Genomic DNA, 57,671 nt, shown 5'->3' with positions numbered 1-57,671 from the left:
CGGGGAGGTGGGAGTTCTGCATCGCCTCCTCGTACGAGTTGAACTCCACGATGTCGACGTAATGGCTGCTGTCGGCGCGGTCCTTGCCGGTCACCGCGTGCCCTGTGGTCCGCTTGCCCTTCGTCTGCTCGACCCACCTGTCCATCAGCGCATTCACGCCGTCGAACTGGCTGGTCTTGTAGTCGATTATTTGTACGAACTTCATGGCGCCTCCCTGTCTCGTGGGGGATACGCCCATTTTAGTGACGCAGGTCACATTTGGCGGCTCGTGATCACCGCGGCCCGTACTTCCGCCCCGTCCGGGACGTCAGCCCGCCGAGCAGCCCGCGCGGGGTCAGCTTCACCACGCCCATCAGCGCCTTGTACCTCGGGTCCGGAATGGACAGCGTCTTCCCCCTCGCCAGATCTGCGAGCGCGGACGCCACCAGCTTGTCGGCGTCCAGCCACATCCAGCCCGGGATGTCGTCCGTGCCCATTCCGGCGCGCTCATGGAACTCCGTCCGTACGAGGCCGGGGCACAGGGCCATCAGCCGTACGCCCGACCCCGCGAGATCCCGCGCCGCCCCCTGCGTGAACTGCACGACCCACGCCTTGGACGCGCCGTACGTACCGCGTGGCACGAATGCCGCGACCGAGGCCACGTTCACGACACCGCCGCGGCCGCGCTCCCGCATGGACTCGCCGGCCGTGGCCGTCAGCCGCAGCACCGCCTCGCAGTGCACCTTCAGCATCGTCAACTCGTCGGCCATGGAGACTTCGAGGAAGCGCCCCTTGTTGCCGAAGCCGGCGTTGTTGATCAGCAGATCGACCGGATGCCGGCGGTCCCCGAGCCGTTTCTCGACCGCGGCGATCCCGTCCTCGCGCGACAGGTCGGCGGTCAGCACCTCCGCCTCGATGCCGTGGCGGTCGTGCAGTTCGGTGGCCTGCTCCTGCAGTCGTTCGGTGTCACGGGCCACCAGCACCAGGTTGTGCCCCTCGGCCGCGAGCCGCCGTGCGAACGCGGCGCCGATGCCCGCGGTCGCTCCCGTGATCAGTGCAGTCGTCATGGACGGCACGTTAGTGCCCCGCGTGTGCGTGCGGCACATGGACCTGGCCCGCGCGCTCGCCCCTGTCCACCACCACGAACTGGCCCATCATTCCCTCGTCCTCGTGGTACAGCAGGTGGCAGTGGTACATGTACGGGGTGTCCGGGTCGGCAGGACCGGTGAAGCGCACGGCTATCTTCACCCTGCCGTTGCCCGGGACGAAGACCGTGTCCTTCGGGCCGCGCAGATGCGGCGGAGGCTGTTTCCCGTCGACCTCCAGGACCCTGAACTGCACGTCGTGCACATGGAAGTTGTGCGGCATTCCGTCGTCGTTGCGCAGGACCCAGGTCTCGGCCGTGCCCCGGGTGACGGTCGCGTCGATCCGGTTCATGGCCATGGGCCTGCCGTTGATCCCGGACCTCCGCAGGCCGAAGAACCGGGTGCGTACCGAGTCGCTGCCGTCCGGAGTCTCCGGCTCGCCCAGCACCGTGGGGAGGTCAGGTGAAGGGCGCAGCGCACGCGCGGCGCGTAGTTCGAGAACGTCGAACGAATCGTCGCCCCCGTTGAAGCGGGTCTGCCAGAAGTCGCCGTAGCTGTGCGGATAACTGCGCAGCACCGCCCGCTCGCCCGCCCTCATCCGCACCACCATCTCCGCCCGTTCGCCCGGCGACATCAGGATGCGGTTCATCGCCGTCGCCTTCGCCGGCCGTCCGCCGTCCGATCCGACCAGCGTGAAGCTCCGGTCGTCGGCGAAGCCGAAGTGATAGACGCGGGCGGTGGAGGCATTCAGCAGGCGCAGCCGAATCAGCTCGTCGCCCACGTCCCGGTAGGGCGCGAGCGTGCCGTTGACCATGGTCCGGTCGCCCAGGAAGCCGCTGCCGGCCATCAGTTCGTGCCCGCCGTCGAACCTCGCCCCGTCGAAGCGGACGTCCTGCACGATGACCGGCAGGTCGTCGACGCCGTACCTCTTGGGCAGCGGCAGCCGCGCCGACTGCTCGTCGTCGACGAGGAACATTCCGGCCAGACCGCGCCGGACATGCTGCTCCGTCTCGCCGTGCGGATGCGGGTGGTACCAGAGCGACGCGGCCGGCTGGTCCACCGTCCAATGCGGACTCCAGGACCTGCCCGGCGCGACCATCTGGTGCGGGCCGCCGTCCATCTCCGCGGGGAGGTGCATGCCGTGCCAGTGCACGGTGGAGGCCTCCGGCAGCCCGTTCGTGACGCGCACCTCGACCTTCTCGCCGCGCCTGGCGCGCAGTGTGGGGCCGAGATGGTCGCCGTTGAAGCCCCACGTGGGTGTCGTGCGCCCGCGCTCGAACTCCTTCTGCCCCGCCTGCATCCTGAGGTCGAAGACGCGTGTGCCGTCGCTCCGCACGGTCGAGGAGGCCAGCGGTGGCACGGCCATCTCCCGGCTGAACCCGGAGCCGACGGTGGAGACCTTCGCCTCCGAGTACAGCCAGAGGAAGCCGCCGCCGAGCGCGAGGGCGAGCACGACGGCCACGCAGGTGAGGATGACGAGGACGCGCTTCAGCGGTGACATGCCTCAAGCGTTCCGACCCGCGCCGCCGCGGTCATCGGGGACGGCCCCCCAGCCGCCCCCGATCCAACCCCCGCTGTGCCTAGGGGATTTCCCCTACCGGGCCGGCGGGGCGCGCCCCTTGCGACGGTGGAGCCGTGGCCGGGTGCTCTTCGAGGACCAGCCCGCAGCGTTTCAGATGCGTGCGGCCTGCCCGGCCCGCCAGGAGCAAGGCGCTGGGTGCACCACCGGCCGAAGGCCGGGGGAGTGCCGTAGCTGTCGTCGAAGGCACGACAGGACCGCCCGGACAGCGCACCTAGGGCCTCTCGTTTGGATCTTGCCGGGCTCGCGTACCCCGGTACGCACTCCCCCGTAGCCCTTCGGGCACGGGAGGTGCCCCCACGCTGCGTTGTCGTCGGTCGGCATGGCTCCGCCATGCCTCCTCCCCCACAGCCTTCGGCGTGGGAGGTACCCCCACCTCCGCCTTGCGATCCACGGCACCAGACCCCGCTCCCTGATCCGGCCTGATCCAAACGAAAGACCCTAGGCCGTGGCCGGACCACCCGTGCCGTGCTTGGCGACGTACTCCTGTGCGTCCTTCAGCTGCTCCGGGTGCAGCGCGTCGCCCGCCGCGAGCACCGCCGGCAGCAGCGTCCGCTCGACGGTCTCGGCCCGGAACGACATGACGACGGTGACCCCGTGGCCCGGCCGGTGCACGATCTCGATCGGGTCGCCCGCGCGGATCTCACCCGGTTCGATCACCCGCAGGTACGCGCCGGGGGCGGCGTCCTGCGTGAATCGCCTGACCCAGCCGGACTCGCCCAGCCGGCTCGCGAACGTCCGGCAGGGAATGCGGCCGCTGGTCACCTCGAGCACGGGCCCGGAGCCGATGCGCCAGCGCTCGCCGATCTCCGCGCCGTTGACGTCGACCCCGATCGTGGTGAGGTTCTCGCCGAAGACACCGTTGGCGAGCGGGCGGCCCAACTCGCGCTCCCAGCGGTCCAGATCTTCGCGAGCGAACGCGTACACGGCCTGGTCGGTGCCGCCGTGGTGGCGGAGATCGGAGATCGAGTCCCCGGCCAGCCCGCTGCCTCCCTTGCCCTTGGGACCCGGGTCGGTCACCCGGACGGCTCCGTCGTGCGGCCGCTTGTCGATCCCGGTCGTGCCGGTGGCGGCGTAGTCGACGGGCTTGAGGCCCCCCACGTTCACGCTCAAAAGCTTCATGTACCGCACGCTAGTACGCGCCCCCTCAAAGGAACCACCCGGTATTTCGCACTGCCTCCAAGGCGCCCTTATGCTTCCAAGGTGATCGAAGCCCGTCATCTCCGCGTCCTGCGTGCCGTCGCCACCACCGGCTCCTTCTCCGCGGCCGCACGCGAGCTGGGCTGCACTCAGCCGGCGGTCAGCCAGCAGATGAAGGCACTGGAGAGTTCCGCCGGCACACCGCTGCTCATCCGCACCGGCCGCGAGATGCGGCTGACCCAGGCGGGTGAAGCGCTCGTGCGGCACGCCTCCGGCATCCTCGCCGGGCTCACCGCGGCGGAGGAGGAGATCGCCGCGATCGCGGGGCTGCGGGCGGGCCGGGTCCGGCTGGTGTCGTTCCCGAGCGGCAGTTCCACCCTGGTGCCCACCGCCCTCGCCGCACTGCGTGCGGCCCACCCCGGCACCCGGGTCTCCCTCGTCGACGCCGAGCCGCCACGTTCGGTCGAGATGCTGCGCGACGGTGACTGCGACGTGGCGCTGGCCTTCCGGTACGGCGAGTCCGGCGCCGAGTGGGACGACCTCGTCGTGCGTCCTCTGCTCACCGACCGGCTCGTCGGCCTGGTGCCGGAGGGGCACAGGCTGGCCGGAGCGGAGACCGTGGCGATCGGCGATCTCGCCGAAGAGCCGTGGATCGCCGGCTGCCCGCGCTGTCGCCGCCAGCTCGTGGACGTCTGCGAGGAGGCCGGCTTCGCGCCGCGCATCGACTTCGCGACAGACGACTACCCGGCGGTGATCGGCCTGGTCGGCGCGGGTCTCGGCGTGGCGGTGCTACCGGAGCTGGCGCTGGAGTCGGTCCGCCCCAAGGGCGTCCGTACGGTGGCGGTGGAACCGCCTGTCCACCGCGAGATCGTGGCCTTGACGCTCCCGGATCTGTCCCAGGTCCCGGCGGTGTCGGCCACGCTGCACCATCTGCATCTGGCGGCTTCCCGCTGACTCGGCGTCCATCGCCGCACACACGATGGCAGCCTGCCCCGGGACATGGCGGGGACGGGCTGTGGGGGCGCTCGGACGCCAGGGCACAGTCACGCGGCCGCCGCGTGGTGCGTGCAGATGAAGGAACGTTTCTTCGTTTGGTTTCGGGACGGGACGGTCAGTTCTGCGCCGTGCCTCCCGCGCTCGTTGCGGGGATGAGCCGATGGCGTGCGCGGCCCATGAGCTCCTCGCGCTCGTCCTCCGTCAGTCCGCCCCAGACTCCGTACGGCTCGCGGACTGCCAGTGCGTGCGCCGCGCACTCCGCACGCACAGGGCACCTCATGCAGACCTCTTTCGCCGAGTTCTCACGCGCGCTTCGCGCTGCACCGCGCTCGCCCTCCGGGTGGAAGAAGAGCGAGCTGTCGACCCCGCGGCATGCCGCGAGGAGCTGCCAGTCCCACAGATCGGCGTTGGGTCCGGGAAGGCGAGAGAAATCTGCCATGGCGCATGTCCCCTTGAAACCGTGCTGAGTGGATACAGGACAAGTCGGAAACGGGCGGGACCACCGGTCGGCGTGTGCCGGATCCGGCACCCCACGCTGTGCCAACGACCGTACATCTACTGTGTAAGTAGATGTAAATATGACTCATTGCGAATCTAGCCAAAGACACCAGCGAATGGGAAGAAAAGCCGCTGAATGGGGCACGGCTTCCTGAGGAAACTTCTGTGACCTGCGACGCTCTGGTTCGCGCACGGCCCCTTACGCAGAGTGCCGAAGGGCTTCGTCCGACCCGTAACTCTTTCGAGTGACCGTCGTTGAGAGTGCGGAGGCGGTTGAAAGAACAAGCTGTCGGGCACATGTCCGAGAGCGTTCAACCGCACAGGTGACGAAAAGTACCCAGCCTGGAGGCTCAAGGTGACGCGCATCAGCTGCGGAGGGCGGCCATGACATCCGTCCTCGTCTGCGACGACTCCCCGCTTGCCCGAGAGGCGCTCCGCCGCGCGGTTGCGACCGTGCCCGGCGTCGAGCGCGTGACGACCGCGGCCAACGGCGAGGAAGTCCTCCGCCGCTGGGGCGCCGATCGTTCGGATCTGATTCTGATGGACGTGCGCATGCCCGGGCTCGGCGGCGTCGAGACCGTGCGCCGTCTGCTGTCCGCGGACCCCGGCGCCCGGATCATCATGCTCACCGTCGCCGAGGACCTGGACGGCGTCGCGCTGGCGGTCGCCGCCGGTGCGCGGGGATACCTGCACAAGGACGCATCGCGTGCCGAGCTCCGTGCGACCGTGACCCAGGCGCTCGCCGATCCGACGTGGCGTTTGGCCCCGCGCCGGCTCCGTTCGGCGGAGATGGGCGCCGCTCCCACTCTCACCGCGCGTGAGATCCAGGTGCTCGAAGGCATGAGTCACGGCCGCTCCAACGCGGAGATCGGGCGCGAGCTCTTCCTCTCCGAGGACACGGTGAAGACGCACGCCAGGCGCCTGTTCAAGAAGCTCGGCGCATCGGACCGGGCGCACGCGGTGGCGCTCGGATTCCGCTGGGGCCTGGTCCGCTGAGTGGACCGGCACGGGGTGACGGATGCCCGAGGGCATCCGTTTCCCGCGCGATGCCGCATCCTTGAGGGTGTGGAGTTCCTCGGGGACGAGTCGATCGAGCGGGAGGGGAGGGCGCAGGAGATGAGTTCCGGCGCACCTGCTCATAACGCTTCGGTGCACAACATGGGACACGGTGCGACGGAGGCTCCGCCGCCAAGGCACCATGGACCGATGCGTGACGACGAGGCGGCGACAGCCCAAGGGGCCATCGGCGCACTCGTCCATCGCGCGGTCGAGGGCGACGAGCAGGCCACGCACGACCTGCTCGCGCACGTCCATCCGCTCGCACTGCGCTTCTGCCGCTCCCGTCTGAACCGGCTTCCCGGTGACGCGCGGCATTTCGCCGACGACCTCGCGCAGGAGGTGTGCGTGGCGGTGCTCATGGCCCTGCCGCGCTACAAGGACACCGGCCGCCCCTTCGAGGCCTTCGTCTTCGCGATCGCCTCGCACAAGGTCGCCGATCTGCAGCGTGCCGCCATGCGGCACCCGGGCTCGACGGCGGTGCCGTCCGACGAGATGCCCGAGCGGCCCGACGACTCCCTCGGACCCGAGGAGCGGGCGCTGCTCAGCGACGACGCCGAGTGGGCCAAGAAGCTGCTCGCCAATCTTCCGGAGAATCAGCGCGAACTGCTGGTGCTGCGGGTCGCCGTCGGACTGACGGCCGAGGAGACCGGACAGATGCTCGGGATGTCCCCGGGTGCCGTGCGGGTCGCCCAGCACCGTGCGCTCAGCCGGCTGCGGGCACTCGCCGAGCAGTGAACCGGTCGGCCCTCGCCTACGTACGGTGATGCGTAGGAATGCACAAAGCTGCTTGCTGATCTTGATCGTGGAATGAGACGGCTCCTGGGCCCGTTAGCATGGACATCCGCACCGATCAAGGCCATTGGGGAAGGTGTCATGACCAACGTCGACGGAGTGCCCGAGAAATTCGCGACACTCGGGCTGACCTACGACGATGTGCTGCTGCTGCCGGGTGCGTCGGAAGTGCTTCCGAACGCGGTCGACACCTCGTCCCGCGTTTCCAGGAACGTACGGGTGAACATCCCGCTGCTCTCGGCGGCGATGGACAAGGTCACCGAGTCCCGCATGGCGATCGCGATGGCGCGCCAGGGCGGCGTGGGCGTGCTGCATCGCAATCTGTCCATCGAGGACCAGGTCAATCAGGTCGACCTGGTCAAGCGGTCCGAGTCCGGCATGGTCACGGACCCGATCACGGTGCACCCCGACGCCACGCTCGCCGAGGCTGACGCCCTGTGCGCCAAGTTCCGCATCAGCGGTGTGCCGGTGACCGACGCCGCGGGCAAGCTGCTCGGCATCGTCACCAACCGTGACATGGCCTTCGAATCGGTCCGCACGCGCCAGGTGCGCGAGGTCATGACCCCGATGCCGCTGGTCACGGGCAAGGTCGGCATCTCCGGCGTGGACGCCATGGAGCTGCTGCGCCGCCACAAGATCGAGAAGCTTCCGCTGGTCGACGACGCGGGCATCCTCAAGGGCCTCATCACGGTCAAGGACTTCGTCAAGGCCGAGCAGTACCCGAACGCGGCCAAGGACGCCGAGGGCCGGCTGCTCGTCGGCGCCGCCGTCGGTGCGAGCCCCGAGGCGCTGGAGCGGGCCCAGGCCCTGGCCGGTGCGGGCGTCGACTTCCTGATCGTCGACACCTCGCACGGGCACAACAGCAACGCCCTCAACTGGATGGCGAAGATCAAGTCGAGCGTGGGCGTCGATGTCATCGGCGGCAATGTGGCGACGCGGGACGGGGCCCAGGCCCTGGTCGACGCGGGTGTCGACGGCGTCAAGGTCGGCGTCGGGCCCGGCTCCATCTGCACCACCCGTGTGGTCGCCGGTATCGGTGTCCCGCAGGTCACCGCGATCTACGAGGCGGCGCTGGCATGCCGCGAGGCGGGCGTCCCGGTGATCGGCGACGGCGGCCTGCAGTACTCCGGCGACATCGGCAAGGCGCTCGCCGCCGGTGCCGACACGGTCATGCTGGGCAGCCTCCTCGCGGGCTGCGAGGAGTCCCCCGGCGAGCTGCTCTTCATCAACGGCAAGCAGTTCAAGTCGTACCGCGGCATGGGCTCGCTCGGGGCGATGCAGTCCCGCGGCCAGGGCCGTTCGTACTCCAAGGACCGCTACTTCCAGGCCGAGGTGGCCTCCGACGACAAGCTCGTCCCCGAGGGCATCGAGGGCCAGGTGCCCTACCGAGGTCCGCTCTCGGCCGTGCTGCACCAGCTGGTCGGCGGCCTGCGCCAGACCATGGGCTACGTCGGGGCGGCCTCCGTCGACGAGATGGAGAGCAAGGGCCGCTTCGTGCGCATCACCTCGGCGGGCCTCAAGGAGAGCCACCCGCACGACATCCAGATGACGGTCGAGGCGCCGAACTACAGCAGGAAGTAGTCCCTACGTCTCAGGGGCGGTCCCGGGGTTGCCGGGACCGCCCCTCACGTGTGCGTCGGGGATACTGGTAGGGCCTCTCAAGGGCGCAGTCGTAAAGGGAAAGGCCACACAACGTGACTGAGATCGAGATCGGGCGCGGCAAGCGCGGCCGCCGGGCGTACGCGTTCGATGACATCGCCGTCGTGCCGAGCCGGCGTACGCGGGACCCGAAGGAGGTCTCGATCGCCTGGCAGATCGACGCCTACCGTTTCGAGCTGCCGTTCCTCGCCGCGCCGATGGACTCGGTGGTCTCCCCGCAGACCGCGATCCGCATCGGTGAGATGGGCGGCCTGGGTGTACTGAACCTCGAGGGCCTGTGGACCCGGTACGAGGACCCGCAGCCGCTGCTGGACGAGATCGCCGGGATGGACGAGTCGAACGCCACGCGCCGGCTCCAGGAGATCTACTCCGCTCCCATCAAGGAGGAGCTGATCGGGCAGCGCATCAAGGAGGTGCGCGACTCGGGTGTCGTCACCGCCGCCGCGCTCTCCCCGCAGCGCACCGCCCAGTTCTCCAAGGCGGTCGTCGACGCCGGTGTCGACATCTTCGTCATCCGCGGTACGACCGTCTCCGCCGAGCACGTGTCGGGCGCCGCCGAGCCGCTGAACCTCAAGCAGTTCATCTACGAGCTCGACGTGCCGGTCATCGTGGGCGGCTGCGCGACCTACACGGCCGCCCTGCACCTGATGCGCACCGGCGCGGCCGGTGTGCTGGTGGGCTTCGGCGGCGGCGCCGCGCACACCACCCGCAACGTGCTGGGCATCCAGGTCCCGATGGCGACCGCCGTCGCCGATGTGGCCGCGGCCCGTCGCGACTACATGGACGAGTCCGGCGGCCGTTACGTCCACGTCATCGCCGACGGCGGTGTGGGCTGGTCCGGCGACCTGCCGAAGGCGATCGCGTGCGGCGCGGACGCCGTGATGATCGGCTCCCCGCTGGCGCGTGCGACCGACGCGCCGGGCAAGGGCCGTCACTGGGGCATGGAAGCGGTCCACGAGGACGTGCCGCGCGGCAAGCTCGTCGACCTGGGCATCGTGGGCACCACCGAGGAGGTCCTGACCGGCCCCTCGCACACCCCCGACGGTTCGATGAACTTCTTCGGCGCGCTGCGCCGGGCCATGGCGACCACGGGCTACAGCGAACTCAAGGAGTTCCAGCGCGTCGAGGTGACGGTCGCGGACTCGCAGCACCGCCGCTGACGGCTTCCGCAGTTGTGCGGAGGGGCCCGGCACCTGATGGTGCCGGGCCCCTCCGTGTTCGCCGCCCGGTCAGAGCCGGTCCGCCGCGCCCGCCGGGGTCGCTCCCCTTGTGTCCAGGAGGAGTTGGGCCTTCACCGCCAGACCCTGGAGGTCGTAGGTGCGGTGGTGCTGGAGCAGCACCGTCAGGTCCGCGCCGGCCGCGGCCTCGTAGAGGGAGTCGGCGCGAGGGACCGGGAGTTGGTTCACGCGCCAGTCCGGGACGTACGGGTCGTGGTAGCTCACCGCGGCGCCGAGGTCCATCAGACGGCGGGCGATCTCCGTGGCGGGGGATGCCTGGAGATCGGCGAGGTCGGGCTTGTAGGTGATGCCGAGGAGCAGGATGCGGGCGCCGCGCGCGGACTTGCCGTGTTCGTTGAGGAGAGTGGCGCAGCGCTGGATGACGTACTGCGGCATCCGTGCGTTGATGTCCTGGGCGAGGCCGACCATGCGCAGCGCGCGGCCGGTCGGCAGCGGCGGGCCGGGGTCCAGGGGTACGCCGTGGCCGCCGACGCCCGGTCCGGGCCGGAAGGCCTGGAAACCGAACGGCTTGGTCTCGGCGCAGCGGATGACGTCCCACAGGTCGATGCCGAGGTCATGGCAGAGCACTGCCATCTCGTTGACCAGTGCCATGTTGACGTGGCGGAAGTTCGTCTCCAGGACCTTGACGGTCTCCGCCTCGCGCAGGCCGCGGGCGCGGACGACCTTGTCGGTGAGGCGCCCGTAGAAGGCTGCCGCCGATTCGGTGCAGGCGGGGGTGAGTCCGCCGATGACCTTGGGGGTGTTGGCGTAGCCGTACGCACGGTTGCCGGGATCGGTGCGGCTGGGGGAGTAGGCGAGATGGAAGTCCCGTCCGGCCCGCAGGCCCGAGCCCTCTTCGAGCAGGGGGCGCAGGAAATCTTCCGTCGTGCCGGGCTGGACCGCCGATTCGAGGAGGACGGTGGTGTGCGGGCGCAGCCGCGAGGCGAGGGCGCGGGCACCGTCCGCGAGGGCCATCAGGTCGGGTGTGCCGTCCGGGCACGGGGGCGTGGGGGCGCAGATGACCGCGGTGCGCACGCGTCCGAGTTCCGCCGGGTCGGTGACCGTGCGGAAGCCGGCGGAGAGCATCCGGCGGATGTCGGCGGCGGTGATACCCGCCGCGGGCTCGGTACGCGGGGCGGGGTCGTACCCGATGGTTTCGATACGGGCGGCCACGGCGGCCTGGGCGAGGGGCAGGCCGAGGTGGCCGAGTCCGATGACGGCGAGATCGGCGGGCATGGCGGTGGCCGTCCTTCCCATAGCCGGAGTGGACACAGGACGCAAGCCCTGTGGGCGGAACGAGTGTGCGCAATGTCAGACTAGGCGTAAATATGACCGTTCTGTCGGATTGTGGGCGTGTGGTCGGCGGAGTGTTATCCACAGGCGGTGGCTGAAGTCGGCGAGTGCGGACAGAATCGACGATGTGAGCCCGATCGCAGGGGCCGTACGGGGGCGACGGGAGGCAGCAGTGAGGACAGCGACACTGGGACCCGAGGAGCGCGCCGCAGCGCTCGCGGCAATGGCCGAACGTGAACTGGACGTGCTGGTCGTCGGCGCAGGCGTCGTCGGAGCGGGCACCGCCCTGGACGCTGCCACGAGAGGTCTGGCCACCGGCCTGGTCGAGGCCCGTGACTGGGCGTCGGGCACCTCGAGCCGGTCGAGCAAGCTGATCCACGGCGGCCTGCGCTATCTGGAGATGCTCGACTTCGCCCTGGTCAGGGAGGCGCTCAAGGAGCGCGGCCTGCTGCTGGAGCGGCTGGCGCCGCATCTGGTCAAGCCCGTGCCGTTCCTCTACCCGCTCCAGCGCAAGGGCTGGGAGCGGTGGTACGCCGGATCCGGCGTCGCGTTGTACGACGCGATGTCGGTGTCCTCGGGTCATGGCCGTGGTCTGCCCGTGCACCGCCATCTGTCCCGGCGCAGTGCACTGCGGGTCGCGCCCGCTCTGAAGAAGGACGCCCTGGTGGGTGCCCTGCAGTACTACGACGCACAGATGGACGACGCCCGTTTCGTGACCACGCTGGTGCGCACGGCATCGAGTTACGGGGCGCAAGTGGCCAGCCGGGCAAGGGTGGTCGGCTTTCTGAGGGAGGGGGAGCGGGTCGTCGGCGCGCGGGTGCTCGACGTCGAGGCCGGCGGCGAGTACGAGATCCGTGCCCGCCAGATCGTCAACGCGACCGGTGTGTGGACGGACGACACCCAGGCGCTGATCGGCGAGCGCGGGCAGTTCCATGTGCGTGCCTCCAAAGGCATCCACCTGGTGGTGCCGAAGGACCGCATCCACTCCACGACCGGACTGATCCTGCGCACCGAGAAGTCCGTGCTCTTCGTCATCCCGTGGGGCCGCCACTGGATCGTCGGCACCACGGACACCAGCTGGGACCTGGACAAGGCGCATCCCGCCGCGTCCAGCGCGGACATCGACTATCTGCTGGAGCACGTCAATTCCGTGCTGGCCGTTCCGCTCACCCGCGACGACGTCCAGGGGGTGTACGCGGGGCTGCGGCCGCTGCTCGCGGGGGAGTCGGACGCGACGAGCAAGCTGTCGCGCGAGCACACTGTGGCGCACCCCGTGCCGGGACTGGTGGTGGTCGCTGGCGGCAAGTACACGACGTACCGGGTGATGGCCAAGGACGCGGTGGACGAGGCGGTGCACGGGCTCGACCAGCGGGTTGCCGCCTGCGTCACGGAGGACGTCCCGCTGCTCGGAGCGGAGGGCTACCGCGCCCTGTGGAACGCCCGCGCGAGGATCGCGGCGCGCACCGGACTCCATGTGGTGCGCGTGGAGCATCTGTTGAACCGCTACGGGTCGCTGACGGAGGAGCTGCTGGCGCTGATCGCCGAGGATCCCTCGCTCGGCCAGCCGCTCGGCAGCGCGGACGACTATCTGCGCGCGGAGATCGTGTACGCGGCCTCGCACGAAGGCGCGCGGCATCTCGACGACGTACTGACGCGACGCACCAGGATCTCGATCGAGACATTCGACCGGGGGACGCGCAGCGCGCGGGAATGCGCGGAACTGATGGCTCCGGTGCTGGGGTGGGAGAAGCCGCAGATCGAGAAGGAGATCGAGCACTACGAGAAGCGGGTGGAGGCGGAGCGCGAGTCGCAGCGGCAGCCGGACGACCTGACGGCGGACGCGGCTCGGCTGGGGGCACCGGACATCGTCCCGATCTGACGGCCGAGGGCGAGTGCTCGCGCCGGAGAGGAGGCGCGTCCGGCCCGCGTTGGTTCCGCCCCTTGTTCCGCCGCCCTGATCCGGTGGAAAAGGGCCGGGGCGAGGCGTGTTGGAGCGGGCCGGCACGGCCCCGACCAGCGCTGGGGCGGGCTTCACGCCGAGTGATGACATGGTGGGACGCGGAAGGCGGGCCGTATCCGGGCGCCCGTGTGCCGCCGCACGGCGGACCCGGGCGTCATTCGTGTCCCGGAGTGAGGGACAATGGTCGCTCTGCCAGGGCGGGTTACCGCATCGCGCGGGAAGCGGCAGACGCGGGCGAAGATCAGGGATCGCAGAGGGGACGCATGTCGGAGGCTGAGCAGTCGCGGGAGCCCCAGCGGGACGAGGCCGAGCGGGACGAGGTCGAGCGGGCCGGCCTCGTCGGCAAGGACGAGGACTCCGTCATGGCCGACGCCGCGAGCACCGGCGAGGCGCCGGAGGCCGTCGCGGCTTCGGACCGGTCCGAAGCGGAAGCGTCCTCGGAGGGCAAGGCGGTGACAGCCGCTCAGACTGCGGCCCCTGCACCTGCCGATGCCGATGCCGAGGGCGCGTCGGCCGAGCCGGAGGACGCGGTGGCCGGGGCGCCTGCGTCCACCGGCGGCAAGGCGTCGGGTCCGTCCACGTCGACGTCCGAGACGGATGCGGCCCCGGAAACGTCCGACACCGACACCGACACCGACACCGACACCGAGTCCGAGTCCGAGGACGGCGCCGCCGATCGTGGTGCGGCGGGTGCGGTCGTCTCCGGCCGTCCGGCGGCCGACGCGCCTGTGGACAAGGCCGAGCGCCGTTCCGGCGCCGGTGACGCGGTGGCTGTGGACGCCGGCTCGGCCGGTAGCGGCTCTGCTGGCGCCTCCGCGGAATCGAACGGCGCCGGGGCTTCCGGTCCGGTCGCCCGCGACGCCGGAGCGTCCGCCGCTGCGGACTCCACCGGGGACAAGGCCAAGGATGAGGCGGCCGACGGTCGCGGGCGTCCGGCCGGTTCCGGCGGTGCGGGCAGTGCCCCCGCCGCTTCCCGCTCCGCGGGCAAGGGCACGGCCGAAGGCCGCTTGCTCGCCCGGCGTTATCGGCTCGGCGGGGTTCTCGGGCGTGGTGGCATGGGGACCGTGTGGCGGGCAGTCGACGAGACGCTCGGGCGTACCGTCGCCGTCAAGGAGCTGCGCTTCCCCAACGCCATCGACGAGGAGGAGAAGCGCCGGCTCATCACGCGTACGCTCCGCGAGGCCAAGGCCATCGCCCGGATCCGTAACAACAGCGCGGTGACCGTCTACGACGTGGTCGAGGAGGACGACCGGCCGTGGATCGTCATGGAGCTCGTCGAGGGCAAGTCGCTCGCCGAGGTCGTGCGCGAGGACGGCACGCTGACGCCCCGTCGCGCGGCGGAGGTCGGACTCGCGATTCTCGACGTACTGCGCTCGGCGCACCGCGAGGGAATCCTGCACCGTGACGTGAAGCCGTCCAACGTACTCATCGGCAAGGACGGCCGCGTCGTCCTCACCGACTTCGGTATCGCGCAGGTCGAGGGCGATCCGTCCATCACGTCCACCGGCATGCTCGTGGGCGCGCCCTCCTACATCTCGCCCGAGCGTGCCCGCGGCCACAAGCCGGGTCCGGCCGCCGACCTCTGGTCGCTCGGTGGACTGCTCTACGCGAGCGTGGAGGGCTGCCCGCCGTACGACAAGGGCTCGGCGATCGCCACGCTCACCGCCGTGATGACCGAACCGCTCGACCCGCCCAAGAACGCCGGCCCGCTGGAGGAGGTCATCTACGGCCTGCTCGCCAAGGACCCGGCCCAGCGGCTCGACGACGCGGGGGCACGCGCACTGCTCACCCATGTGGTCAACGCGCCCGAGGCGCCGGTACGTCCGGCCGAGGCCGAGACGCCGGCGGAGCGGACGCGAGCGATAAGGATTCCGCCGGTTCCGCCCGTTCCTGAGGCGCGTCCAGAAGCCAAGCCGAAGGACCCGGCTGCCGACCGAGTGCGTGGAGCGCTGCGTTCCGTGCGCAAGGCGGCCGCGGCTGCCAAGGTCGAGTCCAAGGCCGAGTCCTCGTCGGTGCCCGGGGCAGAGGCCGCGCAGTCCACCGCCGTGAGCGGCATGCGGCCCGCTCCGGTGCGGGCGCCGCTCACCGACGTGGTTCCGCGCCGGACACTGGTGATCATCGCGGTCGTCGTGGTGCTCGCCGTCCTGTCCACGATCCTCGTCCTCGCGCTCGGCGGGGACGACGAAAAGGGCAACCAGGGCAAGACCAAGGACGACAAGACCGCCTCCGCCGGTGCCACCGCGGGCGCCGGGGACGGCAAGACCGACGGTGGTACGGGTGGCGAGAACCCGGACAGCGGCGAGGACACCGGCAAGGGCGAGGGCACGGACGACGGCACGGATGCCGGGAGCGACGGCGCCACGGGCGGTCAGCCCGGCGGTGGCGGCGAGGGCGACGGGTCCGCGCTCCCGGACGGCTATGTGATGGTCACCAACGACCAGTTCCACTTCAGCATGGCGATGCCGAAGGACTTCCGGTTCACCGGCATTGCGGGCCAGAACTCCGGCGCGAAGTTCAGCGTCGACGGCGGAACGCCGCGCGTCCAGGTCGACTTCAACGCCAGCCCCAAGGACGACGCGGCTTCCGCGTGGGCCGCGGCGGTCGCGGGCGTCAGCGCCACGAGCAACGGGTACAAGCACCTCGGCATACGGAAGGTCGACTACAACGGCTATCCCACGGTCGCGGACTGGGAGTTCGAGCGCAACGAGAACGGGCAGCGGGTACGCATCCTGAACAGGGGATTCAAGGTCGACGCCAAGCGTGGTTACTCGATCATGATCACCTGCAAGGCGAGCGAATGGGACGCCTCCGAGTGCGAGACGCTGCGCAGGACGGCGTTCGCCACGTTCAGCCCCAAGGACTGACCAAGGGCACGTATCGTGAGAACTCGCGGACGGTAAGCAGCCACAAGGGGCCGTTGAGCGACCGGAATTGACGGCTTCGTGCGGTCTTCCGGGGCAGACCGGGGGACAGCGCGCTCGTGGGGAGGCGTCGTGGAGGACTATGCGGGAAGGGTGCTCGCCGACCGCTACCGCCTGCCGCTGCCGCCGTCGGACGAGTTCGAACTGGCAGAGACCCGCGCGTTCGACACGTACAGCGGCCATGAAGTCCTTGTGCGCCAGGTGCCGTTGCCCGAGGTCGTGGACGCCGAGGTGCTCGACGGCGACGGTCTCGCCGGTGCCGCCGTGCCCCGGCGCGTCCAGGGGCGGGCGACGCGGAGTCCCACCGATCCGGCGGTGCGGCGGGCCGTGGAGGCCGCGCAGGCTGCTGCCCGGATTCCGGACCACCCGCGTCTCGACCAGGTCTTCGATGTGTTCGCCGAGGACGGTTCGCTCTGGATCGTGAGCGAGCGGGTCGCGGCACGTCCGCTGGCGGCGCTCCTCGCCGAGAGACCGCTCAGCCCCTATCGCGCGGCCGAAGTGGCCTCCGACGTCCTCACCGCGCTGCGTGTGCTGCACGCTCATGGCTGGACCCACCGGAACATCACCGTCCGCACGGTCCTCGTCTGCGACGACGGGCGGATCGTGCTGACGGGACTGGCCTCCGGCGCGGCAGAGGAGGCGCTGTGCGGCTACGACCCGGTGCCGGACCCGCCGGACGAACCGCACGACGCGGGGACACAGGGTGCGCAGGCACCCGACCTGCGGCCCGCAGGCGGCGAGGCCGGGCGCACCCCGTCCGCGCCCGGCCGCCCCGCCCTGCCCGCACAGGGGCGTCCCGCGGACACCGGTGACGGCCCGCCCGCGCTGCCGGCCCGGCCCGGCCCGGACGCCGGTCAGGTCCCCGATGTACGGGCCGCGAGGGCGGGCGCCATCGCGGCCTACCGCGCGGGCGCGCGCGCAGCCGCCCGCGATCACGACGAGCGGCGGCGCGGCGACGACGGCACCGGCCGGCCCGTCCAGGACGGCCTCGACCCCGACTGGTGGGCTCGCCGCCCGGGTGAGCAGGACACATCCGGCGCCGGTGCCCACGAGGCGTATCCGTACACGCAGGGCGACCGCGCGACCGGTCCGTCCATGGACGACCCCTACCGGGCACCCGCCGAGGACGACAACCCCTACAGCGGCGCCGACTCCGACTCCGTCGCGTACGACCGGCGCCACAGCGGCCGTCTCCTCGACGACGAGCCGTTCGACGACGTGCCGTTCGACGACGAATTGCGCGACGACGACCGCCCCGACGGCCGGGACGGTCCCGGCCGCGCCCGTCTCACCGGGACCTGGCACGACGGTCCACTCCCGGGACGCGAAGGCCCCGGCTCGCTGCCCGCGGGCGGCACCCGCCCCGCCCTGCCTGCGGCGCGCCCCGCGCAGGACGCGCTGAGGAACGATCCGTACCGGGACGACCCGTACGGCGTCCGGCAGTCGGCGGCCGACCGCGGACGCGGCGACGGCGGAGCCCAGGGTCCTTACGGCGGCGCACGCCCCGCTCTGCCGGCTCCTCGCCCCGACACGTGGAGCAGCGGTGGAGGCGGCGGTGACGCCCTGCGTGCGGACGCCCGGCGCACGCCCGCCGCGGCGGACAGCGCCACGCCACAGCCGGGCCGGTGGGACGACGTCGTGGCGAGCGGCAGCGCCCCGGTCTTCCGGGGTCCCGCCACCCCGCTGGCCGCCGAACGGGCCCGCCAGGCGCGGATCGCGGTCGTCGGCGCCGTCACCGAGAGGTGGGCGCCCGAGCAGGCCGGGCCGGTGCACGAGAACTGGCAACTGGCCGCGCCCGTCGGCCCCTCGACCGACCTCTGGGCGCTCGGTGCGCTGCTCTACCGGGCAGTGCAGGGACATGCCCCCTATCCGGAGGAGAGCGCGGCCGAGCTGGTCCAGCTCGTGTGCGCGGAGCCCCCGGCCTTCGCCGAGGAGTGCGGGCCGCTGCGCCCGGTCGTCGAGTCACTGCTGCGTCAGGACCCCACGGAACGGCCCGACTTCGAGGAGCTGCGCGGCTGGCTGCGGTCGCTCGTGCGGTCGGCACCGGAGCCCGAGGCGGGCATGGACGTGGTGCCGCTGCCGGCGGGCCCGGCCGACGCCTCCCGGCTGCCGGTCGTGCGGCGCCGGGGGGAGCTCGTCCGCAGGCGCCGCTCGGGCGGCCGGGACGTGGCGCACGGCCGGCATCGCCACAAGAAGCCGCGGGGGGCGGCACGGCAGGACCGCCCGGACCGTGTGGACCGCTTCGACCGCGTGGACCGGCTGGACCACGCGATGCGTCAGGAGCGCCGGGAACGGGATGCGTACGGCGGCGGATCGGGCCGCGGGCCGCGGGCCCTCGGCCGCACGCTGCTGCTGCTGATCCTGCTCGCCCTGGTGGCCGCGATCGCGTACGCGGTCCTGTTCATGCCCAAGAGCGGCTCCGAGCAGCAGGGCGCGGGCGGGACCGGGCCGTCCGCGGATGCCGGGCCGAGTCCGGGCGGTGACGGCGGGGACGACGGGGATCCCTCGCCGGGCCGGAGCCCCAACTCGGAGCAGCCACAGACCTCCGCACCGGCGGCAAACCTGCCCGAGGGCTATGTCCTCCGTAAGGACGCCGAAGGCTTCCAGCTCGCCGTGGACGAGGACTGGCAGCGCCGGCCCATCAACGACGCAGGTCAAGTGCGTTATGCGGATGGCGATTTCACGCTGATCGTGGTGCCGGGACGGGATTCGGTGAGCGCGAACGGCGACGATCCGCTGGCCTATCAGCAGGAGAAGGAACGGGAACTGCAGCCGTTCCGGGACTCCTCGTGGGCCGGTGCGAGCGGACTGCGCCGCATCGACGTGGGGCAGCAGTCCATGGCCGAGGGCGAGTTCACCTGGCAGGACAGCACGGGCCGCGAGGTCTTCGTGCGCAATCTCGCGCTGATCGTGGACGGCCGCTACCACGTGATCCAGGCGATCGGACCGGTGGACCAGCGCGAGAAGGTCACCGAGATCCACAAGCAGGCCACGACGACGTATCGCGTGACGGACTGACTTCCCCCGGCCAACGGGCCTGCCGTACCGGCGCGTTCCGGTCGCATGACCCCACACCTGACATCTCGACCTCGTTGTGCCGCCCGAACCCCCCTTGTGTCACTGAGAGTAGTGGCCGTGGAGCGCACCACGCATCACAGTGCGGTCACTTGAGCGATCCGAGGTTCCGCGCTCGTACATCCCCTCCGTAACCTGTCATTCCAAGGAACGGGGCGGGGTACGTGGAACACACTCACAGTACGGGCGCGGGTCTGCTGCTTGCCGGGCGGTACCGGCTCAGCGAGACCATCGGCAGCGGAGGTATGGGCAAAGTCTGGCGCGCCCATGACGAGTTGTTGCACAGAGTGGTCGCCGTCAAGGAGCTGACGGCCGGTCTGTACGTCTCCGAGGCCGATCGGGTCGTGCTGCACGCACGGACCCAGAAGGAGGCCCGGGCGGCGGCACGCATCAGCCACCCCGGTGTCGTCACCGTTCACGACGTGCTGGAGCACGACGCCCGGCCGTGGATCGTCATGCAGTACGTGGACGGGCCCTCGCTCGCCGACGCCACCAAGGGCACCGGTCGCATCGACGAGACGGAGGCGGCCCGGATCGGGCTGCACATTCTTCGCGCCCTCGGCGCGGCGCATGCCGCCGGGGTGCTCCACCGGGACATCAAGCCCGCCAACGTGCTGCTCAACAGCGACGGCCGGGCACTCATCACGGACTTCGGGATCGCGGCGATCGAGGGCGACTCGACGATCACCAGGACCGGGGAGATCGTCGGCTCGATCGACTATCTGGCGCCCGAGCGGGTGCGCGGTCACGATCCGGGACCGGCGTCCGATCTCTGGTCGCTGGGCGCGACGCTGTACACGGCGGTGGAGGGCCAGTCCCCGTTCCGGCGCTCGTCACCCCTGTCGACCATGCAGGCCGTGGTGGCGGAGGAACCGCCCGCGCCGGTGCGGACCGGTCGGCTGACCCCTGTGATCATGGCGCTGCTGCGCAAGGACCCCGCCGAGCGGCCGTCGGCGGCCGAGGCCGAGCGCATGCTGACCGAGGCCATGGAGGGCCGCGGACCGGTCACGACGGCTGCCCGGGTGCCGACCCAGCGGGCCACCGAGCGGCTGCCGGAGGGGAGTCTGCCGGGAGCGGGCGGGCGTGGGGATGCCACGACGGCCGCCGGCCGTCGCGAGCCGGGCACGGTCCCCGACCACCGGCCCGCCGTGGCGCCGGGCCGCCCGCGTCGGGGAAGCAGGATGCGGACGCTGGCGCTCGTCGTCGTGCTCGCCGCGGTGATAGGCGGTGGAGCCGGCCTGGCCGCCATGAAGTACATGGACGCCGGTGGCGGTTCGACGGGCGGTACCGGTACGCAGTCGACCTCGCCGGACAGTGCCTCGGGCATTCCCGACGGATGGCGGCGCGTCGATGACCCGCAAGGCTTCAGCCTCTGGGTGCCGAAGGGCTGGAAGCGCCAGATGGACGGCAATCAGATCGACTACACGCCCGACAACGGCCGTCATCGCATCCGGATCAGCATCGATCCGTCGCCGGATTTCGAGAACCCGTACATGCACATGCTCGACATGCAGAAGGGGCTGAAGAATCGGCTGCCGGACTACCGCAGTCTGCAACTGCACCCCAACACGTTCCGCGACCAGACGCAGTCCGCGCTGTGGGAGTTCAGCTGGACCGAGCGCACCGAGCATCCCGGCCCGCGGCGTGCCATCGACCAGATGTACTACGAGGACGACGGCACGGAGTACGCCCTCTACATGTCGGGTCCGGCCGGTGACTGGTCGCTCACGCGCGAGCGGTTCGACACGATGCTGAGGGGCTGGCGGCCGTCGCACGGATGACGGCACGGGCCGGCCCGCCGCAGTAGGCCGCCGCGTGATCGTTCCGTGTCTTCCGCACGCTCCCCACCCCTGCCGAACCGGTGACAAGCCCCTGATCAGGACTTATGTGCCAGTGATCACTGGCGCAATGGTGTGGGCCCGGTGAAAAGCCATTACCGACGGGTACCCAAAGCTCTGATTGCGGCATACTCTCGCCCCCATGACGGACTCGCAGGCCACCGCAACCACCCCCGGTACCAACCCGACAGCCGCCGCCCCGGCCGGTGCGCGCACCGCAGCCGACGTGGTCACCCCCGAGCTGGTCGCCCAGCTGACCAAGGGCGTGGCCGGATCCGGCCGGACGGTGAACCATGCGCCGTTCACCGGGGAGAAGCTGGCGGACCTGCCCGAGTCCACCCCCGAGGACGTGGCCGCCGCGTTCGAGCGGGCCCGTGCCGCCCAGCGCGTGTGGGAGGCCACCCCGGCCCGTGCCCGCGCCGCCGTGCTGCTGCGCTTCCACGACCTGGTGCTGGAGCGCCAGGCCGAGGTGCTCGACCTGATCCAGCTGGAGACCGGCAAGGCCCGCCTGCACGCCCATGAGGAGGTGCAGGCCGTCGCCGTCGCCGCCCGCCACTACGGGCGCAAGGCCCCCTCCTACCTCAAGCCCAAGCACCACACCGGTGTCGTGCCCGTCCTCACCAAGACCACCGAACTGCGCCAGCCGCGTGGCGTCGTGGGCCAGATCGCTCCCTGGAACTACCCGCTGGAGCTCTCCGTCGGCGACGCCCTGCCCGCCTTCGTCTCCGGCAACGCGGTCGTCATGAAGCCCGACACCGAGACCGCGCTCACCGCACTGTGGGCGCGCGATCTGCTGATCGAGGCCGGACTGCCCGCCGAGGTGTTCCAGGTCGTCCTCGGTGAGGGCCCGGTCGTCGGTCCCGAGGTCGTCAAGCACGCCGACTACGTCTCCTTCACCGGCTCCACCCGTACCGGCCGCGAGGTCGCCCAGGGTGCGGCCGCCCGCCTGGTCGGCGTCTCCCTCGAACTCGGCGGCAAGAACGCGATGCTGGTGCTGCACGACGCCGACGTGGAGAAGGCCGCCGCGGGTGCCGTCCGTGCCTGCTTCTCCTCCGCCGGCCAGCTGTGCATCTCCATCGAGCGGCTGTACGTCCACGAGTCGATCGCGGACGACTTCGTGGAGCGCTTCGCCGCCCGCACGAAGGCGATGCGGCTCGGCAACTCCCTCGCGTACGGCGCCGACATGGGCTCCCTCGTGGGCGCGCGCCAGCTGGAGACCGTCACCCGCCATGTCGAGGAGGCCGTTGCCAAGGGCGCGACCCTCGTCGCCGGCGGTGTCGCCCGGCCCGACATCGGCCCGTACTTCTACGAGCCGACCATCCTCGACGGGGTCGACGCCCCGATGGCCGTGTGCAACGAGGAGACGTTCGGCCCCGTCGTGTCGATCTACCGCTTCTCGGACGAGGACAAGGTCGTCGAGGAGGCCAACGCCACCGCGTACGGCCTCAACTCCAGCGTCTGGACCAAGGACGGCCGCCGGGGCCACGCCGTCGCGGCGAAGCTGCGCACCGGCACGGTCAACATCAACGAGGGCTACGCCCCGGCGTACGGCAGTGTCCAGGCCCCGATGGGGGGCATGAAGGACTCCGGCCTCGGCAGGCGGCACGGCTCCGAGGGCATCCTCAAGTACACCGAGGCCCAGACCGTCGCGCAGCAGCGGCTGATGCCGCTGGCTCCGTCGTTCGGGATGGACGACGAGAAGTACGCCGCGTTCATGAGCTTCAGCCTGAAGGCGATGAAGGCCCTCCGTCTGCGCTGACCCCTTTGCATCGTCCCCTTTACCCGTAAGCCCGTTGACGAGGAGAGCCATGTCCGAGGTACCCCCTGCCCGAAATCAGGAAGCGGACGGCGATGCGTACGACTACGACGTGGTCGTCATCGGCTCGGGCTTCGGCGGCTCGGTCTCCGCGCTGCGGCTGTCCGAGAAGGGATACCGGGTCGGTGTCCTGGAAGCCGGCCGCCGCTTCACCCGTGAGTCGCTGCCCAAGAACTCCTGGGACCTGCGCAACTACCTCTGGGCGCCCGCGCTCGGACTGTTCGGCATCCAGCGCATCCATCTGCTCGGCAACGTGATGGTGCTGGCAGGCGCCGGTGTCGGCGGCGGCTCCCTCAACTACGCCAACACCCTGTACGTGCCGCCCGCGCCGTTCTTCAACGATCCGCAGTGGAAGGGGATCACCGACTGGCAGGACGAGCTGAAGCCGTACTACGACCAGGCGCGACGCATGCTCGGCGTACGGCTGAACCCGACCATGACGCCCTCGGACGTCCATCTGAAGGCGACCGCCGAGGCGATGGGCGTCGGCGACAGCTTCCACATGGCGCCGGTCGGCGTGTTCTTCGGCGACGGTGACGACGCCGACGGATCGGTGCGGACCCGGCCCGGCCAGGAGGTCCCCGACCCGTACTTCGGCGGTGCGGGGCCTGCCCGCAAGGCGTGCACCGAGTGCGGCGAGTGCATGACGGGCTGCCGGCACGGCGCCAAGAACACCCTCAACGAGAACTACCTCTACCTCGCCGAGCAGGCGGGCGCGGTCGTCCACCCGATGACCTCCGTCGTCGCGCTCACCGAGGACTCGCGGGGAGGCTTCGCCGTCAGGACCCTCCCGAGCGACAACAGGCGCAAGGGCAAGGGCAGGACGTTCACCGCCCGCCGGGTGATCGTCGCGGCGGGGACGTACGGCACCCAGACCCTGCTGCACCGGATGAAGGACGGCGGTCTGCTGCCCCACCTGTCCGCGCGGCTCGGCGAGCTGACCCGGACGAACTCGGAGGCCCTCGTCGGTGCGCAGACCGACAACCGGCGCTACCGCAAGCGCCACGGCGCGGACAAGGTCGACTTCACGCGCGGCGTCGCGATCACGTCGTCGATCCACCCGGACGAGAACACCCATATCGAACCGGTCCGCTACGGCCGGGGCTCGAACGCGATGGGCGGCATGACCGTCCTCCAGGTGCCCTACCGGGTGAAGGGCCGGGTGGCGGGCTGGCTGGGCAACATGGCCAGGCACCCGTGGCTCGCGCTGCGTGCGCTGTCGAACCGCCGCTGGTCGGAGCGGACCATCATCGGCCTGGTCATGCAGTCGCTCGACAACTCGCTGACCACGTACCGCAAGCCGAACGGCATCGGAAAGGGTCTGCTCACCGCCCGCCAGGGCCACGGTGCCCCGAACCCCGACCAGATCCCGGAGGCCACGCGCGCGGCTTCCCTCCTCGCCGAGGAGATCAACGGCTTCGCCGGCTCCAACATCGGGGAGCTGATGGGCACTCCGCTCACCGCGCACTTCCTGGGCGGCTGCCCGATCGGGGCCACGGCGGAGGACGGCGTGATCGACCCGTACCACCGGCTGTACGGCCACCCCGGCATCTCCGTGGTGGACGGCTCCGCGGTCTCGGCGAACCTGGGCGTGAACCCGTCGCTGACGATCACCGCACAGGCGGAGCGCGCGATGTCGTTCTGGCCGAACAACGGCGAGGAGGACCTGCGTCCGGCGCAGGGACGGGCCTACGAGCGCATGGCCCCCGTTGCACCGAAGTCCCCGGCTGTTCCGGCGGAGGCGTTCGGCGCGCTGAAGCTGCCGTTCCTGGGCATTCCGGCGGTCCCGCCGAAGAAGTGAAACCCCGTGCGCTCCGGTCCGCCGGAGCCGTACAGCCCGCGCACACGACCCAGGGCGTGTGACACGCACGAAGGCCGCTGCACCCCCCTCCGAGTGCAGCGGCCTTCCTGGCTTCGCGGGCCCCGCGCGCGAGGCGCACAAGAGGCCGTTGTTACGCATGCATGACCTGTGGCCAGTGGGAATGGTTGCCCCCGCTTGGCCGGATCTTTGTGTGACCTGAGTCACAGGAGTCGGGAGGAGATCAAGCTGTGATCCGCGGCGGTGCAACTTTCGCTGACCGTGCTCGGTCAACCTGACAGGTGTCATCACAGCGACACCCCTGAGGACCAGAGGGAGCACGAGAGGGAACATGGGACGCCACTCACACCACACGGTGTGGCACCGGGCGGCCGCCGGTATCGCCGCGGCAGCTCTCGTCGCGCTGGGCACCGTCGGCAGTGCCCACGCGGCCGCCGCCGCGGGTGAACCGCTGCCCGTCGCCATCACCGGACCGGACAAGCTCGATCTGTCATTGAGCGGCGGCAACGTCGATCCGACCGAGACGAACGTCGAGTTCCGCGTCAAGGGACCGGGGACGGACGACCCCGACGTCGAGCCGAACCCGGACCCGCTGCAGACGGACGGCTACACGATCACCATCGACGCCTCCGAACTGGAGGGAATCGCCGACGTCGATCTGCCGTGCGCCGCCGAGGGTCTCGTCGCGGTCTGCACCGAGGACAGCCTCTACCCGGGCGACCGGCTCAACGCGAACTACGACCTCCGCGTCGACATCACGGACAAGAGCAAGGCCGGCGACTTCGGCCGGATCAAGGTGACCGGCGAGGGCGAGGGCCTCACGTTCACCGAGCACACCGTGGACGTCCTGGTCGGCGGCCCCGAGTTCCGGATGAAGCAGCTCCCCGCCGAACCTTCGGGCTTCGCCGCGGGCGACACCTACTCCGCCACGCTCGGCTTCCGCAACGTCGGCAGCATGGCGGCCGACGGGGTGGTGCTGCGCTTCCTGGGCAGCCGCGGACTGTCGTTCCCCGACACGTACGAGAACTGCGAGTACGCCGAGCAGGACAAGGACGACCTGGTCCGGTACCGCAAGGTGGTCCTCTGCTCCTTCGAGGGCACCTTCGGGGCAGGCGAGGCCTACGAGCTCAGCGAGCCGGTGAACGTGAAGACCGCCGCGTTCGCGCTCCACGACATCTTCAACTACCACTTCACCGCGGTCGCTCCGAAGGACACGGCCGGGCTGCGCGCGGGCAACGACTTCCGGGCCGGCACCGGACCCGCGCTCCGGCTGAAGCCGGTGCAGCGCGCCGCGGCCGACGAGTACGTGAAGTACGCGGAGATCGACTTCCCGACGAAGAACACCTACGACCTCGACCTGACCGGCGGCCGCGCCGACGGCGCCGCGGGCGACACCGTGAAGGTGGCCGTCGGGCTGAGCAACCACGGCCCGGCGTGGCTCGGTTCGCTGCGCTCGGGCGGCGAGCCGATCACCTTCACCGTGAACGTGCCCGAAGGCGCGAAGGTCACGAAGAGCCCCGACAACTGCTACGCGACGCAGACGGAGGCCGGCAGGGACGCGAGCCGCTACCGGTGCTGGGCGGACACGCCCCTCCTGGAGACGGACGAACGGACCTTCCCCTTCGAGTTCCGTGTCGAGAAGGTCGTCGTGGGCGCCACGGGGAAGATCGAGCTGCCCGAGTGGGACAACCCGTGGGAGGGGGACACCACCAACGACGACGGCTGGATCGTGCTGAACGGCACCGGCGACGAGCAGACGCCGGGCGACGACCCGGCCGGCTCCGGCGGCTCGGACTCCACCGGCGGCTCCGGTTCGGACGGCGGCTCGACCGGCGGTGACGACACCGGCGGGGGCACCACCGGCGGTTCCTCCTCCGGTTCGACGACCGGCGGCACCACCGCCCAGGGCGGTCTTGCCTCCACAGGCTCCACCGCCCTGGTCGCCGCGGGCGCGGCGGCCGCCGCCCTCGCCGCGGGCGGCGCCGTGTTCCTGGCCGCCCGCCGCCGCACGGACGGCTGACCGGTCCGGCGACGGGACGACAGCGAGCAGGACGAGGGGCCCCGCGGGCATTGCCGCGGGGCCCCTCGTGGCAGCACCGACGTCAGGGCGGCGCCGGTGCCGGGCGCGGCGCCGGGGGGTTGCGCCGCGTGGGGTGAGGCCGCCGCCCCGGCGCACCGGAAGCGTCCGTGGGTTCGGCCTGTCGCAGTGTGGTTGCGCAGAGGGGGACTTGCTCGTACTTGTTCGTGCTGGACGGGCTGCGGCCTGCGCAACCGATAGGACCGGATGCGGTCGGCGCCGGGCGTCCCCGGAGCCGACCGCCCTTGGGGTGACCGGGCTGCTGTCCCCTGCCGACCGGTCACGCGCGCTGGGGCGAGGTCCCACGGCGCACCTGCGGGTGCGCCACACGCTCCAGCGGAGCCACGCGTGGTTTCCTTCGAGGCCCGCCCCTGGCTGGCACGGACATCGGGACCAACGAACCCCGGCGAGGTGCGTCACGCGCCGTACGGGTGAGGATGCGCCCGAACGAAGGTACGCAGGCGTACGCGGCGGGCTGCCTGCTCAGATACGGCCCCGGCACAGTTCCAGCATCGTCATCGCGAGCGAGGTGCCCGGCTTGCCGAGCGCGTCCCGGTAGTGGCCGAGGACCTCCATCTCGCGCGCCAGGTTCACCCGCCGGCCGCCGGAGCTGATCCGGGCGTCCTGGATGACGGCCGAGACGGCCATGCGTTCCTGGATCAGGCCGATGATCCGGTCGTCGAGCGCGTCGATGCGCTCACGCGCTCCGGTGATCACGTTCGCGGCGTCGTCGGTGCGGGCGCCGGTCTTGTCCAGTACCTCGGTCACGGGGCTCTCCTCGTATCGGGGGCGGGGCCCCGGATCGGCACGGCCCGGAGAAAGCCGAAGCGCCCCGGGCCTTGTCGGCCCGGGGCGCCTGGGAAGTCGCTTGTCAGTAGCTCAAGCAGCACGACCATGGCAGCCGGACGGGCCGGTGCCATAGGTAAAGACGAAGGTCAGCTGCGTGTGCATGGGCACAGTATGGACCCGGCCGCGGCACGGGCCAAAGCCGGGTTCGGATGGTGAGACGAAGGAGGTGCCCGGCCACCCCGGTAGAATCGTCAGAACAGACCCTCTCCCACACCGCCGGAAGGCCGCCAGTGTCATCAGCGTCCCCCGCTGCCGCGCCCGCATCCAACCCGGACGTCGTCCTCGTTGTCGATTTCGGCGCCCAGTACGCCCAGCTCATCGCCCGCCGCGTCCGTGAGGCCCGGGTCTACAGCGAGATCGTTCCGTCCACGATGCCCGTGGCCGAGATGCTGGCCAAGAACCCGAAGGCGATCATCCTCTCCGGCGGACCCTCGTCCGTGTACGCGGAAGGCGCCCCGCGCCTGGACCGCTCCCTCTTCGAGGCCGGCGTCCCCGTCTTCGGCATGTGCTACGGCTTCCAGCTGATGGCGACGACGCTCGGCGGGACCGTCGACAACACCGGCGCACGCGAGTACGGCCGCACGCCGCTGCACGTCACCAAGCCCGGCTCCACCCTCTTCGAGGGCACGCCCGCCGAGCAGTCCGTGTGGATGTCGCACGGCGACGCCTGCTCGGCCGCCCCCGAGGGCTTCACCGTCACCGCCTCCACCGCCGTGGTCCCGGTCGCCGCCTTCGAGAACGACGAGAAGAAGCTCTACGGCGTGCAGCACCACCCCGAGGTGATGCACTCCACCTACGGCCAGCAGGTCCTGGAGCACTTCCTCTACCGCGGCGCCGGCATCGAGCCGAACTGGACCACGGGCAACGTCATCGAGGAGCAGATCGCGGTCATCCGCGAGCAGGTCGGCACCAAGCGCGCCATCTGCGGTCTGTCGGGCGGTGTGGACTCCGCGGTCGCCGCGGCCCTCGTCCAGAAGGCCATCGGCTCCCAGCTGACCTGCGTCTACGTCGACCACGGCCTGATGCGCAAGGGCGAGACCGAGCAGGTCGAGAAGGACTTCGTCGCCGCGACCGGCGTCCAGCTGAAGGTCGTGGACGCGCAGGAGCGCTTCCTCGACGCGCTCGCAGGGGTCTCGGACCCCGAGGAGAAGCGGAAGATCATCGGACGCGAGTTCATCCGCGTCTTCGAGCAGGCGCAGGCCGAGATCGTGGCCGAGGCCGAGCACGGCGAGGACGTCGCCTTCCTCGTGCAGGGCACGCTCTACCCGGACGTCGTCGAGTCCGGCGGCGGCACCGGCACCGCCAACATCAAGTCCCACCACAACGTGGGCGGTCTGCCCGAGGACCTCGAGTTCGAACTCGTCGAGCCGCTGCGCCAGCTGTTCAAGGACGAGGTCCGCATGGTGGGCCAGGAGCTCGGCCTGCCGGACGAGATCGTCCAGCGCCAGCCGTTCCCCGGCCCCGGCCTGGGCATCCGCATCGTCGGTGAGGTCACCAAGGAGCGCCTGGACCTGCTGCGCGAGGCCGACGCCATCGCCCGTGAGGAACTCACCGCCGCCGGCCTGGACCGCGACATCTGGCAGTGCCCGGTCGTGCTGCTCGCCGATGTCCGCAGCGTCGGCGTCCAGGGCGACGGCCGCACCTACGGCCACCCGATCGTGCTGCGCCCCGTGTCCTCCGAGGACGCGATGACGGCCGACTGGACGCGTATGCCGTACGAGGTGCTGGCGAAGATCTCCACCCGGATCACCAACGAGGTCGCGGACGTCAACCGCGTCGTCCTGGACGTGACGAGCAAGCCGCCGGGCACCATCGAGTGGGAGTGACCTCCCGCCGCACCGGCTCCGACGCCGCCGCCCGCTTCCTGCGGGCGGCGGCGCCATCGTTCCGGGACGAGTTCCGGTGCACGCAAGTGGCGTGACGGCTATGGCCAGTTGACCTCTGCGGGGTTACCTTCCGGCCATGACGCACACGCCGGAGCCCGTACCCGTGGAGCAGTTGCGGTTCGCGATGCCGCCCGTGCACGAGTCCGTCGTCGAGGAACGGGCCTACCGCAAGGAGCGGCTCGCCGGGGCGCTGCGGCTGTTCGGGCGCTTCGGGTACGAGGACGGGGTGGCAGGGCATGTCACCGCGCGGGACCCGGAGTTCACGGACTGCTTCTGGGTGAACCCCTTCGGCGTGCCCTTCGCCCAGGTCTCGGCCGGGGACCTGGTCCTCGCCGATGCGCAGGGGCGGGTCGTCGTCGGACGGCACCGGATCAACCAGGCCGCGTTCACCGTTCATGCCCAGGTGCACCTGGCCCGGCCCGATGCCGTCGCGGTCGCCCACACCCACTCCGTGCACGGGCGGGCGCTCGCCGCGCTCGGCGAAGCCGTCGAACCGATCACCCAGGAGGCGTGCGCCTTCTACGAGGACCACGCGCTGGTCGACGTGTACACAGGGGTCGGTGTCGACGCGGGCGAAGGGCAGCGGATCGCGGCGGTGCTCGGCGGCCACAAGGCGCTCGTGCTGCGCAACCACGGGCTGCTGACCATCGGCGACTCGGTCGACGCGGCCGCCTGGTGGTTCATCTCCATGGAGCGCTGCGCGCAGGTGCAGCTCGCCGCGCGGGCCGCGGGCAAGACGGTGCCCATCGCGCACCGGGACGCGGTGGCGACCCGGGAGCAGCTCGGCAGCGATCTCGTCGCCTGGATCAGCTTCCAGCCCCTGTGGCAGCAGATCAGCCGCGCCGAACCCGATCTGCTGCAGTAGCCACAGGTCAACCCGGCGCCACGGCTTTCACCCGCCCTGGCCTCGGCCATCGGGGTGGCGGCGGCTTGCGTACGGCACAATCCCCATGCATCACAAGGCAGTTCGCCCGGCCGGGCGGCGTGGTGCGACGCGGGAGAGGTGGCGTTCGTCGTGGCGGTGCAGGAAGCGGAGCAGAGCGACGTATGCGGACACGGAGCGCGCGAGGGTCATCGGCGGGCCGTGGCGCGGTTCCTCGCCAGACGCGACGAGCTGGCGGCGGGCCAGGGCCTGCCCCCGGGCGTCGTACACTCGCCGGGCGCGTCCCGCCAGTGGGTGTCCGACGAGCTGACCCTGTCGGCCCGTACGGTCGCCGGCCTGGACCGCGCGGTCGCCGAGTCCCGGTTGCGCAGGCTGCGCCGCCACTCGCTGACCGTCGTCTGGGCGGCCTTCGCGGTGCTCGCCCTCGCCCAGACCGCGACCGCGATCGGCGCGGGCTGGACCGCGTCCCGGACCGCCGGGCTGCTCTCCGCCCTCGTCGTCGCGGTCGCCCTCACGGTCGGCGCCCACGCCCACCGGACGCGCGGCGGCCTGCTCGCGCCGATCACCGGCGAGGACAACCGCCTGTCCACCTCCCGCACCGTCGCCGCCCCGTGGGTGCTCGTCGGCTGCGGCGCGCTGCTCCACCTCTCCGTCCTGCTGGCCGGAGCCTCCTCCGCCGCCCGGCGCGACCGGCTGACCGACGGACTGGGCATCGCCGCGGGCGCCGGGCTGCTCTGCGTCCTCGCCCTGGTGTGCACGATCGCCGCCGGGGTGCGCAGGGCCGTCGCACTGCGCATCACCGGGCTGCGACTGCAGAAGGTGCGTGCCGACCGCCCGCGCGCCGCCGATGTCTACTGCGACGACTCCGGGCGTGCCTCCTTCGCCGATGCGCAGTACGTGCTGGTCAACGCCGCCGCCGTCGCCTTCGCACTCGCCTCGCTCGCCCGTGGCCCCCAGCGGCTGCCCGAGCTGCCGTGGGGACTCGTCCTGCTGGTGGTGGTCTCGGCGGGGACGTACCTCGCCGGGAAGTACGCGGAGGGAAGCCGTCCCGTCGTGATGTCCGTCGTGCGCGCCCGGGAGGCGGGTGACCTGGACGGACCCATCCGGACCGGTGACGACATCGAGATCCGCGGCAGCGGCTTCGTCCCGCCGGGCGCCGGCGGGCCCGACCTGCTCGCCCGACTCGTCGTCCGTATCGGCGCGGTCCATGTGCACGTGCCGCTCATCCCCGTGGCCGGCGGCTTCGCCAACCCCACGGACACGCTGCTCACTGTGCCCGTACCGGTGGAGGTCGAGCCGGGACAGCTCGACATCCAGGTGGTGACGGCCGCCGGGGTGGAGAGCAACCGCTGCTTCATCGAAGTGACCGACTGACCCATCCGGCCGCGCGTGTCCCTCGTGTCACAGTGTGTGCCGCACACCTGGTGAGCGGCGCGCCCAGGCCGTACGTATGGTCAGTTGACGGGTCAACCGAAGGCGGGACCGGCGATGACACACACGTATCGGACGACAGAGAGCTATGGCATGCCCGGCGACGGGCCGCGTGGCTGGAGGGAGCAGGCGGGTCATTACGCCCTGCTGCCGCTGCGCCTGTTCCTCGGCGTGACCTTCATCTATGCGGGCATCGACAAGCTCACGGACAGCACGTTCCTGGCCGCGAGCGGCACCGGCTCCATCGGCGAACTCATGAATTCGGTGCGCGACTCCTCTGCCGTCCCGGCGCTCGTCGACCTCGCGCTGAAGAACCCCGAGGGCTTCGGCCACGCCATCGCCCTGGGTGAGCTGGCCGTCGGCATCGGCACCCTGATCGGGCTGCTGGCCCGCCTGGCGGCGCTCGGCGGCGCGCTCATCTCACTCAGCCTGTGGCTGACCGTGAGCTGGCAGACCGAGCCGTACTACTACGGCAACGATCTCGCCTATCTGATGGCCTGGCTGCCGTTGGTGCTGGCCGGGGCATCGTCCTTCTCCCTCGACGCACTGCTGCGGGCACGGCGGCGCCGGATCCCGTAGTGCACGGCGGCCACCGTGCCGGCCACGAAGAGGCCGCCGAAGACGATCGGGAACGCCACGAACCAGGGGGTGTGCCAGGAGCCCGCCGCGTCCCCGCCGTACAGCAGGGCCGCGGTCAGGACACTCAGCCCGGCGATCAGCCCGCCCGGACGGAATTCATGCCGGAGCTCACGACGCGGCACGGGTCACCTCCACCTGTCCGATGCCCACTTCCAGATCCAGCTCCAGCGTCCCCGACGGCTCGGCGCCCCGCGGGGCGGGGAGCGTCTTGCGCCGGTCCTGGCTCGGGCCGACGTCGACGTCGTCGGGCGCGTCCGCGGGCAGCCGGATGTCGCCGACGCCGACCTCGGCGTCCAGCTTCACCGTGGCGTTCTTCGGCAGCACGACCCTGAGCTGGCCGAGACCGATGTCCGCCTTCGTCGACACCGTCTTCCCGGCCGGCACGGTGAGCGCGGACAGATCGAGCGTGCCCTTGCCCGACCCCAGTTCGTAGCGCGGCTCGACGGCGGTCACGGACGCCGGCTTCCAGGTCTCCTCGCCGAATTCCGTGCTGATGTCCTTGGGGAGCGCCGCGGCTCCCGCCAGCAGCGCCGCCGTCACCATCGTCATCAGGACCGTGCCGAAGCCCGTACGCCCCAGCAGGGTGCTCAGCAGCAGGCCCAGGCCGAACACCGCCAGCGCCGAGACCAGGCCGATCTGCAGGCTGGTGCCCAGCGGGTGTCCCTCCCAGCTCACTCCCGTGCCCACGGCGCCCGCGATCAGCGCCAGCACGAACACCGCCCCGCCGATGCCGCGCGGTCCCCGCGGCTGCGCCGGGGCGAACGCCCGCTTCCCCGGGCCGGGCGGAGCCGCCGCGGCCTCCGCGAACGCCGACGCCGGCCCCCAGAGGTATCCGGTCGGCACCGGTCCGGTCGTCCCGTCCTTGACGATCGGGTCACGCCACCAGGAGGGGCCTTCCGGCACGGGCGGCGCCTTGGTCTCCGGCGGCGCCTCGGCGACCGCGTGGGCCGTCGCCGTGTCCATCGGTACGCCGTCGGGCGCTGCGGCCGTGCGCCGCTGGGACCAGACGGCGGCACCGGTGACCGCGAGCGACAGCATGGCGGCGAAGCCCAGCAGGTCCGCATTGCCCAGCATCGACAGGAACAGACCGCAGCCGAGCAGGGCGAGCAGCACGGCGCTCAGCGACGCACCGTCGACCCGGCCCGTCAGCATGCGGCGGAAATCGTTCTCCTCCTCGTCCTCGGACGGGACCAGGAGCCAGGCGAAGCCGTAGAAGATCAGGCCGATTCCGCCGGTCACCGACAGCACGCCGATCACGATCCGGAAGATCACCGGATCTACGTCGCAGTACCGCCCGAGCCCGCCGCAGACACCGGCCACCACCTTGTGGCGCGGGGCGCGACGCAGCTGCGGTGGAGGCGGCGGCTCCTGCGGGGACGGGGGCGGCGCGGTGGTCGGCTGGGTCATGACTCCATGGTGACCGGCCGGAAGTCCGGACGGCAGCTGCTTTGACCCTGGCCGTTCCCTGATATTGCCCCTGAGAAGCGGTGCCTTCTCAGGGTCGGTTCAGGGGACGGCCCTGATGTCCGTGGTGCACCCCGCGTGTGACGATCGGGGCATGCCAGTCGCCGCCCGTGTGCCCGATACCGACGAGCCGCCCGTCCGCAAGCTGTACCGCAGCGCCGACGGCCGCATGCTCGGCGGCGTGGCGCGGGGGCTCGCGGGGCATCTGGGGCTGCCCGTCATCTGGGTGCGGCTCCTGTTCCTGGCCCTTTTCCTGGTCGATGGCCTCGGCGCCCTGCTGTACGCGGTGTTCTGGATCGTCGTCCCGCTCGGTGTCGGCGGCCGGGCCGCCGAACCCCGCTCGGTGTTCGAGACCACGACGGACGGCCGCCGACGGCTGCGCAAGCCCGACAAGGGACAGCTGTTCGCGCTGATCGCCCTGCTTGTCGGTGCCGCGGTCTTCGCCGGCAATGTCGACGTGGGCGGCAGCGCCAACCGCTATCTGTGGCCGACGCTGCTCATCGGCGCCGGCGTCGTGCTGGTCTGGCGGCAGGCGGACAATGCCCGACGGGCCCGATGGACCGAGGTCGGCCGCAGGCGTCGGCTGCTCCAGCTGGCCCGTGCACTGGCCGGCGTCGCGCTCGTCGGCATGGGCCTGACCGTGTTCGTGGTGGTCCGCGGTTCGGCGGCCCAGCTCGGCAATGTCCTGACCGCGGCCATCGCCGTCATCGCCGGAGTCGCCCTGCTCGCCGGACCGTGGCTGGTGCGGATGACCCAGGACCTCACGGAGGAGCGGACCATGCGCATCCGCGCCCAGGAGCGCGCCGAGGTCGCCGCCCACGTCCACGACTCCGTACTGCACACCCTCACCCTGATCCAGCGGAACGCGGAGGACCCGGGCGAGGTCCGGCGGCTCGCCCGCGCCCAGGAGCGCGAGTTGCGCAACTGGCTCTACAAACCGGAGGGCAGGGGTAAGGAGGAGGACGAGGAGCCCGACACCCTCGCAGAGGCCGTGAAGAGGACGGCCGCCGAGGTCGAGGACAAGCACGGGGTGCCGCTGGAGGTCGTGGTCGTCGGGGACTGCCCGCTCGACGAGAAACTGGGGGCACAGATGCAGGCCGCGCGCGAGGCGATGGTCAACGCCGCCAAGTACGGTGGCGCAGGAGGGGCGGTCCAGGTCTTCGCCGAGGTCGAGGGGCGCAGGGTCTTCGTCTCCGTGCGGGACCGGGGGCCGGGCTTCGACCTGGACGCGGTTCCCGACGACAGGATGGGCGTAAGAGAATCGATCATCGGCCGGATGCAGCGCAACGGCGGCACGGCACGGCTGCGCCCGGTGCCCGGTGGGGGTACCGAAGTGGAGCTCGAGATGGAGAGGGCGGACGGATGACCGAGGCTGCTGGAGAGAGCGTCGAGCGCCGCGTGCGCGTCGTACTCGTCGACGACCACCGCATGTTCCGTGCCGGGGTGCAGGCGGAGATCGGGCAGACCGAGCGCACCGGCGTCGAGGTCGTCGGTGAGGCCGCCGACGTCGACCAGGCGGTCACCGTGATCACGGCGACCCGCCCCGAGGTCGTGCTGCTGGACGTCCATCTGCCCGGCGGTGGCGGCGTGGAGGTGCTGCGCCGCTGCGCCACGCTGATGGCGTCGGCGGAGCACCCGGTGCGGTTCCTGGCGCTGTCGGTGTCGGACGCCGCGGAGGACGTCATCGGCGTGATCCGGGGCGGAGCCCGTGGCTATGTCACCAAGACCATCACCGGGACCGATCTGGTCGACTCGATCTTCCGGGTGCAGGACGGCGACGCGGTGTTCTCGCCGCGGCTCGCGGGCTTCGTGCTGGACGCCTTCGCATCGACGGACGCGCCCCCGGTGGACGAGGACCTGGACCGGCTCACGCAGCGGGAGCGGGAGGTGCTGCGGCTGATCGCGCGCGGATACGCGTACAAGGAGATCGCCAAGCAGCTGTTCATCTCGGTGAAGACGGTCGAGTCGCATGTGTCGGCGGTGCTGCGGAAGCTGCAGCTGTCCAACCGGCACGAGCTCACGCGCTGGGCGACTGCCCGCCGCCTGGTCTGACGACGGCGCCGTGCTCGGCGACGGCGCCGTCGCCGAGGGCGCTACGACGGGGAGAGCGACGGTGCTACGACGGGGAGAGTGACAGCGCTACGACGGGGGAAGCGACATGTCCGTCTTCTCTCCGGCCCGGACGTAGCCGATGCCCGCGTAGATGCGCTCGACCGAGGCGTCGCCGGGCTCCAGCCACACCACGCGGCAGCCGCGGGCGAAGGCCTTCGCCGTCAGATACGAGGCGAGCGCGGCGCCGAGGCCGCGGCGCCGGTGCGTCGCCGCGACCGCGAGCCCGCCCAGCTCGCTGAGCCCGTCCACGGGGACCGAGCACCCGCCCGATCCGACCGCGGTGCCGTCCACGGCATCGACGGCGAACGCCGCGACACCGCCGCCCTCCTGGGCCCTGCGGAGCCAGTTGATCTCGCCTTCCGTCGGCTCCCCGCTCTCCCCGTACGCGAGATGCTGCACCCCGGCCGCCGCCCGGTAGTCGGCGTCGTGTTCCAGTTCGGCCAGGGTGATCCCGGCAGGCGGCTCCGGCACGGCGAGCCCGTCCGGTGCCACGGCCATGACCGGCGCGCGCCGTTCGACGGTGAACCCGGCGGCCAGCAGGGCCGCTTCGAGCTGGGGTGCGCACGACGGCAGGAACTCCAGACGCGGCAGCCGGTCGAGCGAGCGGAACGTCTCGACGAGGGCGTCGATCTCTGCCGGGGTGGGCCGTGCGTTTTCGTCGGGAATCGCATAATTCGCCTGCGGGATGGGCCAGTCGGGGCTGTGGCGGACGACGAACGGTCCGACGCGGTGATGGTCGGGGGAGCGCAGCGCGAGCGTACGCACATGATGTTGTATGTCGCGGTCCATCCGCCGGATGCTACGAGACCCGGGTGGCTCCTGCGAAAGGCATTTCGTCGATCGGTGCGATGCGCACGGGCGCTCCGGGACGTGGTGCGTGGATCATCTGGCCGCCGCCGATGTAGAGCCCGACGTGCGAGATGCCGGAGTAGAAGAAGAGCAGGTCTCCTGGGGCGAGTTGGGAGCGGGAGACGCGCTGTCCGGCGTTGATCTGGGTGTAGGTGGTGCGCGGCAGCGAGACACCGGCCGAGCGCCAGGCGGCCTGGGTCAGCCCCGAGCAGTCGAAGGAGGACGGACCGGTCGCCCCCCAGACGTACGGCTTGCCGAGCGCGCCGTAGGCGTACGCCACGGCCTGCGCCGCCCGGCTGTTCGGCGCTTGCAGCGAGCCGCGGGGGGTGGCGGACCGGTCGGCGCGGTCGGTGCCGGTGTCTTCGGCCGGCTCGCCGGCGGCGTACTGGGTGCGCTGCTCGGCGGTCAGCCGGGCCAGCAGCCGTTCGGCGGCGGCGAGTTTGTCCTGCACGGTCGTCTTGTGCCGGGACAGCTCGCGCCGCCGTTCCTCCAGCTCGGCGATGCGTTCGCCGGCCCGCGCCCTGAGCCTGCCGATGTCCACGAGCTGACGGTGCACACCGGCGATCGCGGCGGCCTGCCGCTCCCCGGCCCGTTCGGCGAGTGAGGCGCGCTCGAGATACTCCTCGGGGTCGGAGGTCAGCGCGAGCTGCAGCCCGGGGTCGATGGTCCCGGAGCGGTACTGGGCGGTCGCGAGCGAACCGAGGGCGTTGCGGGAGACGTTGAGCCGCTCGGTCCTGCGGGCCGCCTCGTCGCGCAGTGCGTCGAGCGACGCACGGGCCTTGCCGGATTGCTCCTTGGCGCCGTTGTACCGCTCGGTCGCCTCCTCGGCCTCCTGGTACAGCTTGTCGACCCGGGCCTTGATCTGGGCGGGGGTGAGGCGGGGTTCCGCGTGGGCGGAGCCGTCGAGGGCGGTCGTGGTCGCAGCACCCGCGAGTGCCAGGGTGGCCGCGGTGCGGGCGGCCGGCCCGGTGAGCGGATGCTGCTTCGGTTTCCGGTGCGCTGCCACGGGGGCGCCACGTCCTTCCTCGTACCTGCGGTCCGGCGGCGCACCGCACAGGGGGAGCGGCGCGCCGCCGGATCTCTCGGCGGTGGCGGCCGGGTGCCCTCCGGCTGCACAACGGCGGGTGGGGAGCCGGCCACCTGGTGCAGGACGCTAAACCTGGCCGCCACGCCCATGAGACGTAAGGAGCGGAACTGTCCGAAGCCGGTCGTCGCTGCTCGTTTTCTTCGCACCGGTCCGGTGCCGCGGGAGCGGGTTGCCGACGCGCACTGACCGATGCGTCGGATGCGGCCCACCCGGCCCCGGAGGGGTGGTATGGCGAGGATTAGGCTCGGCCCATGGACGTACTCATCAAAGTCTTCGTCGCCCTGCACATCATCGGCATCGCCTCCCTGCTGGGCGGCTTCCTCACCCAGATGAAGGCGATGGGCGCGGGCACGGCACGCTTCACCCCGGCGATGCTGCACGGGGCCCTGACGATGCTGGTCACCGGCGTGGCGCTGGTGGGCCTCAACCAGGCCGACGACCAGACGGTGAACAACGTCAAGATCGGCATCAAGCTGGCGGTGCTGGTGGTGATCCTCGGGCTGGTCTACGTCAAGCGTGACGAGGAACAGGTCGACAAGGCCCTGTTCGGCGCGGTCGGCGGGCTGACCGTGGCCAACATCTTCATCGCGACGCTGTGGACGTGACCAGCCCCGCGGACGCCGCGGCCTGACCGCGTACACACGGATGCCCGGGCGGGTGGACCGCCCGGGCATCCGTGTGTCCGATGCCGGTCAGACCGGGCGGACGCTGCCGTAGATCGGCATGTAGTAGATCGACTCCTCGCGGACGTTCGCGCCCGGCTTCGGTGCGTGGATCATCTTGCCGTCGCCGATGTAGATGCCGACGTGGCTGATGTCGTCGTAGAAGAAGACCAGGTCGCCCGGGAGCAGATCGGCCGTCGCGACGCGCTGGCCGACCTTCACCTGGTCCCAGGTGGTGCGCGGCAGGTCCACGCCGGCCGCCTTCCAGGCCCCCTGGGTCAGTCCGGAGCAGTCGTACGAGCTCGGGCCGGTCGCGCCCCAGACGTACGGCTTGCCGATCTGGGAGCGGGCGAAGGCCAGGACCTTGTCGGCCTTCGCCGCGTAGCTGCCGTCGTCCGTGCCGGTACCGCTGCCCGTGCCCGTCTCCGGAGGTGTCTGCTCGCGCTCCTGGCGCTGCCGTTCGGCCTCCGCCTTCGCACGCGCCTCCGCCTCGGCCTTCGCTTCGGCCTTGCGGCGGGCCTCCTCCTCCTTCTCCCGCTCGATCGCGGCGAGACGGGCCTTCTCCTCGGCCGTCAGCTTCGAGAGCAGGGTCCGGGCCTCTGCCAGCTTCGTCTGGACGCTCTGCTTGCTGATGCGCAGGGCCTTCTGGGAGTCGGTCAGCGACTCCAGCCGCTTCGTCGCCGTGGCACGCTGCTTCGCGGCCGCGGCGCGCTCGGTCTCGTACTCGGTGATCGCGCTCTGCTGCTGGTCCGTCATCCGGTCCATCAGCTGCGTCTGCTCGAAGTACGCCTGAGGGCTGTCCGCGAAGAGCAGGGCGGCGGTCGGGGTGACGGCACCGGTGCGGTACTGCGCGGCGGCGTAGTTCCCCAGGGCACGGCGCGACTCGTTGAGCTTCTCGGTGCGCTTGGCGGCGTCGTCGAGCAGCGTGTCGACCTCGCGGCGCTTCTCCTCGGTGGCCTCTTTCGCCTGGTTGTACTCCTGGGTCGCGGTGCCGGCCTGCCGGTACAGGTCGTCGACCTTCTTCTGCACGTCCTCGACGGAGGGCTTCGGGTCGGTCGGCGCCGCGGTGGCGCTCTGCGTCGACAGCAGAGTGACACCGGCGAGGGCGGCCGTCGTGAACCCGACGGCAGGGGAGGGTTTTACGCTACGGCTGCGGATCCTGCGATGCGACGCCAAGGCCGGCATCTCCTTCTTCCGTGAACCGCCTACCGGGTTAGCTGACGGGTTCGGGCGGAACGGAAGATGCCCTACGGACCGAGTGGAGCGCGGTCCGATTCACCCCAATAGTGCATGTGGGTCCCCGGTTCTGAACTTCCTTACGGAAAGCCCGGATTCGGCGGAGACGGCGCGGATGGCGGGGTTCGCCATGGCGGTACGGGCCGTCTGGTCGAGCACGCTAGCCAACTCGTGCATCTGCTGTGAAGGTTGATGTTCGATATGTCCGATACATTTTCGTGACCTTTTTCGGTGAGCAGGACTTCCGGCCGTACGTGTGGCGCACCGGATCCGCCCGGTCACGGAACGCGTCCGCCTCCGCGTGCGGACGGATGTCCGGGGCCGGATCGGCATACGGCACCGGGTTGTCGGTCCGGCCGCCTAGACTCGATAAGCGATGAGCAGCCTCTTTGACGACAGCTTCCTGGCGGATCTCCAGCCCCGAGCGGAGGAGCACCCGCCCCCGCCCGAGGAGCACGCCCCGGAGCCGATCCCGGACGACCTCTTCCAGGGCGCCTACGACGTGCCCCCGGCCCGCGACGGGTACTACCGCGACGGTCACCCGCGCCCCGCCGTCGACCCTGCGGCCCTGCTCGAGGGGCTGAACGTGGAGCAGCGTGCCGCGGTCGTGCACACGGGCACCCCTCTGCTCATCGTCGCCGGAGCCGGTTCCGGCAAGACCCGTGTGCTCACCCACCGGATCGCGCATCTGCTGGGCACCCGCCATGTGCACCCCGGCCAGATACTGGCGATCACCTTCACCAACAAGGCCGCCGGTGAGATGAAGGAGCGCGTCGAGCAGCTGGTCGGCCCGCGGGCCAACGCGATGTGGGTCATGACGTTCCACAGCGCGTGCGTGCGCATCCTGCGCCGCGAGTCGAAGAAGCTCGGCTTCACCTCGTCGTTCTCGATCTACGACGCCGCCGACTCGAAGCGGCTGATGTCCCTGGTCTGCCGCGACCTGGACCTCGACCCGAAGAAGTTCCCGCCGAAGTCCTTCAGCGCCAAGATCTCGAACCTGAAGAACGAGCTGATCGACGAGGAGACCTTCGCCGACCAGGCGGTGGACGGCTTCGAGAAGACGCTCGCCGAGGCGTACCGGATGTACCAGGGACGGCTGCGCGAGGCCAACGCCCTGGACTTCGACGACATCATCATGACGACCGTCCATCTCCTCCAGGCGTTCCCCGACGTCGCCGAGCACTACCGGCGCCGCTTCCGCCACGTCCTCGTCGACGAGTACCAGGACACCAACCACGCCCAGTACACACTCGTACGCGAGCTGGTGGGCACGGGCTACGAGGACCTGGAGCCCGCCGAGCTGTGCGTGGTCGGCGACGCCGACCAGTCGATCTACGCCTTCCGCGGCGCGACGATCCGCAACATCCTCCAGTTCGAGGAGGACTACCCGGACGCGACGACGATCCTGCTCGAGCAGAACTACCGCTCCACGCAGACGATCCTCTCCGCCGCCAACGCGGTCATCGAGCGCAACGAGTCCCGCCGCCCCAAGAACCTCTGGACCAACGCCGGTGCGGGCGCCCAGATCACCGGCTATGTCGCGGACACCGAGCACGACGAGGCCCAGTTCGTCGCCGACGAGATCGACCGGCTCACCGACGCGGGCGACGCGAAGGCCGGCGACGTCGCCGTCTTCTACCGGACGAACGCCCAGTCCCGTGTCTTCGAAGAGATCTTCATCCGCGTCGGCCTGCCCTACAAGGTCGTCGGCGGAGTGCGCTTCTACGAGCGCAAGGAGGTCAGGGACGTCCTCGCGTATCTGCGCGTCCTGGCCAACCCCGAGGACAACGTCCCGCTGCGCCGCATCCTCAACGTCCCCAAGCGCGGTATCGGTGAACGCGCCGAGGCGATGATCGACGCCCTCGCGCTCCGCGAGAAGATCACCTTCCCGCAGGCGCTGCGCCGCGTCGACGAGGCGTACGGAATGGCGGCCCGCTCGGCGAACGCGGTGAAGCGGTTCAACGTGCTGATGGAGGAACTGCGCACGATCGTCGACTCGGGCGCGGGGCCCGCGGTCGTGCTGGAGGCCGTCCTGGAGCGGACCGGCTATCTTGCCGAACTCCAGGCGTCCACCGACCCGCAGGACGAGACGCGCATCGAGAACCTCCAGGAACTCGCCGCCGTGGCACTCGAGTTCGAGCAGGACCGCGCGGAGGAGGAAGGCGCGGGCACGCTCGCCGAGTTCCTGGAGAAGGTCGCGCTCGTCGCCGACTCCGACCAGATCCCCGACGAGGATCAGGAGGGCACCGGCGTCATCACGCTGATGACCCTGCACACCGCGAAGGGCCTCGAATTCCCCGTCGTCTTCCTGACCGGTATGGAGGACGGCGTCTTCCCGCACATGCGCGCCCTGGGACAGACCAAGGAGCTCGAGGAGGAGCGGCGCCTCGCCTACGTGGGCATCACCCGCGCCCGCGAGCGCCTGTATCTGACCCGGTCGTCGATGCGGAGCGCCTGGGGCCAGCCCTCGTACAACCCGCCGTCGCGTTTCCTGGAGGAGATCCCGGGCGCGCACCTCGACTGGAAGCGCAAGGGACCGATGTCCGCGCCCGCCGGGCCGACGTCGGGCATCACCTCGTCGCTCTCGTCGTCGCGTGCGCGAGGGGGCGCGTCCGGGTTCGCCACGCGGCGGACGAACGACAAGCCCGTGATCGCGCTGTCCGTCGGCGACCGCGTCACACACGACCAGTTCGGTCTCGGCTCCGTGGTGGCGGTGACGGGATCCGGCTCGGACGCGCAGGCGACGATCGACTTCGGCGACGAGAAGCCGAAGCGCCTGCTGCTCCGGTATGCACCGGTCGAAAAGCTCTGACGGACCGGCCTACATGACAGAAACCGCCCGGCCCTCGTGAGAGGGCCGGGCGGTTCGTGTCAGAGTCTGCTCAGGTCGGGTCGATGCCGTGCCCGCGGAGCCACGGCAGCGGGTCGATCGCCGCGCCGCCGCCGGGACGCACCTCGAAGTGCAGATGCGGTCCGGTGGAGTTGCCTGAATTGCCCGAGTAGGCGATGACGTCGCCGGCCTTGACGGAGCCACTGCGGATCTTGGTGCTGCTGAGGTGGCAGTACCACGTCTCGGTGCCGTCGGCCGCGGTCACGATGGCCATGTTGCCGTAGGCGCCGTTCCACTGGGTCCGGACGGTGCCGTCCGTCGCGGCCATGACCGGAGTGCCGTACTGGACGGGGAAGTCGATACCGGTGTGCAGCGACATCCAGTTGACGCCCGACTGCCCGTAGTACGCGCTGAGACCGTCCTGCTTCACGGGAAGCACGAACTTGGGGCGCAGCGCCTCCCGCCGTGCCGCTTCCGCCTCGCGCTTCTTGCGCTCCGCCTCCTGGCGCTCCTTGAGATCGATGCGCTCCTGGGTGCGGGAGGCGCGGTCACCGAAGTCGCGGGCGTCCTCGCTGAGTGCGGCGAGCTGTGTGTCCATCTTGCTGTTGGCGGCGACCTGCTTGACCGAGGCCGGATCCGCGGCCGCCAGGTTGGACGTGTCGTCCTTCGCCTCGCTGTCGGCGAGACCACCGACCGAAGCGGCGGCGATACCGGCAACGCCCATGACGCAGGCGGAGGGTACGGCGACGGTGAGGAGTGCGGAGCGCTTGGCGGGCGTACGGCGCCGACCGCGGCCGCCGCTGCCGGAACGGCGGACGGGGCGCGGGGTGACAGGCGCTACGGGCATGGCGGCCATGGTCTGCGTCAGGGCGCTGTGCTCCGACTCGGCATCCGTGCCGGCGTCGCTCTCGGCGTCGTTCCCGTAGACGTAGTCGTCCTCGTACGCCGGTTCCGCAGTGGCGTCCGTGCGGTCCTCTTCGCCCTGGTACTCGGTGTCGCTCGCGGGCGCGACGTCCTGGTACTCGGCGGCGGGATACTCGCCGTCCTGGTAAGCGGGCTCGCCGTACGGGATGTCCTCGTGCTCCGCGTACGGAATCTCGGAGGCCTGGTAGTCGGCGTAGCCGTTGTCGTACTCGGCGGCCGGCACGAACTCGTGCTCCGGCGTGAACTGTTGCGGTACGAGCCCTGCCGGGGACGTTGCCGTGCCCGCGTTCCAGGCGGTGGCGTCGTAGGCGCCCGAGTCGAAGGACGTGGCGTTCCACTGTCCCGTCGTGTCGTAGGCGAACGTCGCAGCGGCGGTCTCGTACTGGCCCGTCTGCCCGGCCTGGTTCCACGCGCTCGCGTCCCACTGCCCGGTGGTGTCGTACTGCGCGTACTGCTGGTCGTACTGCGGCTGTTGGACCTGCTGCGCCGACGCGTAGGCGTCGTAACCGGCGGTCTCGTGCGTCCCGGCGGCCCACTGGGTCGCGTCGTACTGGCCGCTGTGCCCCGCTTCGTAACTGCCCGGAAGAGCGCCGAAGAGCGGGTCGGAATCGAAGCTGCCGGTGGTGTAGCCGGCGTACCCGGCATGGGCGTGCTGGTCGTTCACCAACTTCTCTCTCGCCTCGGCAGCAGGATCTGCATCAGAGGCCACAAGACAGGGGCCCCCGGGGGAAGCAGTGGCGCGACTGTACCCGGCGGTATGCGATGCCGACAATCTTCGGCGGCATCTCCGCAATCAGGAAACGGGCATTCAGCCGTCTTTCGGCGGACTGTGGGCACAGCTTTGGCCCTACGTTCGAGAAGCGTTCGACTCGATGTCGGAACCCGGGACTCCACGGCGCAGTCGCGGGAGCCTCCGTCCTCAGGCGACCGAGGCCGCGCCGGCCGGACCCGCTTCCGTCGCACCCGACGCGAGCGCCTCGTGGATCGAGTCGGCGACCGCGGGGTGAACCGGCAGTGCGAGATGGCCGATTCCGCTCACTCGTACGTTCTGGGCGAGAAGGTCCGGATGGTCGATGCAGGCCGTCTCGACGGGGACCATGATCCGGTCGAGATCGCTCCAGAAACTGACGAAGCGCGTACGGCAGCCCGGGGCGGGAAGGCGCAGTTCCTCGATCACCGTCGAGCCGGGCCGCATCTGGCGCACGATCGGGTGCGCTCCCGCGAGCGGCGCCACCGTCGTCCCGGAGTGCGGGGTGCCGAGCGTGACGAGCGTACGGACCCGGCGGTCACCGCCGAGGCGCTGTACGTAGTAGCGGGCGATCAGGCCGCCGAGGCTGTGGCCGACGATGTCCACCTCGCTCTGCCCGGTCCGCGCGCAAATCTTCTCCACATGGCGGCCGAGTAGATCGGCGGCGGCGCGGATGTCGCAGGTCAGAGGAGAGTAATTGAGGCACTCGATGTGGTGCGGGCCGCGCCGGGCGAGCGCGCGGCGTAGCAGTACGAACACGGAGCGATTGTCGACGAAGCCGTGCAGCAGGACGGTGGGCACGACGCCTGCGAGGGCAGCGGGCAGCTGCGTCGCGTCCGGCGCGGTACGCCGACGGGGCGGACGCTCCGGGGTGAGGCCGGTCGGATACAGCACGAGATGCCCGGCGAGTATCGCGAGCTCCAGGGCGGTGGCACGCAGCAGCGCGGTGGGAAGGCGCAGGCAGCGCAGTCCGTGCAGGCACGCGGTGAGCTGTGAAGCGAGCTGCGAGCCGGGCAGCGGCAGGGGCAGAGGCAGGGCCAAAACCTTCACGGCGACCTCCCGACCGGCGCACCGGGGACGGCTCGCCCCGGTGTGCCCTCGTGGGGGCGCGCGCTGCGAAGGCGGCGGCGCCGCACCTCCGGCCGTGCGGCTGTCGGCATTGGAGGTGCGGCGACCTGTGTGGATCTTGCGGCGGCTCCCCTTGCGGCCGTCCCTGCGGGGCGGGCGCTCAGCGATAAAGATGTCCCATGTGTGATTTCCCCCTCGCTGTCCACCGTGAAACGGCGGGTTGCGGGATGCTGGACATCTGCAGATAACGTTCGTTCACTCTCCGCGGTCCGCCCGGACGCGGGGACCCGTGCCCGAGGCGGCGCAGCAGTCGGTATGTGGAGGCAGTGATGGGTGTGACGGGTCCGATTCGTGTGGTGGTGGCCAAGCCGGGACTCGACGGCCACGACCGCGGCGCGAAGGTGATCGCGCGGGCGCTGCGCGACGCCGGTATGGAGGTCATCTACACGGGGCTGCACCAGACCCCCGAGCAGATCGTGGACACGGCGATCCAGGAGGACGCGGACGCGATCGGTCTCTCGATCCTGTCCGGCGCACACAACACGCTCTTCGTGAAGGTCATCGAGCTGCTGAAGGACCGCGACGCGGAGGACATCAAGGTCTTCGGCGGCGGGATCATTCCGGAGGCGGACATCGCGCCGCTGAAGGAGAAGGGCGTGGCGGAGATCTTCACGCCGGGGGCGACGACGGCGTCGATCGTGGAATGGGTGAACGCGAACGTCCGCGTAGCTGCGTAGCCCTTGGGCGGGCGGCGGACCGGGTCAGACTGACGAGCGTTGCCGGGTCGGGGGCGTCACGCGCGCTTGTGCGTGGCCGGGTCCGTGGGCGTGGCCGGGCCCATGTGCTTGGGCGTGGCCGGGCCGTGTGGTTCGGTGTCCGGGTGCGCGCTTGGGCGTGGCCGGCGTGATGGGCCTCTCGGGCGTGGCCGGGTCCGTGTGGTCGGCGTCCGGGTGCCGCTCCGGGGGCATGTCCGGGACTGCTTTCCCTTACTTGCGTCACTCCAGACTCACGACGCCTTACGTCCCGAACACGCCCCCTGCGCGTCCCCCTCCCCGGTGCGGTCGTCTCGCTTCCGCCCGGTGGGTGGCTGTCCGCACCCGCCCCCTACGGGGAGCGAGTCCGTCATCGGCGACGACCATCGGCCGTCAGGTGTGGGACGGGCCGAGGGGGACGGGGTCGGAGGAGGGGCGTGCCCGGACGTAGGGCGTCGTGAGCAGGGGACCGGCAAGTACGGGAAAGCAGTCCGGGTACCCCCTCCGGAGGCCCCGGCTCCCGCACCCACCACCAGCCCCCGCACCCACCACCAGCCCCCGGCAGGGGGACCACGGGGGCCCAGCGCCCCCGTTACCGGGCCAGTTCCATGTGCATCGTCGCGCGCAAACGCAGCGTCGATACCAGACGCTGGAACGCCTCCGACCAGTAACCGCCCGCACCCGGCGACGCATCCTCCTGTTCGTCCGGGGTCGCCGTCAGGGCATCGAGGCGGTGCGCCTCCGACGGATCCAGGCAGCGTTCCGCCAAGCCCATCACACCGCTGAAGCTCCACGGGTAGCTGCCCGCGTCGCGAGCGATGTCGAGGGCATCGACGACCGCACGACCCAGTGGTTCCGCCCACGGCACCGCACACACCCCGAGCAGCTGGAACGCCTCCGACAGGCCGTGCGCCGCGATGAACTCCGCCACCCAGCCCGCCCGCTCCTCCTGCGGCAGCGTCGCCAGCAGCTGCGAGCGCTCGGCCAGGGACGTCGTGCCGGGACCGGTCGACGGCGGTGCGCCCGGCGGGCCGAGCAGGGCGCGGGACCAGGCCGCGTCCCCCTGCCGTACTGCCGCACGGCACCATGCCGCGTGCAGTTCGTCGGCCCAGTCGTCGCTCACGGGCAGCGCGATGATCTCTTCCGGCGTACGCCCGCCGAGCCTGGCCGGCCAGGTGGACAGCGGGGCGGCCTCGACCAACTGGCCGAACCACCAGGACCGTTCGCCGCGGCCCGAGGGCGCTGCGGGGACGACGCCGTCGCGCTGCATGTCCCCATCGCATTCGTGCGGCGCCTCGACCGTGATCACCGCACTCACCCCGTCCGCCGCACCGCTGCGGTCCAGCGCGACGCACGTGGCCGCCCGCGCCGCCATGCGGCCGGCGAGCGCCGACTTCGGCAGGCCGGAGAGCAGTTCGGCGGCCATGGCACGCACATTGCGGCTGCGGTCGGACAGCGCCTGCTCGAGGAACGGCTCGTCCGTGCCGGAGAGTCCTGCCCGCAGCGAGTCGAGGAACATCAGGCGGTCCTCGGCACGCTCGGTGGTCCAGGTCGTCGTCAGCAGGGCGAGCGCCGCCTCGGGTGTGTGTGCCCGCACCGACGACAGCAGGGCCACGCGCTCGGCGAACAGGCCCTCCTCCCACAAGCGGCGCACGGCGTCGGCTTCGTCCGGCGCGGGCAGCCCCGCCCCGGCCGTGCCGCCGCGCAGGGCGAACTTCCACTCCGGGTTCAGACGGGCGAGCCACAGGCCGCGCGACCCGGCGAACGTCAGCGCCAGCGGCCGCAGGTCGGTACGTCCGCGGGCCGCGTCCAGCAGGGCGGGGAGCAGTGCGGGCGGCGCCTGGTAACCGTGACTGTTGGCGGCGGTCAGCCATTGGGGCAGCAGCTCCGTCAGGTCGGGCGAGGTGCCGCGCCTGCCGCCGGAGCCCGGTGATCCTGAACGGTCCGCCAGGAGTTGGGCGAGCCGCTGCCGTGCTGCGGCGGGCAGCGGAGGGCGGGCATCGAGCGGAGCGGGATCCGGCCGTTCGGCCGTGTCGGCGCGGGCGGGCTGGAGGCCCGCCCTGCGCCGCACGGTGTGCAGGGCGGCCGCGTCGAGCAGGGCGATGGGGGCTTCCTTGCCCGGCGACACAAGATCCACCGGGGGAGTGCGCCGGTCCGTGCCCAGCAGGGCGCACGTCACGAGCTCCTCCCACGGCGAGGCGGCGGATTCTGCGGCGGTACCAGTGATGGTCATGGAGCCTCCTTCAGGTGAGCGCGACCGTTTCCGACAGGTCCCGAGGCCAGGCGGTCAGCGGGACGAAGCCCTGATGGCCGAACTCGCCGAACACGGTGACGGGTCCTCCACCGGCGAGGGAGACGAGTTTCCACAGTCCGGGCCTGGTGAGCGCGACGGGCGCGATGGGCAGCGCGTCACCGCCCGACGCCCGTTCGTCCGTCACGTCGGCGAGCTGCCAGCCCTCCCCCGAGGGCACCGGGACGACGTCCTTGAGCGTGACCGGCCAGGACTCCAGCCACGGATCGTCGCGCAACGCCCGCCCGTACGCCTCGACGGCCGCGGCGCATGTCCCGCCCGGCGGTGGGGTGGACATCGGGACGGTCGCGGACGCAGGCTCACCCAGCTCCGCTCTCAACTGCCCGGCTCCGCTGTGGGCGGTGAGCTCGGCGTCGATCATCAGGCCCACGGGCAGGGCCAGTTGCGGAGGGCGGCCGGCGGCTCCGAAGGACAGCAGCAGAGCCGTACGCCCGGTCCGGTCGCCGTGCAGCCAGATGCGGCGCGTCGTGAGCTTGCCGTCGGACCTGTCGTACTGGGCGAGGACCAGCCAGTGGTCCCGCAGCCGCTCGCCGTCGGCGGCCGACGGGAGCCCGACCCGGGTACGCACGGTGGCCGCCAGCGGCGCCGGGAGGCGCTCGCGTGCCAGCCATGCCGAATCCAGCAGATGGATGAGGGCACACTCCTCTAGCAGCCGAACCGGCCAGCCGGGTCCCGAGCCCGGTATCGCCCCCAACTCCCTCACCCGGCCCGCGAGTCCCGGGGCCTGGGCGTCGACCATGCGCGCGGCGGTCTCCTCCCACAGCCCGTATCCGGACTGCTCTGCCGCCGCGAGGCCGCCGCGCAGCAGGTCGGCCAGTCGCTGCTCCAGCTCCGTGGCGCCCGCAGTGATCCGTCCCGTCCGGCGCTCCGCACGTCGCTTCGCCGCCTCCGGGTCGGCGCTCTGCGCGGCTGCGCCCGCGCCCCCCGTGCCCGTCTCCTTGTCGGCGGCACGTTTCCTGCGGCCGGACAGCCACTCCTCGGCCCAGTCCGGCACGGCCGAGCCCCGCACGCTCTGCTCGTCCGCGGTCCACAGCAGCAGCAGGCCGAGCGCGTGCTTGCACGGAAACTTCCGGCTCGGACAACTGCACTTGTAGGCAGGGCCCGTGGTGTCGACCACGGTCCGGTACGGACGGCTCCCGCTGCCCTTGCACAGGCCCCACACGGCGCCCGCGTCGTCGCAGCCCGCGCCGGACCACGGTCCGGCCGCGGACAGTTTGTTCCCCGCTTTGCGTGAGGCATCGTCAGGAGCCAGTGACAGCACCTGTTCCGATGTCCAGCGCACCCCCGTCGTCGGGGGGTTCGAGGGCTCTCCCCCGTTGAGTCGCAGCATGTGGTCGACGCTACGGGCGACCACTGACAACCGGCTCTGACCTGTGAAGGGGTGCGATCTAAAGGCGTTTGACTTTGCCTTTTCTTTGCGCTTTTGTTCGGGCATCCAGACCCATCGAGATCCGAGGAATCCGGTATGAACCGTTCCGCTCGCACCCTTCTCTGCGTCGTCGCCACCGCCGGCCTCGCCTTCGGCCTGACCGCCTGCTCCGAGGCGGTCGACGCGGTCGACAAGGCCGTGGACGAGCCGTACGAGGTCACCTACGAGGTCACGGGCAAGAACGTCGACTCGATCAGCTTCAACGGCGGCGGCGGCAAGGCGATGGACCCGAAACCCGAGACCGTGGACAAGCCCCAGCTGCCGTGGAAGAAGACGGTCACGCTGCGCGGCATCATGCCGTCGAGCGTCATTCCCGTGGCCGCCGATCCCGAGGGCTCCGAGGTCACTTGCAAGATCACGTACAAGGGCAAGGTGCTGAAGGAGGAGACGGCCGAGGGGCTGCTGACCGCAGGTGGTTGCATCGCCGAGTCCCCGATCGGCACCGAGTAGGCCCGTCCGGGCCTCCAACGCCCGCAAGTGGCCCTCGGCCTGCGGATTCGGTCGACTGTCAGTGGCGTGGTGCACGGTGGATCCCACATCGGATCGAACGATCTGGTCGAACGATCTGGAGGGGGATCCATGACCGTGTCCGCAACCGTTTCCGAGGTCCCGGCCGCCGGCGGAGCCGAGGCGCTGCGGCCGCATGCGGAGGACGCCTTCGCCCACGAGCTGAAGGCGCTCGCCGCGCTCGACGACCGCCAGCGACCCGTGAATTGGCGGATGTCGCCCTGGGCGGTCGCCACCTATCTGCTCGGCGGGACGCTCGCCGACGGCACCGTCATCACACCCAAGTACGTGGGCCCGCGCAGGATCGTCGAAGTGGCCGTCACCACGCTGGCGACCGACCGCGCCCTGCTGCTGCTCGGTGTCCCCGGCACGGCGAAGACATGGGTGTCGGAGCATCTCGCCGCCGCCGTCAGCGGCGATTCGACACTGCTGGTGCAAGGCACGGCCGGGACACCGGAAGAGGCCATCCGGTACGGGTGGAACTACGCGCAGCTGCTCGCGCACGGCCCCAGCCGCGACGCACTCGTGCCCAGCCCCGTCATGCGGGCCATGTCGGACGGCATGACCGCGCGCGTCGAGGAGCTCACCCGCATCCCCGCCGATGTGCAGGACACGCTGATCACGATCCTGTCCGAGAAGACCCTGCCGGTACCGGAGTTGGGCCAGGAGGTCCAGGCGGTGCGGGGGTTCAACCTCATCGCCACGGCCAACGACCGCGACCGCGGTGTCAACGACCTCTCCAGCGCCCTGCGCAGGCGGTTCAATACCGTGGTGCTCCCGCTGCCGGCGACGCCGGACGCGGAGGTCGACATCGTGGCGCGCCGCGTGGACCAGATAGGGCGATCGCTCGACCTGCCGGCAGTGCCGGAGGGGCTCGAGGAGATCCGACGGGTCGTCACCGTTTTCCGGGAGTTGCGCGACGGCGTCTCCACGGACGGCCGCACCAAGGTCAAGTCCCCGTCCGGCACACTCTCCACGGCCGAGGCCATCTCCGTCGTCACCGGCGGTCTCGCGCTCGCCGCGCACTTCGGCGACGGCGTGCTCCGTCCCCAGGACGTCGCGGCCGGAATCCTCGGCGCCGTCGTCCGGGACCCGGCGGCCGACCGCGTGATCTGGCAGGAGTATCTGGAGACCGTGGTGCGCGAGCGGGACGGCTGGAAGGACTTCTACCGCGCCTGCCGTGAGGTGAGCGCATGACCGGCCCGCTCCTGCTGGGCGTCCGCCACCACGGGCCGGGTTCCGCACGGGCCGTGCGGGCCGCGTTGGACGCGGCCTCGCCTGCGGCCGTCCTGATCGAAGGTCCGCCCGAGGGTGATGCTCTGCTGCCGCTGGCCGCCGACGCGGAGATGAGCCCGCCGGTCGCGCTGCTCGCGCACGCGGTCGACGATCCGGGCCGTGCCGCGTTCTGGCCGATGGCCGCGTTCAGCCCCGAGTGGGTGGCGATTCGTTGGGCCCTCGCCCACGAGGTGCCGGTCCGCTTCATCGACCTGCCCGCCGCGCACTCGCTGGCGGCGGACGACCCCGATCCGGAGGCCGTCCCGGAAGCATCGTCGGACCCGGACGTCCCGGACGCGGTGCAAGGCTCGGAACCGGATACCGCGCCCGAGCAGGGCGGCGTGCGGGTCGATCCCATCGGTGAGCTCGCCCGGGCCGCCGGATACGACGATCCCGAGCGATGGTGGGAGGACGTCGTCGAGCACCGGGGGAGCCGGAACGGCGGCCGGGACGGCGACAGTTCGGCGGGCGACGACGCGTACGCACCGTTCCTCGCGCTCGGCGAGGCGATGGCCGCCCTTCGCGAGACGTACGGACACGGTGGACACGAGCGGGACCTCGCCCGTGAGGCCCATATGCGTCTCCAGATCCGTTCCGCCCGCAAGGAGTTCGGGGACCGGATAGCCGTTGTCTGCGGTGCCTGGCACGTACCGGCACTCGCCGAGAAGACGACCGTCTCCGCCGACCGGGCCCTCCTCAAGGGGCTGGCCAAGGTCAAGACGGAGATGACCTGGGTGCCATGGACCAACCGGCGCCTCGCCCGCCACTCCGGATACGGCGCGGGCATCGACTCGCCCGGTTGGTACGGGCATTTGTTCGCCGTGCAGGACCGGCCCGTCGAACGCTGGATGACCAAGGTCGCCGGGCTGCTGCGCGACGAGGACCGCATGGTGTCGTCCGCCCATGTCATCGAGGCCGTCCGGCTCGCCGAGACCCTCGCCGTCGTACGCGGTCGTCCGCTCGCGGGGCTGAGCGAGACCACCGACGCAGTGCGGGCCGTGATGTGCGACGGCTCCGAGGAGCCGCTGGACCTCATCAGGGACCGGCTCGTCGTCGGCGACGTGCTCGGCGCGGTGCCGGACGCGGCACCGTCCGTGCCGCTCCAGCGCGATCTGGCCCGTCAGCAGCGCAGCCTGCGGCTCAAGCCGGAGGCGATGGAGCGCGAGCTGGAGCTGGACCTGCGCAAGGACGGGGACGCCGGCAGGAGCAGGCTGCTGCACCGGCTGCGCCTCCTCGGCGTCGGCTGGGGCGAGCCGGCCGCGGGGCGGGGGAGCACCGGCACGTTCCGGGAGACATGGCGGCTGCGTTGGGAGCCCGAGCTGTTCGTCAAGGTCGCCGAGGCGGGAGTGTGGGGGACGACCGTGCTCTCGGCGGCCACGGCGAAGGCCGAGTCCCAGGCACTCGCGGCGACGGCTCTGGCAGAGGTCACCGCGCTCGCCGAGCAGTGTCTCTTCGCCGAACTGGGCGACGCGCTCCCGGTGGTGATGACCGCGCTCGCCGACCGCGCGGCGCTCGACACCGACGTGAGCCGGCTCGCCCAGGCGCTGCCGGCCCTGGCACGCTCCCTGCGGTACGGCGATGTACGGGCCACCGACACGGCCGCGCTCGCAGAGGTCGCGGCGGGGCTCGCCGAGCGGATCTGCGTCGGACTGCCACCGGCGTGCAGTGGCCTCGACGCGGACGGCGCCGCGGAGATGCGCACCCACATCGACGGTGTGCACACCGCCGTCGGACTGCTCCCCGGCAACGGCGGGATGACCGAGCGCTGGACCGCGGTCCTGCACAAGCTCGCCGGGCGCGACTCCGTCCCGGGCGTCATACGCGGTCGCGCCGCCCGGCTGCTGCTGGACGACGGACGGCTCGCCGAGGACGACGCCGCCCGGCTGATGGCCCTCGCCCTCTCCCCGGCCACACCGCCCGCCGAGGCGGCGGCGTGGATCGAGGGGTTCGTCGGCGGGGCGTCCGGCGGCGGACTGCTGCTGGTGCACGACGAACGGCTGCTCGGCCTGGTCGACTCCTGGCTGACCGGGGTGCCGGCGGAAGCGTTCACGGACGTGCTGCCGCTGCTGCGCCGCACGTTCTCCGCGTACGAGCCGGGCGTGCGCCGGACCCTCGGCGAGCTGCTGCGCCGGGGCCCGGGCACGGCGGCCGGCCCGGCACACGGCACGGCCGCGATCGCCGGCTTCGGACCCGGCCTGGACGAGGAGCGGGCCGATGCCGTCCTTCCCGTGCTGCATCTGCTCCTCGGTATCGAAACAAACGGCATCGACGACAACGACCTCGCTGGGGTGGCCCGATGACACAGAACGCGGCGCAGAGCGCGGTGCACACCGCCACGCACCCGGCCACGCAGAGCACGCACGACGAGCGGCTGCGCCGGTGGCGGCTCGTGCTGGGCGGGGACGCGGCCGATGGAACCGGCTGCACCCTGAGCGGCACGGACGCCGCCATGGACGGTGCCCTCACCTCGCTCTACGGCGCCCGTGCCGGCAACGGCGGCCGGGGCGGCAACCGCTCGGCGGGACTCGGCGCGTCCGCCCCGTCCGTCGCGCGCTGGCTCGGTGACATCCGTACGTACTTCCCCAGCTCCGTCGTCCAGGTCATGCAGCGCGACGCCATCGAGCGGCTCGGTCTGTCCACGCTGCTGCTCGAGCCGGAAATGCTGGAGGCCGTGGAGGCCGACGTCCATCTCGTCGGCACGCTCCTCTCCCTCAACAAGGTGATGCCGGAGACCACCAAGGAGACGGCGAGGGCGGTGGTGCGCAAGGTGGTCGACGATCTGGAGAAGAGGCTCGCCACGCGGACGCGTTCGACACTGACCGGTGCGCTCGACCGCTCGGCGAAGATCAGTCGGCCGCGCCATCGCGACATCGACTGGGACCGCACGATCCGGGCGAACCTGAAGAACTACCTGCCGGAGTTCAACACCGTCGTCCCGGAGCGGCTGATCGGTTACGGGCGGGCGTCCCAATCGGTGAAGAAGGAAGTCGTCCTCTGCATCGACCAGTCGGGCTCGATGGCCGCGTCCGTCGTGTACGCCTCGGTGTTCGGGGCCGTTCTCGCCTCGATGCGTTCGATCGCGACGCGGCTCGTCGTCTTCGACACGGCAGTCGTCGATCTGACGGATCAGCTGGACGATCCGGTCGACGTGCTGTTCGGCACGCAGCTCGGCGGCGGGACGGACATCAACAGGGCCCTGGCGTACTGCCAGTCGCAGATCACGCGGCCCGCGGACACCGTCGTCGTCCTGATCAGCGACCTCTACGAAGGCGGCATACGGGACGAGATGCTCAAGCGGGTGGCGGCGATGAAGGCGTCAGGCGTGCAGTTCGTGGCTCTGCTCGCGCTCTCCGACGAGGGGGCACCGGCATACGACCGCGAGCACGCGGCGGCGCTGGCGGCCCTCGGCGCACCGGCCTTCGCCTGTACGCCGGACCTCTTCCCGGACGTCATGGCGGCCGCGCTGGAGAAGCGGCCGCTGCCGGTCCCGGCCGTGGTCTGATCCGCGTCGCGTGGGGGCATCAGGGTGACCATAACGGGACATGGCGGTGCATCAGCCATAGGTCGGGGCATGGCGACTCATCAGTAACACGGGACTTGCGTCGCCCCGGGAGGCTCGTGCGAGCATCGTGCCGGTCCCCGACCGAGAAGGTTCTCCACGTGACTTCCGCAGCGTTCTCTCCCGCTGCCGTTCCGCGCGCCCTGCGCCGAGCGGTGGCCGGGTCGCGTGCGCTGCGTGTGCTGCTTTTCCTCGGTGGACTGCTGACGCTCGGTCTGCTCTTCGGCGGCCAGGCGCATGCCGCCGATGCCCCGGCGGCCGAACCCGTCGGCATCGAGGCGGGCGCGGACGTCGCGGACCGCCCGGAGGGGGAAACCTCGGCGAAGACGCCTCGTTCCGACTCCACCGCGCCGAGTTCCGGCTCCACCGCGTCGGGCGGCAGCGCCACTTCCGTGCCCGTCCCAGACGGCTCCGTTCCCCGCCAGGACGCCTCGCCGCGCCGCACCGCGGGTGAAATCCGCGGCGCCGCCGAGGAGTCGGTGGACGCCGTGCGCACCGCGGTCCGCCCTGTCGCCGAAGCCGTGCGGGAGCTCACGCGGCCGCTGACAGGTGTGCTTCCGCTTCCGGCCCCGGGCGAGCTGCCCGGGGCCCCCGGAGGCGGCCCGTTCCCCGACGGACCCGGTGTGCAGGTCCCTGTGACGGGCACCGGTCCCGCCGTGGGCATCGGACCGCTCACCGGCCCGGAGGCGGCGCAGGCCGCGGGCACGGCGGCCCGAGTGCCGTCGGCAGGAGGCCGGTTCGGCCTCGCCGAAGCAGGGCACGACGGCGGCGCCGCTCACCCGGAGCAGCTGTCCGGCACACGGTTCGCGCCCGTAGCGGTGCCGGCCCACGCGCCCGCTCCGGCTCCGCAGCCGTTCGGCCCGTGCGGCTTCGTGCACGGCGCCCTGCAGCACACCGGCGAGAACCAGACGCCCCGCTCGGGCGACCAGCAGCCGGCGGACTTCGCCGACGTGTCGCCGGTCGCGACAGCGTCCGGCACCGTCCCTCCGGCGGCCGAGCCGCCGACCCGCGACACGCCGCGCGACATTCTCGAATTCCCCGGCTAGGGCAGGCCTTCCCCCGCCTCCTGACCTGCCGCGCGGGGGTGGGCAGGTCTGCCCTCCACCCCGGAATCTCCCTGCTTTCCGTCACGGGACCGTCCTCAGGGCCGCTCCCGGGGCCGCCGATTCCGGGCCGCCGATCGAATTCGAAGGAACACCCGAGCATGAACAAGAACATCCGTCGTTCCATAGCCGTCGCCGCCACCGCAACCGGTATGTGGGCCCTCGGCACCGCTGCCGCGAGCGCCGACGAGCTGCCCGTCTCCGTGCCGCTCTCGACGCCGGACGAGGTGTCCGCGGCGTCCGACGCCGCCGCCGACACCGTTGATTCGGTCGGCTCCGGCCTCGTCGGCGCCGAACTGCCGTCCTCGGACGTCCCGTCGTACGACGCACCGTCCGTCCCCGATGCCCAGCTGCCGGCCGTGGACGCCCCGCAGGTCCACACCCCGCAGCTCGACGCCCCGCAGGTCCGGGCGGAACATGTCGATGTTCCGCAGGTGCAGGCGCCGCAGGTCGACACTGAGATCGACTACCTCTTCGGCCCGCTGTCCGCGTTCACGTCCGAGGTGCAGCAGACCCCTGCCCAGGCCGAGGCCCGCGCGGAGGGCGTCGTCGCGGCGTCCGGACCGATCGTCGACGAGACGTCCGCGGCCGTCCTGCCGCCCGTCGTGGCCACCGCCGTGGCCGGCGCGCAGCCGGTTGCCGGCCAGGCGGTCGGTGACGCGGACGCCCTCGCCCACGGCGTCGTCTCCGGCGTCACCCCGTTCACCTACGGAGTCACCGGTCAGGTGGAGCCCTTCGCCCATGGCGTCTCCGAGGAGGTGCAGCCCTTCGCCTACGGCGTGACCGGCGAGGTCGGCCCGTTCGTGGGTGGCGTCGTCTCCGAGGTCCAGCCATTGGTCGACGGCGTCGTCCACCATGTGCAGCCGCTCGCCCAGGGGGTCGGCGGCAGCGCCACCGGCCTGGCGTACGGCGTGACCGGCGACGTCGCCCCGTTCGCGGGCGGTGTCGTCTCCGAGGTCCGGCCCTTCGCCCAGGGCGTGACGGGCAACGTCACGGGTGACGCCGCTCCGCTCGCGGGCAACGCAGTCTCCGGTGTCCAGGGTGTCGTCTCCGACGTGACGCCGAGCTACCTTCCCTACGGCATCTGAGACCGAACGCCTGCGTCCGCCATGTGGGGTCGTACGGCTCCCGGGGCCGGCACCCGCCAGGTGCCGGCCCCGGGAACCCGCGGCCACCGACCAGGTGCCGGACATGAGGGACGGCCTCCGAACCCCAGGAGGCCGTCCCTTCCCGCGCACCTCCGCGTGGGCCGTTGCCGCACCCG

General features: G+C 71.3%; 42 protein-coding genes and 1 riboswitch (1 of these 43 running past the window's edge). Of the genes, 27 read left to right on the top strand and 15 right to left on the bottom strand.

The annotated features are described in order from the left end of the window. The 4 genes from AC067Z_RS10970 to AC067Z_RS10955 all read right to left on the bottom strand — a co-directional run. Positions 1–205: the 5' portion of an ester cyclase gene (locus tag AC067Z_RS10970; RefSeq protein ID WP_478789182.1), read on the bottom strand. It extends 488 nt beyond the left edge of the window; 205 of the gene's 693 nt are visible here — the first part of the coding sequence; it begins with the start codon at positions 203–205; the stop codon falls past the left edge of the window. Positions 206–272: 67 nt separating this feature from the next. Further along, positions 273–1,046, bottom strand: coding sequence for an SDR family NAD(P)-dependent oxidoreductase (locus tag AC067Z_RS10965; protein WP_478789181.1), 774 nt, complete (start codon positions 1,044–1,046; stop codon positions 273–275). A gap of 10 nt (positions 1,047–1,056) precedes the next feature. Beyond that, positions 1,057–2,565 carry a multicopper oxidase family protein gene (locus AC067Z_RS10960; RefSeq protein WP_478789180.1) on the bottom strand — a complete coding sequence of 503 codons (1,509 nt, stop codon included), beginning with the start codon at positions 2,563–2,565 and terminating at the stop codon, positions 1,057–1,059. A 519-nt stretch (positions 2,566–3,084) separates the two neighbouring features. Further along, positions 3,085–3,765 carry an MOSC domain-containing protein gene (locus AC067Z_RS10955; protein ID WP_478789179.1) on the bottom strand — a complete coding sequence of 227 codons (681 nt, stop codon included), beginning with the start codon at positions 3,763–3,765 and terminating at the stop codon, positions 3,085–3,087. Positions 3,766–3,846: 81 nt separating this feature from the next. Between AC067Z_RS10955 and AC067Z_RS10950 the strand changes: the two genes are divergently transcribed. After that, positions 3,847–4,737 (top strand): LysR family transcriptional regulator, encoded by an 891-nt coding sequence (locus AC067Z_RS10950; RefSeq protein WP_478789178.1) that lies wholly within the window; start codon positions 3,847–3,849, stop codon positions 4,735–4,737. Between the two features lie 157 nt (positions 4,738–4,894). Here AC067Z_RS10950 and AC067Z_RS10945 read toward each other — a convergent pair whose 3' ends face one another. Continuing rightward, a complete protein-coding gene (locus tag AC067Z_RS10945; RefSeq protein ID WP_478789177.1) occupies positions 4,895–5,218 on the bottom strand; it encodes a WhiB family transcriptional regulator in 324 nt (107 codons plus the stop codon). 443 nt (positions 5,219–5,661) lie between these two features. Between AC067Z_RS10945 and AC067Z_RS10940 the strand changes: the two genes are divergently transcribed. From AC067Z_RS10940 to AC067Z_RS10925, 4 genes are all read left to right on the top strand, one after another. Next, positions 5,662–6,273: a response regulator transcription factor gene (locus AC067Z_RS10940; RefSeq protein WP_003948568.1), complete on the top strand. Its 612-nt coding sequence runs from the start codon at positions 5,662–5,664 to the stop codon at positions 6,271–6,273. Between the two features lie 210 nt (positions 6,274–6,483). Beyond that, positions 6,484–7,071, top strand: coding sequence for a sigma-70 family RNA polymerase sigma factor (locus AC067Z_RS10935; RefSeq protein WP_478789176.1), 588 nt, complete (start codon positions 6,484–6,486; stop codon positions 7,069–7,071). 138 nt (positions 7,072–7,209) lie between these two features. Beyond that, positions 7,210–8,709 carry an IMP dehydrogenase gene (guaB, locus tag AC067Z_RS10930; protein ID WP_478789175.1) on the top strand — a complete coding sequence of 500 codons (1,500 nt, stop codon included), beginning with the start codon at positions 7,210–7,212 and terminating at the stop codon, positions 8,707–8,709. 113 nt (positions 8,710–8,822) lie between these two features. Next, positions 8,823–9,947 (top strand): GuaB3 family IMP dehydrogenase-related protein, encoded by a 1,125-nt coding sequence (locus tag AC067Z_RS10925; RefSeq protein WP_478789174.1) that lies wholly within the window; start codon positions 8,823–8,825, stop codon positions 9,945–9,947. A 69-nt stretch (positions 9,948–10,016) separates the two neighbouring features. Here the strand turns inward: AC067Z_RS10925 and AC067Z_RS10920 are convergent, their stop codons facing one another. After that, a complete protein-coding gene (locus AC067Z_RS10920; protein WP_478789416.1) occupies positions 10,017–11,240 on the bottom strand; it encodes a nucleotide sugar dehydrogenase in 1,224 nt (407 codons plus the stop codon). Between the two features lie 229 nt (positions 11,241–11,469). On the opposite strand from AC067Z_RS10920, the gene AC067Z_RS10915 reads away from it, so the two are divergent. The 7 genes from AC067Z_RS10915 to AC067Z_RS10885 all read left to right on the top strand — a co-directional run bounded on the left by AC067Z_RS10915 (position 11,470) and on the right by AC067Z_RS10885 (position 26,746). After that, complete coding sequence (locus tag AC067Z_RS10915; RefSeq protein ID WP_478789173.1) at positions 11,470–13,176, top strand: glycerol-3-phosphate dehydrogenase/oxidase; 1,707 nt, start codon at positions 11,470–11,472, stop codon at positions 13,174–13,176. A 344-nt stretch (positions 13,177–13,520) separates the two neighbouring features. Then, the gene (locus tag AC067Z_RS10910; RefSeq protein WP_478789172.1) at positions 13,521–16,121 is read left to right on the top strand and encodes a serine/threonine-protein kinase; all 2,601 of its coding nucleotides are present in this window, start codon (positions 13,521–13,523) and stop codon (positions 16,119–16,121) included. A gap of 129 nt (positions 16,122–16,250) precedes the next feature. Beyond that, positions 16,251–19,196, top strand: coding sequence for a protein kinase (locus tag AC067Z_RS10905; protein ID WP_478789171.1), 2,946 nt, complete (start codon positions 16,251–16,253; stop codon positions 19,194–19,196). Between the two features lie 221 nt (positions 19,197–19,417). After that, complete coding sequence (locus tag AC067Z_RS10900) at positions 19,418–21,034, top strand: serine/threonine-protein kinase (protein WP_478789170.1); 1,617 nt, start codon at positions 19,418–19,420, stop codon at positions 21,032–21,034. Between the two features lie 199 nt (positions 21,035–21,233). Then, a complete protein-coding gene (locus AC067Z_RS10895; RefSeq protein ID WP_478789169.1) occupies positions 21,234–22,850 on the top strand; it encodes a succinic semialdehyde dehydrogenase in 1,617 nt (538 codons plus the stop codon). 49 nt (positions 22,851–22,899) lie between these two features. Further along, positions 22,900–24,708, top strand: a complete 1,809-nt coding sequence (locus AC067Z_RS10890; protein ID WP_478789168.1) for a GMC oxidoreductase — start codon at positions 22,900–22,902, stop codon at positions 24,706–24,708. A 349-nt stretch (positions 24,709–25,057) separates the two neighbouring features. Continuing rightward, positions 25,058–26,746 carry a COG1361 family protein gene (locus AC067Z_RS10885; RefSeq protein ID WP_478789167.1) on the top strand — a complete coding sequence of 563 codons (1,689 nt, stop codon included), beginning with the start codon at positions 25,058–25,060 and terminating at the stop codon, positions 26,744–26,746. A 540-nt stretch (positions 26,747–27,286) separates the two neighbouring features. Here AC067Z_RS10885 and AC067Z_RS10880 read toward each other — a convergent pair. After that, on the bottom strand, positions 27,287–27,571 hold the full coding sequence (locus AC067Z_RS10880; protein WP_478789166.1) for a chorismate mutase: 285 nt from the start codon (positions 27,569–27,571) through the stop codon (positions 27,287–27,289). A 311-nt stretch (positions 27,572–27,882) separates the two neighbouring features. Between AC067Z_RS10880 and guaA the strand changes: the two genes are divergently transcribed. From guaA to AC067Z_RS10860, 4 genes are all read left to right on the top strand, one after another. After that, positions 27,883–29,478 carry a glutamine-hydrolyzing GMP synthase gene (gene guaA, locus AC067Z_RS10875; protein WP_478789165.1) on the top strand — a complete coding sequence of 532 codons (1,596 nt, stop codon included), beginning with the start codon at positions 27,883–27,885 and terminating at the stop codon, positions 29,476–29,478. 136 nt (positions 29,479–29,614) lie between these two features. Further along, complete coding sequence (locus tag AC067Z_RS10870; RefSeq protein ID WP_478789164.1) at positions 29,615–30,403, top strand: class II aldolase/adducin family protein; 789 nt, start codon at positions 29,615–29,617, stop codon at positions 30,401–30,403. A gap of 150 nt (positions 30,404–30,553) precedes the next feature. Then, the gene (locus AC067Z_RS10865) at positions 30,554–31,795 is read left to right on the top strand and encodes a hypothetical protein (RefSeq protein ID WP_478789163.1); all 1,242 of its coding nucleotides are present in this window, start codon (positions 30,554–30,556) and stop codon (positions 31,793–31,795) included. Between the two features lie 114 nt (positions 31,796–31,909). Continuing rightward, a complete protein-coding gene (locus tag AC067Z_RS10860) occupies positions 31,910–32,431 on the top strand; it encodes a DoxX family protein (RefSeq protein WP_478789162.1) in 522 nt (173 codons plus the stop codon). A gap of 168 nt (positions 32,432–32,599) precedes the next feature. Here AC067Z_RS10860 and AC067Z_RS10855 read toward each other — a convergent pair whose 3' ends face one another. Continuing rightward, the gene (locus AC067Z_RS10855; RefSeq protein ID WP_478789161.1) at positions 32,600–33,898 is read right to left on the bottom strand and encodes a PspC domain-containing protein; all 1,299 of its coding nucleotides are present in this window, start codon (positions 33,896–33,898) and stop codon (positions 32,600–32,602) included. A gap of 151 nt (positions 33,899–34,049) precedes the next feature. Between AC067Z_RS10855 and AC067Z_RS10850 the strand changes: the two genes are divergently transcribed. Together AC067Z_RS10850 and AC067Z_RS10845 are read left to right on the top strand one after the other, a co-directional pair. Further along, positions 34,050–35,321: a PspC domain-containing protein gene (locus AC067Z_RS10850; protein ID WP_478789160.1), complete on the top strand. Its 1,272-nt coding sequence runs from the start codon at positions 34,050–34,052 to the stop codon at positions 35,319–35,321. Then, positions 35,318–36,007: a LuxR C-terminal-related transcriptional regulator gene (locus AC067Z_RS10845; protein ID WP_478789159.1), complete on the top strand. Its 690-nt coding sequence runs from the start codon at positions 35,318–35,320 to the stop codon at positions 36,005–36,007. The genes AC067Z_RS10850 and AC067Z_RS10845 overlap by 4 nt, the downstream gene beginning before the upstream one ends. An 87-nt stretch (positions 36,008–36,094) precedes the next feature. Here the strand turns inward: AC067Z_RS10845 and AC067Z_RS10840 are convergent, their stop codons facing one another. Then, positions 36,095–36,856: a GNAT family N-acetyltransferase gene (locus tag AC067Z_RS10840; protein ID WP_478789158.1), complete on the bottom strand. Its 762-nt coding sequence runs from the start codon at positions 36,854–36,856 to the stop codon at positions 36,095–36,097. 10 nt (positions 36,857–36,866) lie between these two features. Next, positions 36,867–37,922, bottom strand: a complete 1,056-nt coding sequence (locus AC067Z_RS10835) for a C40 family peptidase (RefSeq protein WP_478789157.1) — start codon at positions 37,920–37,922, stop codon at positions 36,867–36,869. 332 nt (positions 37,923–38,254) lie between these two features. Between AC067Z_RS10835 and AC067Z_RS10830 the strand changes: the two genes are divergently transcribed. After that, positions 38,255–38,608, top strand: a complete 354-nt coding sequence (locus tag AC067Z_RS10830) for a hypothetical protein (protein ID WP_478789156.1) — start codon at positions 38,255–38,257, stop codon at positions 38,606–38,608. Between the two features lie 87 nt (positions 38,609–38,695). Here AC067Z_RS10830 and AC067Z_RS10825 read toward each other — a convergent pair whose 3' ends face one another. Continuing rightward, the gene (locus AC067Z_RS10825) at positions 38,696–39,850 is read right to left on the bottom strand and encodes a C40 family peptidase (RefSeq protein WP_478789155.1); all 1,155 of its coding nucleotides are present in this window, start codon (positions 39,848–39,850) and stop codon (positions 38,696–38,698) included. Positions 39,851–39,852: 2 nt separating this feature from the next. Beyond that, positions 39,853–40,014, bottom strand: a riboswitch (cyclic di-AMP (ydaO/yuaA leader). Positions 40,015–40,277: 263 nt separating this feature from the next. Here AC067Z_RS10825 and pcrA point away from each other — a divergent pair. Continuing rightward, positions 40,278–42,713 (top strand): DNA helicase PcrA, encoded by a 2,436-nt coding sequence (gene pcrA / locus AC067Z_RS10820; RefSeq protein ID WP_478789154.1) that lies wholly within the window; start codon positions 40,278–40,280, stop codon positions 42,711–42,713. A gap of 70 nt (positions 42,714–42,783) precedes the next feature. On the opposite strand, the gene AC067Z_RS10815 is transcribed toward pcrA, so the two are convergent. Further along, complete coding sequence (locus tag AC067Z_RS10815) at positions 42,784–44,319, bottom strand: M23 family metallopeptidase (RefSeq protein WP_478789153.1); 1,536 nt, start codon at positions 44,317–44,319, stop codon at positions 42,784–42,786. A 255-nt stretch (positions 44,320–44,574) separates the two neighbouring features. After that, positions 44,575–45,420 carry an esterase/lipase family protein gene (locus AC067Z_RS10810; RefSeq protein ID WP_478789415.1) on the bottom strand — a complete coding sequence of 282 codons (846 nt, stop codon included), beginning with the start codon at positions 45,418–45,420 and terminating at the stop codon, positions 44,575–44,577. A gap of 380 nt (positions 45,421–45,800) precedes the next feature. Here AC067Z_RS10810 and AC067Z_RS10805 point away from each other — a divergent pair, with 380 nt between their 5' ends. Then, the gene (locus AC067Z_RS10805; protein WP_401651358.1) at positions 45,801–46,208 is read left to right on the top strand and encodes a coenzyme B12-dependent isobutyryl CoA mutase small subunit; all 408 of its coding nucleotides are present in this window, start codon (positions 45,801–45,803) and stop codon (positions 46,206–46,208) included. Positions 46,209–46,815: 607 nt separating this feature from the next. Here the strand turns inward: AC067Z_RS10805 and AC067Z_RS10800 are convergent. After that, on the bottom strand, positions 46,816–48,456 hold the full coding sequence (locus AC067Z_RS10800; protein WP_478789152.1) for a DUF5691 domain-containing protein: 1,641 nt from the start codon (positions 48,454–48,456) through the stop codon (positions 46,816–46,818). Between the two features lie 10 nt (positions 48,457–48,466). After that, entirely contained in the window at positions 48,467–49,864 is a 1,398-nt protein-coding gene (locus AC067Z_RS10795) for an SWIM zinc finger family protein (RefSeq protein WP_478789151.1), read from the bottom strand. A 135-nt stretch (positions 49,865–49,999) separates the two neighbouring features. On the opposite strand from AC067Z_RS10795, the gene AC067Z_RS10790 reads away from it, so the two are divergent. From AC067Z_RS10790 to AC067Z_RS10765, 6 genes are all read left to right on the top strand, one after another. After that, positions 50,000–50,413, top strand: coding sequence for an MmpS family transport accessory protein (locus tag AC067Z_RS10790; RefSeq protein ID WP_478789150.1), 414 nt, complete (start codon positions 50,000–50,002; stop codon positions 50,411–50,413). A 129-nt stretch (positions 50,414–50,542) separates the two neighbouring features. Further along, entirely contained in the window at positions 50,543–51,667 is a 1,125-nt protein-coding gene (locus AC067Z_RS10785; protein WP_478789149.1) for an ATP-binding protein, read from the top strand. Continuing rightward, a complete protein-coding gene (locus AC067Z_RS10780) occupies positions 51,664–54,045 on the top strand; it encodes a DUF5682 family protein (RefSeq protein ID WP_478789148.1) in 2,382 nt (793 codons plus the stop codon). Before AC067Z_RS10785 ends, AC067Z_RS10780 begins: the two co-directional genes overlap by 4 nt. After that, positions 54,042–55,247 (top strand): VWA domain-containing protein, encoded by a 1,206-nt coding sequence (locus tag AC067Z_RS10775; RefSeq protein WP_478789147.1) that lies wholly within the window; start codon positions 54,042–54,044, stop codon positions 55,245–55,247. The genes AC067Z_RS10780 and AC067Z_RS10775 overlap by 4 nt, the downstream gene beginning before the upstream one ends. Positions 55,248–55,405: 158 nt before the next feature. Then, on the top strand, positions 55,406–56,350 hold the full coding sequence (locus tag AC067Z_RS10770) for a hypothetical protein (protein WP_478789146.1): 945 nt from the start codon (positions 55,406–55,408) through the stop codon (positions 56,348–56,350). Between the two features lie 158 nt (positions 56,351–56,508). Next, a complete protein-coding gene (locus AC067Z_RS10765; RefSeq protein WP_478789145.1) occupies positions 56,509–57,495 on the top strand; it encodes a hypothetical protein in 987 nt (328 codons plus the stop codon). Positions 57,496–57,671: the final 176 nt, after the last annotated feature.

Source organism: Streptomyces sp. NPDC043812 (genome assembly GCF_056436245.1).
Note: the sequence above shows the minus strand (reverse complement) of the source record. Positions and strands in the feature narration are given on the sequence as shown.

Coding starts and splice junctions, on each gene's coding strand:
- AC067Z_RS10890 (WP_478789168.1), top strand. CDS start 22,900: ATGTCCGAGGTACCCCCTGCCCGAAATCAGGAAGCGGACGGCGATGCG.
- AC067Z_RS10860 (WP_478789162.1), top strand. CDS start 31,910: ATGACACACACGTATCGGACGACAGAGAGCTATGGCATGCCCGGCGAC.
- AC067Z_RS10790 (WP_478789150.1), top strand. CDS start 50,000: ATGAACCGTTCCGCTCGCACCCTTCTCTGCGTCGTCGCCACCGCCGGC.
- guaB (WP_478789175.1), top strand. CDS start 7,210: ATGACCAACGTCGACGGAGTGCCCGAGAAATTCGCGACACTCGGGCTG.
- AC067Z_RS10885 (WP_478789167.1), top strand. CDS start 25,058: ATGGGACGCCACTCACACCACACGGTGTGGCACCGGGCGGCCGCCGGT.
- AC067Z_RS10840 (WP_478789158.1), bottom strand. CDS start 36,856: ATGGACCGCGACATACAACATCATGTGCGTACGCTCGCGCTGCGCTCC.
- AC067Z_RS10895 (WP_478789169.1), top strand. CDS start 21,234: ATGACGGACTCGCAGGCCACCGCAACCACCCCCGGTACCAACCCGACA.
- AC067Z_RS10800 (WP_478789152.1), bottom strand. CDS start 48,456: ATGACCATCACTGGTACCGCCGCAGAATCCGCCGCCTCGCCGTGGGAG.
- AC067Z_RS10935 (WP_478789176.1), top strand. CDS start 6,484: ATGCGTGACGACGAGGCGGCGACAGCCCAAGGGGCCATCGGCGCACTC.
- AC067Z_RS10845 (WP_478789159.1), top strand. CDS start 35,318: ATGACCGAGGCTGCTGGAGAGAGCGTCGAGCGCCGCGTGCGCGTCGTA.
- pcrA (WP_478789154.1), top strand. CDS start 40,278: ATGAGCAGCCTCTTTGACGACAGCTTCCTGGCGGATCTCCAGCCCCGA.
- AC067Z_RS10920 (WP_478789416.1), bottom strand. CDS start 11,240: ATGCCCGCCGATCTCGCCGTCATCGGACTCGGCCACCTCGGCCTGCCC.
- AC067Z_RS10955 (WP_478789179.1), bottom strand. CDS start 3,765: ATGAAGCTTTTGAGCGTGAACGTGGGGGGCCTCAAGCCCGTCGACTAC.
- AC067Z_RS10775 (WP_478789147.1), top strand. CDS start 54,042: ATGACACAGAACGCGGCGCAGAGCGCGGTGCACACCGCCACGCACCCG.
- AC067Z_RS10940 (WP_003948568.1), top strand. CDS start 5,662: ATGACATCCGTCCTCGTCTGCGACGACTCCCCGCTTGCCCGAGAGGCG.
- AC067Z_RS10965 (WP_478789181.1), bottom strand. CDS start 1,046: ATGACGACTGCACTGATCACGGGAGCGACCGCGGGCATCGGCGCCGCG.
- AC067Z_RS10855 (WP_478789161.1), bottom strand. CDS start 33,898: ATGACCCAGCCGACCACCGCGCCGCCCCCGTCCCCGCAGGAGCCGCCG.
- AC067Z_RS10960 (WP_478789180.1), bottom strand. CDS start 2,565: ATGTCACCGCTGAAGCGCGTCCTCGTCATCCTCACCTGCGTGGCCGTC.
- AC067Z_RS10785 (WP_478789149.1), top strand. CDS start 50,543: ATGACCGTGTCCGCAACCGTTTCCGAGGTCCCGGCCGCCGGCGGAGCC.
- AC067Z_RS10910 (WP_478789172.1), top strand. CDS start 13,521: ATGTCGGAGGCTGAGCAGTCGCGGGAGCCCCAGCGGGACGAGGCCGAG.
- AC067Z_RS10850 (WP_478789160.1), top strand. CDS start 34,050: ATGCCAGTCGCCGCCCGTGTGCCCGATACCGACGAGCCGCCCGTCCGC.
- AC067Z_RS10805 (WP_401651358.1), top strand. CDS start 45,801: ATGGGTGTGACGGGTCCGATTCGTGTGGTGGTGGCCAAGCCGGGACTC.
- AC067Z_RS10795 (WP_478789151.1), bottom strand. CDS start 49,864: ATGCTGCGACTCAACGGGGGAGAGCCCTCGAACCCCCCGACGACGGGG.
- AC067Z_RS10765 (WP_478789145.1), top strand. CDS start 56,509: ATGAACAAGAACATCCGTCGTTCCATAGCCGTCGCCGCCACCGCAACC.
- AC067Z_RS10945 (WP_478789177.1), bottom strand. CDS start 5,218: ATGGCAGATTTCTCTCGCCTTCCCGGACCCAACGCCGATCTGTGGGAC.
- AC067Z_RS10825 (WP_478789155.1), bottom strand. CDS start 39,850: ATGCCGGCCTTGGCGTCGCATCGCAGGATCCGCAGCCGTAGCGTAAAA.
- AC067Z_RS10830 (WP_478789156.1), top strand. CDS start 38,255: ATGGACGTACTCATCAAAGTCTTCGTCGCCCTGCACATCATCGGCATC.
- AC067Z_RS10870 (WP_478789164.1), top strand. CDS start 29,615: ATGACGCACACGCCGGAGCCCGTACCCGTGGAGCAGTTGCGGTTCGCG.
- AC067Z_RS10780 (WP_478789148.1), top strand. CDS start 51,664: ATGACCGGCCCGCTCCTGCTGGGCGTCCGCCACCACGGGCCGGGTTCC.